We start from the raw sequence: 57671 nt of genomic DNA on the forward strand, positions 1-57671 counted from the left end.
CACCGCAATAACCATGCGGTGGTTTGAGTGGAGCGGTAGTTCAGTTGGTTAGAATACCGGCCTGTCACGCCGGGGGTCGCGGGTTCGAGTCCCGTCCGCTCCGCCACTTATACTAAGCCCAAGTCTTATGACTTGGGCTTTTTTACGTTTGGTATTCAGAAACTTCAGACTTGGCGTCTCTGACGAAAGCCTGAAGCTTTTGCACTCTACCCGTCCCAAATGTTACGCACTTATTCAGAAGCCTCGCTGGAAATAGCGGCTTTTCTATATCGGAAGTATGTCCGCCGGTTTGAGGTAAGCATTCTCATCGACATACACAGCCTATTTTTACGGATCTAAAACAGCTCTAATAAAGCGTTCAATAGTGGCTCTTGCTGGCGGCTCTGTTTGCAGCACAGGCCGAGGTTCATTGGTTCCACTTTCTCTTTTTCTAAGCGCTTTATCTTGTTGCCCATCGGACTGTTATCGATTACCACGTCTGGGGCAATACCAATACCACAACCAAGCGCCACCATACTGACAATGGCTTCATGGCCGCCGACTTGAGCATAGATATTAGGGTCGAGCTTTTTGCTTTTTAGCCATCGGTTGGCTTTTTCCCGTGCTGTACCAGACTCAGGCAAAATATAAGGCAAGGCCCCCCAATCGGGTTGCTCTGTCAGGTGCTTCTGTAAGCTTGCTGGCGGTAGCAGGGGAGCAATCACTGACATTGAAACTTGGTCTAAATCGATATAGGTCAGTTTGCTTGGTAGCGCGTCAGGCTTGGCGGCGATGGCGATATCGACTTCATCTTGCATCACTTTCTCAATGGCTTGGGCCGGATCGCCGGTGATGAGCTGGATCTCGATGTGCGGGTAGAGTTGGCGGAAGCGGTTAAGAATGTTGGGTAGGTGGCTGTAACTGGCGGTCACAGAGCAAAAGAGCTTGAGTTTACCCTGGAGCTTGGCATGTTGGTTTGAAAGTTCAGCCTTGACTTCTTGCCAGCTAGAGCAAATTAGTGCAGCGGTAGGCAACAAGGTTTTGCCTGCAGAGGTTAACTCAACGCTTCGGTTATCCCTAACAAACAATGTTTGATCGAGATCTTCTTCAAGTCGCTGGATGATACGGCTCAGTGCCGAGGGGCTGATATGCATTGCTTGCGCGGTTTGGCTGAAGCTCTTGGAATCGCACAGGTGCAGAAAAAGCTGTAGGTTTTTTATATTCATTTGTTATGTTGCATTTTTTGCAATGAGTTATTGTGAATATATCACTTTGCGCAACCATTGGCGTGCTTTACTATCAGTTTATTCGACAAGTCAATGTCGGCCCAAGGAAAAGAATTCACGGAGTTTGTTGTTATGGCTAATTACTTTAATACCCTAAACCTACGTCAGCAGTTAGATCAGCTAGGACGCTGCCGTTTCATGGATCGCTCAGAGTTTGCTAGCGAAGCCGATTACCTGAAAGGCAAGAAAGTTGTTATCGTCGGTTGTGGTGCACAAGGTCTGAACCAAGGCCTGAACATGCGCGATTCGGGTCTAAACGTTGCCTATGCCCTACGCCAAGCTGCGATTGATGAACAGCGCCAATCTTTCAAGAACGCGAAAGAGAACGGCTTTGAGGTAGGTAGCTATGAACAACTTATCCCACAGGCTGATCTGGTTGTTAACCTAACGCCGGATAAGCAGCACTCGAATGTAGTTGCAACAGTAATGCCGCTAATGAAAGAAGGTGCGGCACTGGGTTACTCACACGGCTTCAACATTGTTGAAGAAGGCATGCAAATCCGCCCAGACCTAACCGTAGTGATGGTGGCACCTAAGTGTCCAGGTACCGAGGTACGTGAAGAATACAAGCGTGGCTTTGGTGTTCCAACGCTAATCGCTGTTCACCCTGAAAACGATCCGCAGGGTGACGGCCTTGAGATTGCTAAGGCGTGGGCTGCTGCAACAGGTGGCCACCGAGCTGGCGTACTTGAGTCTTCGTTTGTGGCTGAAGTTAAGTCTGATCTAATGGGTGAGCAAACTATCCTATGTGGTATGTTGCAGGCAGGCTCTATCGTTTGTTACGAGAAGATGATTGCTGATGGTGTTGAGCCGGCTTACGCAGGTAAGTTGCTGCAGTACGGTTGGGAAACAATCACTGAGGCACTGAAGTTTGGTGGTGTGACCCACATGATGGATCGCCTATCGAATCCAGCGAAGATCAAGGCATTCGAGCTGTCTGAAGAGCTAAAAGATCTAATGCGTCCACTATATAACAAGCATATGGACGATATCATCACTGGCCACTTCTCTAGCACCATGATGGCTGACTGGGCGAATGACGATGCTGACCTACTGGGCTGGCGTGGTGAAACCGCTGAAACGGCGTTCGAGAACTACCCTGAGTCTGATATCGAAATTTCAGAGCAGGAGTACTTCGATAACGGTATCTTGATGGTTGCTATGGTGCGTGCTGGTGTTGAGCTAGCCTTCGAAGCGATGACGGCATCAGGTATTATTGAAGAGTCTGCATACTACGAATCACTACACGAGCTGCCACTGATTGCTAACACTGTTGCTCGTAAGCGCCTATATGAGATGAATGTGGTGATTTCTGATACTGCAGAGTACGGTAACTACCTATTTGCGAATGTTGCGACACCGCTTCTTCGTGACAAGTTTATGCCAAACGTTGCAACTGACGTGATTGGTAAGGGTCTAGGCGAAGCGTCTAACTTTGCTGATAACCAGAAGCTAATTGAAGTGAACGAAACTATCCGTAACCACCCTGTAGAGTCTATCGGCCAAGAGCTTCGTGGCTACATGACCGACATGAAGCGTATCGCTGTTGGTGGTTAATCTGTTGCGAAAACCGATTCGTACCGCATAAACGAAAAGCCCGAATGCTGAGCATTCGGGCTTTTTTCTGCATGCACCATTACATCAACATCCATTTTGAGGTGTTGATGTAATCGATTATTCGCCTTTGTCTTCGCTAGCGAGCTTGCCCTCTAGCGCTTCCATTTTCTGTTCTAGTGCCGTTAGTTTCTGGCGCGTGCGCAGCAGCACTTGCGTTTGCACATCGAATTCTTCACGGCTTACTACGTCCAGTTTGCCAAGCTGTGCTTGGATCACTTGGCGCACTTTCTGCTCTACATCGTTGCCTAGCTCTTTCACCGGCTGTGGCATTGAGTCGTGGATTTGCTTGGCAACTTGCTCAAGTTTTTTTGGATCAAACATAACTTGGTTAACTCCGTCAGGGACTGTTAAATCTGTTGTCGTTATTTTATTCAAATATTTAACGATTGTCGTCGATGATGGCGCAAAATAAAAGAGGCCGCAATAAGCGGCCTCTTGATACATTGCGAAGAGTTAGCACTCTTTAGCCTCTTTCAAAGCATTGCGTGCTTCATCGGCGCGTTTTAGTTTTTCCAGATCTTTATCTTCCAAGAAAACCGGAAGTGGCTTATGGATGCTCGCGAGGTAGGTGTAGATCACCGGCAGTACGAACAAGGTAAAGATGGTACCGATGGCAAGGCCAGCAACGATAACAATACCGATACTGAAGCGCTGCGCGGCACCTGCCCCCGAGGCATAAATCAGCGGGATCAGGCCTGCAATCATCGATGCAGTGGTCATCAGGATTGGACGCAGACGAACCTTTGCCGCTTCCATGACGGCTGCCATGCGATCTTTCTTGTTGTGCAGCTGCTCTTCTTTGGCTACTTCACAAATCAGGATACCGTGCTTGGTGATAAGGCCTATCAGGGTGACCAGACCAATCTGCGAGTAGATGTTCATCGAGGCTGCACCCCAGGCCAGTGCGATTAACGCACCACAAACAGCCAATGGGACGGAAACCAGAATGACCAGCGGATCACGCAGTGATTCGAACTGAATCGCCAGTACCAGGAAGATGATTGCCAATGCCAAGGCAAACGTGGTGTAAAGCGCGTTACCTTCGGTCACGAACTGGCGAGCCTCGCCCATGAAGTCATACTGGTAACCGGCTGGCAAGTTGCCCGCGGCCTCGCTCTGGAACCAGCTGATAGCATCACCCATTGCGACGCCTGGCGCGGGTACAGCACCAACCGTTGCTGAGTTCAGCTGGTTGAAGTGCGGCAGGGCACGAGGCTCGGCAACCACTTCGATAGTAACCAGGCTACCCAGAGGAATGTTATTGCCATCCGCGGCGCGCACATAGTAACCCTTGAGGGATTCTGGGTTCAGGCGGTACTTACGCTCAACCTGGGGGATCACCTCGTAAGAGCGGCCGTTAAGGTCGATACGGTTAACATAGCCGTCAGACATCATGGTGCTTAGGGTTGTACCGATATCTTGCATGGTCACGCCGTAGGCACCCGCCTTGTCCTTGTCGATCTTGATTTTCATCGTGGCTGAATCGTAGTTCAAGTCCAGATCAGAGTAGACGAACATGGCGTTGTTCTTCACCTTCTGCAGAATGTCGCTACTAACCTGGAACAGGCTTTCGAAGCTGTTCGGCGTTGTAACAACAAACTGGATAGGCAGGCCCGAACCTGCACCCGGTAGTTCTGGCATCTGGAAGGCGGTCACTGCCATCTCAGGTACATCCTTAACCAACTTGGTAACGCGATCTACCACTTCTGCTTGGCTGGCCTCACGCTCGCTCCAAGGCACCATCGATGCAATGCCGAAGGCCTGGTTTGAGTTGGGTACGCCAGAAAACACTTGGGCATAGGCGACTTCCGGCTGCTCGGACAGCGTTTGGTTAACCTTGGCCATGGTATTGTCAATAAAGTCGAGGTTGCCATTAGATGGGGCGGTACCCATCATCATCAGTACCCCTTTGTCCTCTGCTGGCGCCAGTTCACTCGGGATGAACTTGAACAGCATCGGCAAGCTACAGAAGACGATGATGCCAAACACCACGACCACCGAGCGCATTTTCATTACCCCGGTCAGCATCTTCTCGTAGCGAAGTGTCATTTTATCGAGGTAATAGTGCACAGTTGACTCGAACTTGCTTGGCGTTTCGTTGGCCTTGAGCATCTTCGAACACATCATTGGCGACAGGGTCAAGGCTACGATACCCGACACGAAAACAGAGCCTGCCAGCGTCAGTGCAAATTCCTTGAACAGCGAGCCAGTGATCCCCCCCATCATCGCGATTGGCGCATATACTGCCCCCAACGTCAGGGTCATGGCAATAACCGGTACCGCAATCTCGCGAGTACCGATAATGGCGGCGCGGAAAGGCGACTCCCCTTCTTTGATATGGCGGTCGACGTTTTCCAGTACAACGATAGCATCATCTACCACCATACCGATGGCCAGTACCATGGCCAACAGGGTCATCAGGTTCCATGAGAAACCAAACGCCTGCATCACCAAGGCGACACCAATCAGCGACAGCGGGATGGTAATGATCGGGATCATTACCGCACGCAGCGATCCGAGGAACAGGGTGATCACCACCAATACGATCAGTGCAGCTTCGACGATGGTCTTGATAACTTCGTTGATCGATTCATTAATCGCGATCGTCGAGTCATACATGACATTCATGTTGATGTTGCTTGGCATGTTGCGAGCAAGCTCAGGGAGTAGCTCGTAGACATTGGCAGCAATGTTGATCGGGTTGGCGCTCGGTGCCGCATTGATCGCTGCCACCACGGCTTCTTGGCCGTTGGCCGAGGCGCGGTAAATATCATGGCTCTTTTCGAGTGTGACCTTGGCTATGTCGCCCAGGCGGATCACTTGGCCTTTCTCGGTGGAGACGACCAGCTTCTCAAGCTCATCGGTATTGCTAACCTGGGTGTCGGCGGTGCCGTTATAAAGCACAAACTCACCAACAGCCTGGCCGGTTGCCGACTGGTAGTTGTTGGCATTGAGGACGTTCATCACATCTTGCGCAGTCAGGTCGTAAGCGGCCATTTTGGCAGGATCTAACCAAACACGCAGGGCGTACTTCATGCCGCCGTACAAATCGACTTTCGAGACCCCGTTTACCGTGAACAGCTGCGGGTTAATCACACGTTCTAGGTAATCGGTGATTTGGCTCGAGGCCAACTCGTCACTGGTAAAGCCGATATACATTACCGCGGTCGTCGAGCCGGTCGACATGGTTACGGTAGGGTCTTCCGACTCTTTTGGTAACTGGGAACGAACCGAGTTGGTCTTGGCCAGGATATCGGCCAGTGCAGCATTCGGATCCGTGTTCAGTTTCATGGTCACCGTGATGGTTGACGAACCCAGCACGGATGATGAAGTCATGAAGTCAATGTTATCCGCCTGGGCAATCGCCTGCTCAAGCGGCTGGGTGATAAAGCCCTGGATGAGGTCGGCACTGGCACCATAGTAACTGGTGGTAACCGTGACGACGGTGTTGGTCATGTCCGGGTATTCCCTGACCTGCATTTTGAAAATCGCTTGCAGGCCAAGCAATGCAATCAGGAAGCTGATTGATATCGCCAGGACAGGACGTTTAATAAAAACATCGGTAAAGCGCATGTCCCCTCCGGATCACAGCATTGGTGTTTCTGCTGGGGCTTCCAGCGAATCACTTTCAACGACGCGAACTTTTGCGTGGTTGCTCAAGCGAACCTGACCCGAGGTGACAATGGTCTCACCTGCTTTTACACCTTCAATAATATGGGCGTATTGGCCTTTGCGTTCGCCGACTTTCACGACAGACTGTTTCACGCGTAGATCACCGTTCTCGTCTTCGCTAGCAACATAAACATTGTCGCCGTAAAGCGTAAAGGTGATGGCGGTCTGCGGCAGGATGATTTGGTTTTCCATCTTCGGCAGAATGATATGGGCACGGGCAAACATGCCACTACGTAGCTGGCCGCTGTTGTTCGGGATATCAGCTTGTACCTGAACGAGGCCACTCTGGTAGTTGACCGCCGGCTCAATTGCGCTGATTTCGCCGCTAAACGGGATCTCAGGGTAGGCATCAACGAAGATCTCTACATCCTGGCCGAGGTGGATATCAGAAATATCCGTTTGCGGCACTGTAAAGCGCAGCTTCATCAAGGTGGTGTCTTCCAGGCGTACCACATCAGTGCCTGGCTGGATGTATTGGCCCAGGAATACGTTACGAAGGCCAACCACGCCATCGAACGGTGCCTTGATGGTGCGGCGGTCGATGGTTGCTTTCAGGCTCTCGATATCGGCCACCAACGAGAAGTAAGAGGCCTCAGACTCGTCGAACGCTTCTTTTGAAATTGACCCCTTACTAAATAGGCCGCGGTAGCGCTCGTATTTAGCCTTGGCAGCTGGCAGACGCGCTTCGGCACTTTTCAGGTTGGCAAGTTCCACATCAGAGTCGAGCGTCAGCAGTTGCTGTTCTGCCTTGACGGTTGAGCCTGATTCGAAATCCAGGCTTTGGATCATCCCGGACACTTCAGTGGTGATAGTCACGCCTTGGTTTGGCTCGATAAAGCCGATGGCTTCGATAGCCGGTACCCAGTTGGCAGGTTGAGCCTCGGTAACCGTGACAGGAAACTCGGGTTCCGGCATGTTAGCCATGAACTCAGCGATTTTCTTTTGTTTGAAGAGGTTGAAACCAATCACGCTCCCAAAAAGCAACAGGGCGAGAACTAGCATCACAATCCATTTTTTCATCGTTGGGTGTGCTCCGGTAGTGCTAATGTTTATGTTGAATAATGGCATCCCAAGAGGCGCTGATGGCTGCGTCCAGCGCAGCATCGTTGACCTTGAAAACGCCATTAACATGTTTGCGAGCCAAGCAAGCGCAGGACTCAAGGCTTAAAACACCCAAAATCTCGTTATCCAATGGTTTGAATAGGCCGCATGCTTTGCCTTCATTGAATAAACGGTCGACTTTGGCGAACATTTTCTTTTCGAGTAATCGTTGTTCATGGCTTTCGCGGCGTGGCAGGGTCTCGAACTGACCGCGGTTGATGATGGGGGCATCTTCCTGGGTGGTCATGTTCCAGATATTGAGCCAAATAATGCGAAAGCGTTGCTCTAACGGCATCTCATCAGACACGTTTTGACTAATTTTGTTCGCCACATAGGACAAAATATGATCATGTAATTGCTGGAGTAGATCATCTTTGTCCTCGAAATAGCGATAGATAGTACCGGCAGCAACCCCCGCCTCTTTGGCGACCATTTGCATTGAAATGCCATGGAAACCGTACATAGCCAAGAGCTTTTCTGTTGCCTTCAAGATGCGTTTTTTCTTGTCACTCATAAAAAGGAATTGTAAAAAAATATGATGAATGAATGTTCATTCATGATTTTATGGTGCCCACATATTTGTGCAAGTGTTTTTTTGATTCGTCATGATTGACGAGGCAAATGGATGGTCGAATAGACAATGGCCAAGAACCCGCTAAAATGCGCATGCCAGCCCGAAGACTCACACAGGATATGCAATGAAACTGAATCCAAGACAAAACGAAGCGGTTAAGTATGTCGCAGGCCCTTGCTTGGTATTGGCGGGAGCCGGCTCCGGCAAGACCCGCGTGATCACCAACAAAATTGCCTACTTGGTTCAGCATTGCGACTACAAGGCACGTAACATTGCCGCCTTGACCTTTACGAATAAGGCGGCCCGTGAAATGAAGGAACGGGTTGGCCAGACGTTGGGACGGGATGAGGCGAAGGGGTTGATGGTCTCGACCTTCCATACCTTGGGGCTGAATATTATTCGCCGTGAGTACAAGGCACTGGGGCTCAAGCAAAGTTTTTCCTTGTTTGATGACCAAGATCAGATGGCTTTGCTCAAGGAGCTGACAGAGGCCGAGCTGGATGGCGATAAAGACTTGCTCAAGCTGTTGCTATCGTCGATTTCCAATTGGAAGAATGACATGCTGTCGCCTGCGGCCGCAAAGGCCCAAGCACAGGGCGAACGCGATCAACTCTTTGCCCACTGCTATGAAATGTACCAGCGTCAGATGAAGGCATACAACGCGCTGGATTTCGATGATCTGATCTTGATGCCGGTATTGCTGTTGCGTGACAACCAGGAAGTCCGCCAGCGTTGGCAGAACCGTATCCGCTATCTGCTGGTGGATGAGTATCAGGACACCAACACCAGCCAGTATATCTTTGTTAAGCTGCTGGTGGGCGAGCGCTCTCGCTTCACCGTGGTTGGCGATGATGATCAGTCGATTTATTCATGGCGTGGCGCCCAGCCGGAAAACCTCAATTTGCTCAGCCAGGATTTTCCGAGCCTAAGGGTGATCAAGCTAGAGCAAAATTACCGCTCGACCAGCCGAATTTTGCGCACGGCAAACATTTTGATTGCCAACAACCCGCATATTTTCGAAAAGACCCTGTTTTCCGAAATTCCGGATGGCGAGTTGCTGAAGGTAATAACCGCCAAGAACGAAGACCACGAGGCCGAGAAGGTGGTGGGGGAGCTGATTGCCCATCGCTTTTTGAATAACACCAACTACAAGGATTATGCGATCCTTTATCGTGGTAACCACCAGTCACGTCTGTTTGAGCGGGCGCTGATGCAAAACCGTATCCCGTATAAGATTTCTGGCGGCACGTCGTTTTTCTCCCGCGCTGAGATCAAGGACATCATGGCGTACCTTCGCCTGTTGACCAACCAGGATGACGATAATGCATTTTTGCGCATCGTGAATACGCCGCGACGAGAAATTGGGCCGGTGACACTGGAAAAGCTGGGTACCTACGCCAATATGCGCGGCAAGAGTTTGTTTGCCGCCAGTTTTGAAATGGGCCTGGAGCAGCATTTATCCGGGCGTGGCCTTGAGTCTTTGCAGCGCTTCACCCGCTGGGTGGTGGAGTTGGCTGATAATGCCGAACGGGGAGATACCGTTGCGGCAGTCCGCCAGCTGGTGCGCGACATCAACTACGAAGATTGGCTGTACGAAACCTCCGCCAGCCCAAAGGCGGCTGAAATGCGGATGAAGAACGTGTCCGATCTCTATAGCTGGATCACGGCCGACTTGGAAGGGGACAATTACGATCAGGAAGTAAAGACCCTTAAAGAAGTGGTGCAGCGCCTGACCCTGCGTGACATGATGGAGCGAGGCGAGGACGATGACGATGCTGATCAGGTGCAATTGATGACATTGCACGCCTCGAAGGGCTTGGAGTTTCCTTATGTATACTTGGTGGGCACAGAAGAAGGGATCCTTCCTCACCAAACCAGCGTTGATGAAGACAATGTCGATGAAGAGCGCCGCTTGGCCTACGTGGGGATCACCCGGGCGCAAAAAGAGCTTACTTTTACCTTGTGCAAAGAGCGCCGCCAATTTGGTGAGCTTATCAAACCTGAGCCGAGCCGCTTCCTCTATGAGCTTCCGCAGGATGATCTGGAATGGGAAACGGACAAGAAACCGATGACCCAACAGCAGCGAATGCAAAAGGGCCAAGCACATATTGCCAATATCAGGGCGATGTTTAAGAAGTAGCACCCGAAGAAGGGGGTAGCTGGAATAAAGAAAAAGGGTTGGCGTATTGGCGCCAACCCTTTTTTTAATTTTTAATGCCTGTAGCGGTTGTTTGTGATTGTTGTTATAGGCCTTCAATCATATGGTTGATAGCCGCGATGATTTCGTCGTCGCTACAATCCATGCACGAGCCCTTCGCAGGCATAGCGTTGAAGCCGTTGATTGCATGGTCGGCCAGAACATCGTTACCTTTGGCTAAACGGGCATCCCAATCGGCGGCATCGCCTTTTTTCGGCGCGCCCATCACCCCGGTACCATGACAGGCTGCACAGAAGGTGCCGTAGACGGTATCACCGCTACGTGGGCCTGCTGCCACAGCTGGACCTGCTGGTGCATCACCTTCTAGGTAGACAGAGCCCACTGGCTTGATTCGTTCTGCGATAGCTTCGTCCGACATGTCGGCAGCAACGGCGGTGCCTGCCAGCGTCATTGCTGTTACAGCGGCGACCATTAGTTGTCGAAGAGATAATTCCATTGAGCTCACCTTACACTTCCAGATAATTATGTGCGATTGCCATATTTCCCCGTCACAGTCTGCTGCATGCTTGTTGTTAATCGAACTGTTGAAACAAGGGTGTGGTTATTGACAGAATGTTTAATTTGTAAAAACAAAGTGATTATATCTGCTTATCTTGTCTGGATAAACTAGGTAACTGATTTTGTATGATACGAATCAATAGTGATTTGCCTATATTTGCAGCGAACGAGAAAAAAATTAAAAAAAACACTTTACGAGAGGGGGCCTGATCCGTAATATTCACCTCCGCCGATAGGGCAAGGCGCCCGTAGCTCAGCTGGATAGAGCGTTGGCCTCCGGAGCCAAAGGTCGAAGGTTCGAATCCTTTCGGGCGCGCCATTCCGGGTAACAAGTATTGGCAAGAAACATTGGTGGCTATAGCTCAGTTGGTAGAGTCCCGGATTGTGATTCCGGTTGTCGCGGGTTCAAATCCCGTTAGCCACCCCATATTAAATGGTATTGATTATACTGTCAGTATCAGGGGTGAAAGACCTCAAAAGAATTAAGTCGGTGAATAGCGCAGTTTGGTAGCGCATCTGGTTTGGGACCAGAGGGTCGGGGGTTCGAATCCCTCTTCACCGACCACTAACATTGGTGGCTATAGCTCAGTTGGTAGAGTCCCGGATTGTGATTCCGGTTGTCGCGGGTTCAAATCCCGTTAGCCACCCCATTATTTAGGTCCTTTGACCTTGGCATTAGCCTAAACATTGTCGGTGAATAGCGCAGTTTGGTAGCGCATCTGGTTTGGGACCAGAGGGTCGGGGGTTCGAATCCCTCTTCACCGACCACCATTGAAAGCCTCGTCAGAAATGACGGGGCTTTTCTACATTTGAGTTTTAAGGAAAGCGCATTCGGCTCGGGGTCTGGAAGCCCAGCCGCGTCGAATCCTCTTCACCGACCACCATATAAAGCCCCAGTCGAGAGACTGGGGCTTTTTTCATTCTATGCTCTTCAAATAATTACAGAAAACCGTATAAAGTCCCACTTTGGTATCTGCGCCTTAGTTTTTCTTTCTTGAAAGTGTGATCTGCTGTCAAAAACACACTGTTACAGATAACCATATGGATAATGGTTTATTTTCAGACTTAATTATTGATATGTGAGATATATTCAGCTGTTTGTTTCACTGATGTTAAGTCTGGGTTTGGCTGTTTTGCATAATTATGTAGTGCGATAAAAGTTTAGGTTATACCATATAACCTAAATTTCAGGCATATCCACTGCTTATTTGCTGCTTTATTCGCTATGCGGATATGGTCTAATCTGTCGCTTTAGCTCCAATTCATCCTATCTTGTTTGATTATTTATTCCTTCTTTATTCAGTTTTTCGGTTTTTACTGATGTTTTGTTGATTTTCTGTGAAATTTTTGACAAATTGTGTCCTGAACATATATTCAGCAAATTATGCTGATTGAAGGGAATCAATTTTTCAGACAGGGCAGAAAGCTGCCGAGCAGTTGAGGTCTGGTAATGGCTTTATTGGAAGTAAAGAATCTGCGTATCGAATACCCGTCACGCCACGGTGTTCACGCAGCGGTAAAATCACTGTCGTTTTCGATTGAGCGCGGCGAGATTGTAGGTGTCGTGGGTGAGTCCGGTGCGGGTAAATCGACAGTTGGTAACGCGGTTATCGACCTGTTGAGCCCCCCTGGGCAAATTGCCAGCGGCGATGTTTACCTTGACGGCGAAAAGGTCTCTGGCCTTAGCGCAGAGCAAATGCGCTCGGTGCGCGGCTCGAAGATTGGGTTTATCTTTCAGGATCCGATGACGTCGCTAAACCCGCTGTTTACGGTTGAGCAGCAGCTTACCGAAACCATCGTCACCAACTTGAAAGTCAGTCAGGATGAGGCGTTGAAGCGTGCCCTGAATTTGATGGAGCAGGTGGGTATCCCTCAGCCGGAATTACGTATTAAGCAGTACCCTCACCAGTTTTCTGGCGGTATGCGCCAGCGGGTTGTGATTGCGATAGCCCTTGCGGGTGAGCCGGATTTGATCATTGCCGATGAACCTACCACTGCATTGGATGTGTCGATTCAGGATCAGATCCTGAACTTGATCCGTGAGCTCTGCGTGAAGAAAAATGTTGGCTGTATGCTGGTAACCCATGACATGGGGGTTGTGGCCAATGTTACGGACCGCGTGGCGGTAATGTACCGCGGCGACTTGGTGGAAATTGGCGATACCGAGCAGGTGCTGTGCCGCCCTAACCACCCTTATACCCAAAGCCTTATCTCGGCAGTGCCTCGCTCCGATATCAAGCTCAAGCGCTTCCCGCTCGTGAGCTATATCGAGGAAGCCCATGAGATGAGCCAGCTGGATGTGAAGAACCACTGGTTGGGGCAAAGTGAAGATCAGCGCAGCTATACTGGCCCTTTGCTAAAGGTCGAGAATGTGAACCTGCGCTTTGTTACTAAGGACTCGTTTTTCGAAAGCCGCCGTGAATACGTCCAAGCCAATAATGACGTCAGCTTTGAGATCTTCGAAGGTGAAACATTCGGCCTGGTTGGTGAGTCGGGCTCCGGTAAGTCGACGATTGCCCGGGCGATCACCGGTTTGTACCCGCCTAACTCCGGTAAGATCACCTTTGAAGGGGTGGATCTTACCGCGCTGAAAAATGAAGCCGAGCGCCGTCCGCTGCGCCGCCAGATGCAGATGGTGTTCCAGAACCCGTATACCTCGATGAACCCGAGGATGAAAATTGCCGATATCATTGCTGAGCCTATTCGTTTCCACAAGTTAACGGAAAGCGAGAGCCAGACCCAGCAAATTGTCAACGACCTGCTGGATCATGTTGGCCTTGGCAAGGCAGCCGGCGTGAAGTACCCGCATGAATTCTCGGGCGGCCAACGCCAGCGAATTTCTATCGCCCGTGCACTGGCGACACGTCCTCGCTTGTTGATCTGTGACGAGCCGACGTCGGCACTGGATGTGTCGGTACAGGCGCAAATCCTTAACCTGCTAAAAGATCTGCAAGACGAGCTGAACCTGACCATGCTGTTTATCAGCCATGACCTGCCGGTGATCCGCCAGATGTGTGACCGTATCGGGGTGATGCAAAAGGGCACCCTGCTAGAGGTGGCGCCAACCGAGCAGTTGTTCACCAACCCGCAGCACCAATACAGCAAACAGCTTATTTCGCTGATGCCAGAGTTTAAGGGCATGAGCCAAGAAGGATTGAAGTTAGCTTAACCAACCTCGCCAGGTGGCTGGCAGGAAACTAATAAAAGCAAACACAACAGCAAGGGGAGTTAACTCCCCCGCATAAAGGAGCTATGCAATGAAAACCATCAAGACCAAGCTGGCAGTCGCTTTAATGGCCGCAGGCCTAAGTTTTAGTGCAGCCGCAGCAGACATCAAAGTTGCTTATGACGCTGACCCAGTATCACTGGATCCGCATGAGCAGCTATCGGGTGGTACGCTGCAAATGTCTCACATGGTATTTGACCCGTTGGTGCGTTATACCCAGTCTTTGGATTTTGAACCGCGCCTGGCTGAAAGCTGGGAGCGTGTTGATGCCAATACTTTCCGCTTTAAGCTGCGCCAAGGGGTGAAGTTCCACTCAGGCAACGAGATGACTGCCGACGATGTGGTATGGACATTCAAGCGCTTGAAGGACTCACCAGACTTCAAGGCGATCTTCGAACCGTACTCAGAGCTGAAAAAAGTAGACGACTACACGGTTGAGCTGATCTCGAAAGGCCCATATCCGCTAGTCCTTCAGACGGCGACTTACATCTTCCCGATGGACAGCAAGTTCTACTCAGGCAAGACGGCTGATGGTAAAGACAAGGCAGAGTTGGTTAAGCACGGTAACTCTTTCGCATCGACCAATGTTTCAGGTACAGGCCCGTTCATCGTGACGGCGCGTGAGCAGGGCGTGAAGGTGGACTTTGAGCGCTTTGCTGATTACTGGGACAAGGACTCGAAAGGTAACGTTGATAAGCTAACCCTAGTGCCAATCAAAGAAGACGCGACCCGTGTGGCAGCCCTGCTGTCTGGCGGTGTTGACATGATTGCGCCGGTAGCGCCGAACGATCATGACCGAGTGAAAAACGCCAAGGGTGTGGATCTGGTGACGCTGCCGGGTACCCGTATCATCTCGTTCCAGATGAACCAGAACTCTAACGAAGCGCTGAAAGACGTGCGTGTTCGCCAGGCGATTGTTCACGCTATCAACAACGAAGGCATCGTGAAGAAAATCATGAAGGGCTTCGCAACGGCTGCTGGCCAGCAGGGCCCTGAAGGCTACGCCGGTTACGATGCTGAGCTAACGCCGCGCTATGATCTGAAAAAAGCCAAAGCGCTGATGAAAGAAGCTGGCTACGAAGACGGCTTCAAGCTAACCATGATGGCACCGAACAACCGTTACGTGAACGATGCTAAGGTGGCTCAGGCAACGGCAGCGATGCTATCGAAGATTGGTATCAAGGTTGACCTGAAGACCCTACCGAAAGCGCAGTACTGGCCTGAGTTCGATGTTTGTGCAGCAGACATGATGATGATTGGCTGGCACTCGGATACGGAAGATTCGGCGAACTTCTCTGAGTTCCTGACCATGACTCGTAACGAGGAAACCGGTAAGGGCCAGTACAACTGTGGCTACTACTCGAACACCGAAGTCGACAAGCTAGTTGAAGCATCGAATGTGGAAACGGATCCGGCTAAGCGTGCAGAGATGCTACAGCAGGTTGAGGCAACGCTATACAACGATGCGGCGTTCGTTCCTCTGCACTGGCAAAACCTGGCTTGGGGTGCAAGCAGCAACCTACAGATCAAGCCTATCGTGAATGCGATGAACTTCCCTTACTTCGGCGACCTAGTGGTTGAAGGTAAGTAAGCAATAACACCACGGCGAAGTGATTCGCCAGTAGTACTCGGTGCCGGCAGTTGTGCCGGCACCGATTTTAAGGATGATAAAAGGGGCAGGGAATGTTTACGTTTCTGGTCAAGCGCCTGTTTCAGGCACTGATAGTGATGTTTGTGATCAGTCTGGTGGCTTTTGCTATCCAGGATAACCTAGGCGACCCGCTGCGCGAGCTGGTGGGGCAGTCGGTATCAGAAGCTGAACGTCAACAACTACGTGACGAGTTGGGTCTTAACGATCCGTTTGTGACTAAATACAGCCGTTTTCTTGGCAATGCGCTGCAAGGCGACTTAGGTACCTCCTATTTCTTCAAGCGACCAGCAACAGAGGTGATCCTTGATAAGCTGGTGGCAACGCTCGAGCTGGTGTTCGGGGCAACACTCATCATCATAGTGGTGTCGATACCGCTCGGGGTCTATTCCGCTATTCACCCCAATAGCTTTTTCACCAAAGCCGTGATGGCATTCAGTAGTATCGGTATTTCCATCCCGGTGTTCCTGACCGCCATTATGCTGATGTACGTATTCTCGATAGAACTGGGCTGGCTGCCGTCATATGGCCGGGGCGAGACCGCCAATGTATTGGGCTGGGAGTCCGGCTACTTCACCCTTGATGGCCTGCGGCACTTGGTTCTGCCTTGTATTGCCCTTGCTTCTATCATGCTTCCGTTGTTTATCCGCTTGGTGCGCTCTGAAATGCTAGAGGTGCTGAGCTCGGAGTACATCAAGTTTGCCAAGGCCAAGGGCCTGGCAATGAACAAAATCTATTACCAGCATGCACTGAAAAACACCATGCTGCCGGTACTGACGGTGGGCGGGGTGCAGATCGGCACCATGGTCGCTTATACCATCCTTACCGAAACCGTATTCCAGTGGCCGGGTACGGGCTTCCTGTTCCTTGAGGCCATCAACCGGGTAGATACCCCGCTGATCACCGCTTATGTCATCTTCGTTGGCTTGATATTCGTGGTAACCAATACCATTGTTGACCTGCTTTACGGCTTGGTTAACCCGACTGTTAATCTGACTGGCAAGGGAGAGTAAGTCATGAGCAGTACGACAGCTGTCGTTCCAAGCCGTTGGGAACGTTTTAAAAATTCTGACTTTTTGTATTACTTCCGCAAAGACAAAGTAGCGATGTTCAGCTTTGCGGTATTTTTGGTGTTTGCATTATCGGCCATCTTGGCGCCGGTGGTCGCACCAACCAACCCTTATGATCTATCGACCATCGATATTATGGACTCCGAGCTGCCGCCGTCTTGGATGGAAGAGGGAGATAGCCGCTTCTTGCTCGGTACGGATGATCAGGGGCGCGATATCTTCTCCACCATCCTGTATGGCTCTCGCCTGTCGCTGACTATCGGCTTGTTGGCTGTGGGCTTGCAGTTGTTCCTTGGGGTGATCATCGGCCTGAGTGCGGGTTACTACGGTGGCCGTGTCGATAGCTTCCTGATGCGCTTTGCCGATGTCCAGTTGTCATTCTCAACCATGATGGTGGCCATTATCGTGTCGGCAATCTTCCGCACGGCGCTCGGGGCGGAAATGTTTGCCCAGTATGCGGTGGTGATGCTGGTGGTGATCATCGGTATTGCAGAATGGCCGCAATACGCCCGTACCGTGCGTGCATCGGTGTTGGCCGAGAAGAAGAAGGAATACGTCGAGGCTGCCCGTGTGATGGGCTTCAAGGCACCGCGTATTATGTTCAGCCATATCTTGCCAAACTGCTTGTCGCCGATTTTGGTTATCTCGACGGTGCAGGTTGCTAACGCCATCATGTCGGAAGCCGCGCTGTCGTTCCTTGGCCTGGGCTTGCCGGTGGATCAGCCGTCGCTGGGCTCGCTGATCAGTATCGGTTTCAACTACATCTTCTCGGGCTCATGGTGGATCACTGCCTTCCCTGGGTTGGTTCTGGTGACCTTGGTATTGGTGATCAACCTGCTGGGTGACTGGCTACGTGATGTCTTCAACCCGAAAATTTACAAAGGGTGATAGCCAAAACGCCTCGAGTCCTCTAAGTTATTCCGTTATAGCTAGTTTTAGACGGAATGATCATGATAGATATCGGGGTGAACCTAACCAATAACCGGTTTGATAAAGATCGCGATGAGGTAGTAATCCGGGCTCGGGAAGCCGGTGTGCACAGCTTGATTCTGACCGGTACCAGCATCGAAGAAAGCCAGCAGGCGTTGCAAATGGCACGCCGCTGGCCCCACTATTGTTACAGCACCGCCGGTGTTCATCCCCATGACGCCAAGACGGTGGATGATTTAAGCCTGCCTGTGATCCGCGAGCTTGCCCAATCACCCGAAGTTGTCGCGATTGGTGAGTGCGGCCTCGACTTTAACCGTGATTTTTCCCCCCGCCCGCAACAAGAAGCGGTGTTTGAGGCGCAGTTGGCGTTAGCGGCTGAGCTTAATATGCCGGTCTTCATGCACTGCCGTGATGCCCACGAGCGGTTTGTCGATATTCTCAAGCCTTGGCGCGACAAGTTGCCCGCGGCGGTCTTGCACTGCTTTACCGGTAGCGAAGCGGAGCTGCGCGAGTGCCTGGCGCTGGATCTGCATATCGGGATCACCGGCTGGGTGTGCGACGAGCGCAGGGGAACCGAGTTGCGCGATATCGTGAAGTATATTCCGGCCGATAAGTTGATGATCGAAACGGATTGCCCTTATCTGCTGCCACGGGACTACCGTCCCAAGCCGAAATCCAGCCGCAATGAGCCCAAGTTCTTGCCCCATATCGCATCGGTGATCGCCCAGTGCCGTGGTGAAGACCCGCAGGCTGTGATGGCGCAGTCGTACGCGACAACCCAGGCATTTTTTAAAATCGGAGCTCCTGTCTCGTGACGGGAGTGGTATTATCAGAAAAAAGCGAATGATAAACCCTTACAAGGAGAAAGCAGTGTCTGTATCTATTCAGGGCGCGTTTCCGGCTCGTCGTATGCGTCGCATGCGCAAGCATGACTTTAGTCGCCGTTTAATGGCAGAAAACCAGATTTCTGCCAATGACCTGATCTACCCAATGTTTATCTTGATGGGTAAGAACCGCCGCGAGACGGTGGACTCGATGCCGGGTATTGAGCGCCTGTCGATTGACCTGATGCTGCTTGAAGCTGAGTATCTTGCCAAGCTAGGCGTGCCTGCTATTGCCCTTTTCCCTGTGGTTTCACAGGACTTCAAGTCAGTTTGTGCAGCGGAAGCCTACAACCCGGAAGGCTTGGTACAGCGTGCCGTTCGCCTGCTGAAGGAGCATGTGCCGCAAATGGGCGTCATCACCGATGTTGCCCTGGATCCGTTTACCGTTCACGGCCAAGACGGCATCATTGACGAAGACGGCTACGTCATTAATGATGTGACCACCGAAGTGCTGATCAAGCAGGCGCTATCCCATGCCGAGGCGGGTGCCGATGTCGTGGCGCCGTCAGACATGATGGATGGCCGAATTGGTGCGATCCGCGAGGCATTGGAAGATGCGGGCCATATCCATACCCAGATCATGGCGTATTCGGCGAAGTACGCTTCCCACTACTATGGCCCGTTCCGCGACGCAGTCGGCTCGGCGGGCAACCTGAAGGGCGGTGACAAGAAAACCTACCAGATGGACCCGGCCAACAGCGATGAAGCCTTGCACGAAGTGGCCATGGACGTTAACGAAGGCGCGGATATGGTGATGGTGAAGCCGGGTATGCCGTACCTGGATGTGGTTCGCCGGGTGAAGAGCGAGCTGCAGGTACCGACCTTTGCCTACCAAGTATCGGGTGAATACGCGATGCACATGGCGGCAATCCAAAATGGTTGGCTCAAAGAGCGCGAAACCGTGATGGAGTCGCTGCTGTGCTTCAAGCGTGCTGGTGCCGATGGCATCCTGACCTACTTTGCCAAGAATGTGGCGGAGTGGTTGGCAGAGGAAGCGGCAGAGCGCGGTGCGCAGCTAGACAGCAAGCCGGAGTAATTCCAGCCAAACCAATACCGGAGCGAGGCCATGGGCCTCGCTTTTTTTATGGCGGCAAGCTGGCTAGGGTTGCACGTTGCGGTTGATGGGGTTTTGCAGCGAGATCAGGGTCTCGGTCGACTGGACCTCGTCGATGGCCTGCAGCTTGTCGATCAGCACGTACTGCAATTCCTCGATGGACTTGCACATCAACTTGACGAAAATATTGTAGGCGCCGGTGGTGTAGTAGGCCTCGACCACCTCGTCGAGCTCGTTGAGCTTGGCAAGGGCGGAATGGTAGTCGCGGGCGGCATTGAGGTTGATGCCGATAAAGCAGCATACGTCATAGCCGAGCAATTTCGGGTTCACCACCACCTCGGTGCCGGTAATGATTTCAGCGGCGCGCATCTTCTCGACGCGGACATGGACCGTGGCCGGGCTGACATTGAACCGCTTTGCCATTTCGGCATACGGGGTGCGGGCATCGGTCATCAATGCATTGAGGATCTCGCGGTCGAGATCATCCATTCGGATTGGTGGCGTCATGTGGAAGCAATCTTTTGTTTATACGGGCATCTACCTATCTTATACTGTCCCTCGCTGAAATTTCTAACAATTCCCAAATGTCAGGCAGGACTCCTTGAGCATCATGCGGTTTTTCGTTGTATTGTTTTTTTTGTGGGGCGGGATAGCCTCAGCCCAGCAACAGGATATCCTGGTTATCCATTCCTATCATCAGGGGATGCAGTGGACTGATATTGTGCAAGACGGTATCGAGTCGGTTACCGATACCTCGCCTTCGCCAATCCCCCTTCGCGTGAGCTACATGGATAGTAAGCGCTACCAATCCGAAAACTTCATGGGCGAGCTGGTTGAGATCTACCGGGCAAAGCTCCGGCGCAAGCAGTATCGAGCGATTGTCGCGGCGGATAACAACGCCCTCTGGCTCATCAACCAGCTTGGCGATCTTGTCGGTGAAACCCCGGTGGTGTTGGTCGGTATTGATGGCTACCACCCTAGCATGCACCATAACCTCAGCAATGTTGCCGGGGTGCTGGAGCAAAACGAGCTGGCTGCCAATTTGTCGCTGGCGCTGACCTTCCAGCCCGAACTGCAAAAAGTGTTGGTGATTGCTGACAATACGACAACGGGGAAGGCGAAGTGGAAGGGTTTTGATGATTACCTCTCGACCAACTACCTCGATCTTGACGTTCAGCGTATCAGTGACGCGAGCTTTCGCCAGTTGTTTGACGAAGTGGCGGCCCTGCCGCCGCAATCGGCCGTCATTTACTTGAGCTACTTCCATGACGGTAATGGCAGGTACATGGATGACAGCGACTTCCTTACTGAGCTGACCGAGCAGTCGTCGGCCCCGGTCTACGCGCCCTACCAGTTTATGCTCCAGTACGGCGTGGTCGGTGGCATGATGGCCAGTGGTTTCGAGAAGGGGCAGCAGGCCGGCCAGCTATTGCTATCGATTGTGAACGGCCAAGTTGCCCAATACCCGGTTTTTATCCGTAACCAAGGCAAGAAGATCTTCAATTATCCGGTGATGGCCCGCTGGGGGCTCAGTGCCAATGACAGTGATGCCCTGATCCTCAACCAACCGGCAGGCTGGCTCGAGCGCTACCGGAGCGAAATCCGGGTGCTGACGGTGTCCGTTGGCGTCATGAGCGGGGTGATCATCTTGCTGGGCATGGTGATCCGCCGACTGCAAAAGGGCGAGCAAAGGTTGAAGCAGAGCCGGGCGCTATTCGAAGGCGTGTTCGACCAGAGCTTCCAGTATATCGGTATCTTGGATATTAACGGCTTGCTGGTATCGGGCAACCTGGCATTGCAAGGCTTGCTCGGTCGCTCGGTGATCAAGTATGACCGGGCTATCTGGCGTTGGTTTTGCTGGGATCAAAATGCCATGCTGGCGCTGAAACGCTCCTTTGAGGCGGTGGAGCTGGAACAGCAGATGCGCCTGGAGCTGGCAGTGCAAAGCGCCGAGGATGGCTACCGCATGCTGGATATCTCGATGAAGCGGCTGCCTTACGGGGTGAGCAACGAAACCCAGATCTTGTTTGAGGCAAGGGATGTGACCGCCCGCTACCAGATGGAAGAAAAGTTGCGCGAGCGGGAAGTGAGCTACCGCCTGCTTTACGAGCAGCAGCCCGTGATGCTGATGACGGTAGACAGCCAGTCCCGCATCCAGTCGGTGAACCAATTTGCCGCCGATCTGCTTGGCTACGGCAAGCGCGAGTTGCTGGGGCATAAAGTGTCGGACTTTTACCATAGCGATGAGCTTAAGCCGCAGCAATTTATCTCGGCCGCGAGCGATAGCGGTGCCGACAAGGTTTGGCGCCGCCAGCTGCAATACTGTTGTGCCGACGGCCGCCGGGTTTGGATCAGGGAGGTGATCAGGCCAATGCAGTCGAAGCAGCAGCTATTGGTGGTTGGGGAAGACATCACCTCAACCCGGGCGCTGGAAGAGCAGCTGGCGTACCAGGCCTGCCACGATTACCTGACGGACCTGTATAACCGCAATTATTTCGAGCAGCACTTGGAGCAGGTGCTGGTGGAGGCGCGCGACAAAGGGGCGCGCCATGCCATGTTTTATATTGACCTTGACCAGTTCAAGGTGATCAATGATACCGCAGGCCACGAGGCCGGTGATGAAGCACTGAAGCAGGTGGCTTTGCTGCTCAAGGGGATCACCCCGGAGCAAGCGACCCTGGCCCGCCTGGGCGGCGATGAGTTTGCGGTTATCCTGCACCACTGCACCATGGAAGAAGCGGTAAAATTTGGCCGTGAGGTGCTGTATGTACTCGACGAGGCCTCCTTCTACTGGCAGAGCGCCCGCTTTAACTTCAGCTGCTCTATCGGCATTCGCTTGATTGACGAAACTTCGGGCTCGTCCCAGCAGGTGCATGCCCAGGCCGATACGGCATGCTACGCCGCCAAGGACGAAGGCCGGAATCGACTACACTTGTACCATCCTGATGATGAAGAGCTGCGCCGCCGCGAGCAGGAAATGGCGTGCGTGAGCTTGATCCGGCGGGCCTTGGCTGACAAGCAACTTGAGCTCTATGCCCAGCAAATTGCCCCGCTGGGGGCTGCGTGCTCTCGCCACCACTATGAAATCCTGGTTAGGCTGCGTAGCCCGGAGGGCGAGATGGTTTCGCCGGGCTTGTTTATGCCGGCGGCGGAGCGCTATAACTTGGCACACCTCATCGACCGCTATGTGGTTAATGAGGTGATTGACTGGCTCGACGCTCACCCCGAAGCGGTAGCGCAACTGGAGATGTGCGCGATCAACCTGTCGGGCCAATCGATGGGCGATCGCGACTTTGTTCGCTTCCTGATTGAAAAGATCAGCCAGTCCGGCCTGCCGAGCGACAGGTTCTGCCTTGAGATCACCGAAACGGCGGCGATTGGCAATATGAGCGAGGCTATCCAGCTGTTTACCCGCCTCAAGACCTTGGGGTGCAAGATATCGCTGGATGATTTTGGCTCTGGGCTCTCGTCGTTTGGCTACCTCAAGCGGCTGCCGGTCGATATCATCAAGATTGACGGCATGTTTGTCCGTGATATTGCCGATGACGAAATGGACTTTGCCATGGTCAAGGTCATCAACGAGCTGGCCAAGAAGATGGGCAAGCAGACGGTGGCGGAGTTCGTCGAGAGCGAGGCGATCCTGGCCCGCCTCAAGGCGCTAGAAGTGGATTATGCCCAGGGTTACCTGTTTGGCCAGCCCAAGCCGCTGGCCGAGCTGGTTGGGCAATTGAGCCAAGAGGAAGAGGTGGTATAATCCCACCCCCTTATACCCGCCGCTGCCCGTGGCCGGGATAGTGAACTAACCGGAGACCCCAGTGCAACTAGCCCTAATCTGTGAACACCCCGAACGCCAGAATGAACTCGACTTGCTCGCGCAGCGTTGGGGGCTGGAGGATGATCCTGACAGTGTCTTTGCCTTGGTGCTGACAGCCGAGCGCTTGGAGTTGCGCAAGCTGGATGAACCTAAGCTTGGGGCGGTTTACGTTGATTTGGCGGGTGGTGCGGTGGCGCATCGACGCAAGTTCGGTGGTGGCCGCGGCCAGGCGATTGCCAAGGCGGTTGGCCTCAAGGGCGGGGTGACCCCGACGGTGGTCGATGGAACCGCTGGCCTTGGCCGTGATGCGTTTGTGCTCGCTTCGCTGGGTTGCAAGGTGCAGATGGTTGAGCGCCACCCGGTTGTGGCGGCGTTGCTTGATGACGGCTTGGCGCGCGCCAAGCAAGATGCCGATATTGGCAGCTGGGTGGGGGAGCGAATGACTTTGCTCCACGCGTCCAGCCATAATGCCTTGGAGCAATTGGCTGCCGACCCCGACTTTGCCGCACCGGATGTGGTGTATTTGGATCCTATGTACCCGCACAAGAAAAAATCCGCGTTGGTGAAAAAAGAGATGCGGGTATTCCAGACCTTGGTGGGGGCCGATAACGATGCCGATGCCTTGTTGGCACCGGCGATGGCATTGGCGACCAAGCGCGTGGTGGTGAAGCGGCCGGATTATGCGGAGTTTCTGGCCGAGCAAAAGCCATCGACAGCTATCGAGACCAAGAAAAACCGATTTGATGTCTACGTTAAGGCGGCAATGAAGTAGCCTTTCGCCATGGGCATGGTATAACTGATGATTATACCAATTTGCCTTATAGGTTGTTGTTTGCCGCTATGATGGAAGGTAAAGACAGTCAACGATGGGGTGTCTTTGCTGGAGGAAGAGGTAATGGCAAAGTCGTTATGTAAGTATCGCCGGATTGAGATTGCGGACAAGTTTGCTGAAATCAGCAAGATTGTCAGTATGCCTAATTTCATTTGTAGCAGCTGCGCCCGTGTTGCCCGCGACAAAGGTTACCTATGTAAGCCGAGCTCGCTAAGCGTTCGCTCTGCCGCCCCTGTGGCGGTGTCGGCACCAACCCCGGCCGCATCCGAGGCCGAGGCGAAATCGCACCTTGCCGCGCTGTCGGTGATTGAGCACGAGCAGCCGATCACGGCGCCGCAGGTGACCAAGAAGCAGGCTAAAAAGCTGAAGAAAGTCGCGAAGAAGAAACATAAGAGCCTGAAGAAGGCGGCCAAGGCCGTTAAGCAGTATGACAAGGCGATGCAAAAAGCCAAGCAGGCGTTGCAGATGTAGCGTAAAGCGAGGGCTGAATGGCAGGCACAAAAAAACCTCCGGAGCGGAGGTTTTTTTATATCTGACGATTATGATTCTTTGATCAGCACTGCAGTCATTAGGCAGGTGATAACAGAAACAATGATGCCAGAAACGATTAACCAAGGAAGCATATCCATAGTTAGTTATCCATCTGTTGAGCAACAAGAGTAGCTATTGAATACTTTTTACATACTGCTATCAATGGCACAGATATAAGATGAAATGACTGTTAACAATTAGAAACAATTATGCGCGTATGGACACATAAATCATTGCTAATAAGTATAAAAAAGCACCCATCAGGGTGCTTTTTAATGACAAAATGTAATGTTGCCTAAATGTTAATTTTTAACAGGTAGTGCTAGCGTTAGCGCCTGGCGAGACATGTCTGCTGCTGCCTGGCCTTGTTCTAGCTTCTCAAGGACATCCACCAGGTAACCGTAATCAACAACATTAGGGTGAAGGGCAATGGCCTTCTCGAAGTGATCTTTTGCTTTCTCCCACTTTTGCTCGTACATGAACAACTGGCCCAATGCGCTATGGGTGCTTGGGTTGCTGCTGTCGTAGCGCAGGAGATCTTGCAAGCGAACAATTGCCGGGTGGTAATCTGCCAGCTTCAGGGTCGGAACCAGCTCAATCAGGTTGTTGTCGTTGTTCTTTTTCAACGTGTCGCGCAGTACGCCGTATGCTTCGCTGTCGGCGTTTTGCTCGCTCATAAGGCGAACGAAGCAGGCAACAAGCTCTGGGCGCTGCTTGGCCTTGCGGCTCAGGCTGTTCCAGTGGCCCATCAGGCCCTCGCTACCACTGTGCTTCGCCAGGTGGGCCATGATGCCGCACTCGGCCTTGATTTCCAGTGCCGTCACTTCTTCGGCCTGAAGCACACCGGCTTTCTCCAACTGTGGCAATAGTGCCAGCAATGGCTTCCAGTCTTCCAGCTTAAGGTAGCAATCTTTCAATAGTGACAACAAGATAGGGTTGCGGCTGTGATCCTGCTTGATTTCTTGCAGGGTTGCCATGGCTTGCTCGTATTGCTGCTGGCGGAACTGAAGCTTGGCGCGGGTGAGTGCCACTGCCAGGCTCTGGCCGTCAATATCGGCGGCTTGCTTTAGGTACTCGTCGCGCTGGCTAGAGTCGCCTTGGCCTTGCGCGGCTTCTGCGGCGGCAAGGTAGTTCAGCAGCGGTGCATCGCTGTGCTTGGCTGATTTCACAACCAGCTTCTCGGCTTGCTTCCAGTCACCTTCGATAACTTTCATCAGGCCGTCAGACGTTTGCTGGCGAGCTTTGCGGGTTTTGCGGCCAGAGAACCAACCGCGGGTTGAGCTGCCCAGTGAAAACAGGCGCTTTAGGATAGTCTCAAGCAGGAAGAAGGCACCGAACAGCACCACAACCAGCAAGATCAGGGTGGTTAGGCTCATTTCCAGGGTTTGGTTGGCGACCGAAATCAAGACATAGCCTTGGTTGCCAGCCAGCATTGGGCCGACAACGATACCGGCGATCAGGGCAGCAACCAGCAATAATAGTTTGATCATGCTGGGTTCTCCTCTGTGCTAAGCGGCTTCACTTGCTGGCGCAGGCGTTCGCTGATGGCATCGGTGATCAGTGGTTGGGAATCCAGTTTGCTTGGGTAGCTTGCTTCGATATTTTCTTTCGCCAGCGCATCAAGTGTTTCGATGAAGCTCTGTGCGGCAGGATCTTCCATATCGTAGAACTGTTCAGCCCAGTCTTTGGCCATGGTTAGCGAGGTGGCGTAAAGCTCGCCTTGCTCGCGGTAAACCGACTTGATCGCGGTTTCTAGCTTGGACTTGATGTTCTCTTGCAGGTAGAAGTCTTGCTTTGGCGATAGCAGCGGGATCACGCTACCGTCACGGGTGCGGTAGGTCACGAAGTGCTCACTGAAGTTTTTCAGCGAAGTCATCAGGTTTTGCTTCCAGTCGTCAACCGAGGTGGTGACATCGGCCTCTGCAACCACTTGGGCCTCAGGCAGGACGGCATTGGCCAGCGGCAGGTTAGACACCTGCTGCTGGAGGCTGGTTAGGCGCAGCACCAAGCCGTCGCGGTCAACGCGGGCAACCGCCTTCAATGCGGTGATATCAGTGTGCATGGCTTCGCGGATAGGGGTTAGGCTCGGATCATTGAGCTCGGCGATACGGTGGTCGGCAGACTCCAGCAAGATGGTGGCACTCACGGTATCGTGCTCAAGCCATAGCTTGCGGCCGGCCATTTTGACTAGGTAGTCGGCTTCGGCAAGCAGCCAATCGTTCGGGCGTCGGCCTTTCATTTCCGACAGGGCCATTTGCAGGCCGGTGATCGACTTGCTTTGCTGCTCGAGAGACACTTCGGTGCTCTGCAAGCTGCTGCTAACCTGGCTCTGGGTTTCCTGCTGGGCTGCGCCTAACTTTGATTGCATACCGCTGAGCTTTTGCTGGAAATCTTGCTGCATTGCCGCCATTTGGGCATTTTGCGCTTGGGTTTGCTGGTGGCCGTGGTAGTAAAGGCCCGCACCCAGTGCAATCACAAGTGCGATGGCGATGGCACCGGTTTTGCTACCGCTGCTTTTGGTTTCGGTAGGCTGTGGCTGTGCCGGAGTGGCTGCAGCTTCCTTCTGGGGCGCATCGGCTTTCTTTGCCGCCGGCTGCTTTGGTGCCTGTGCTTTGGCGCTTGAGTGGCCTCGTTTCCCAGAAGTGCTTGGTGCTGCGGATTTTTGGTTATCTGCAGGGGTTTCGTTATTGGTTTTTTTATCAGTCATCCGATTTTCCCATCGTGCCTATTTTGCTTAGGGTAGTGAGGAGTGGGCCGTTCGCCGCACTTCCCACAGTGGAAATTGTATTAAAACCAAGCTGCTTGGCTTGGTCTGCGATTCGCTGGCTTGGTACGAAAAGATGGCATTGATAAAACCAAGCCTTGGCGTCGTCGGGTACTAACTGTGCCAAATGGTTGAGCTGTTCACCACTGGTGATCACCAGTTTTGAGACATGCTCCCTTTGCCATTGTTGGCAGAGTGCTCGGCCATCCAGCGGAAGCCAGCTGCGCTGGTAGGTTTCGCAGTAGCTCACATAGGCACCTCGTTGCGCAAGGGCTTGATACATGAGCTCTCTTCCACCATTGCCGCGCAGGATCAGAATGCGCTTGGCGTCGACGCTAGCCAGTTCCGGCAGTGCCAGTACGCCCTCGCTGTCGTATCGCTCAACGGGCGTGATCACCGGTTGGGCGGTACAAGTCTTCATCATTGCGGCGGTTTTATGTCCGACAGCTATATAATGCACGTTTTTGGGCCAGCTGGCACCTACCGACAGTAAGTAATTGTGCGCTAGGTTGATGGCATGGACACTGACGGCAATCAGGAAATCGCCTGCTTTTAGCTGTTGGAGTGAAGAAATAAGTTGATTAAGTTGCTGACCCGGCTGAATTTCCAGCAGGGGTTGGGCAATAGCACTGATCCCCGCCGCATCCAGTTGCTCGGCAAGCTGGTGGCAGTCGGGTGCGGGGCGGGTGATCAGGACCGTCATTTAGGCGTCGCCGTAGAGCTTGTCTAGGATTGTCTTGGCGCCATCTGCCAGCAGCTGGTCGGCCAACTTGACGCCCAGACGCTCGGCATCCGCGGCATCACCGCTAATCTCGCCGCGCACGATTTGGCTGCCGTCCGGCTCGCCAACGAGGGCGCGTAGCCAGATTTTGTCGCCTTGTAGCTCCGAGTAGCTACCGATTGGCACCTGGCAGCCACCTTGCAGGCGGTTGTTCATCGCACGCTCGCACAGTACGCGGGTGGCCGTTTCCTGGTGGTTGAGTGCATCCAACAGGCCGCGCACTCGCTGATCGTCAAGGCGGCACTCGATACCGACGGCACCTTGGCCAACCGCAGGGAGGCTGGTTTCAGGGGCAATGGCATCACGGATACGGTCTTCCATCTCTAGGCGCTTAAGGCCGGCGCAGGCCAGGATAATGGCGTCGTATTCGCCGTCGTCCAGCTTGCGAAGGCGGGTGTTGACGTTGCCGCGCAAGTCTTTGACCACCAAGTCAGGGCGCTGGGCACGCAGCTGGCATTGGCGGCGCAGGCTTGAGGTGCCCACCACGGCGCCGGCCGGCAGTTCGTCGATATTGTTGTAGGTGTTCGATACGAAAGCGTCGCGCGGGTCTTCGCGTTCACAAATGGTCACCAGGCCCAGTCCTTCAGGGAACTCGACCGGGACATCTTTCATTGAGTGGACGGCGATATCGGCGCGGCCTTCAAGCATCGCCACTTCTAGCTCTTTGACAAATAACCCCTTGCCGCCAACTTTTGCCAGCGGGGTATCAAGGATGATGTCACCCTTGGTGACCATTGGCACCAGTTCGACAGACAGCCCTGGGTGGGCTTGCTCAAGCGCATCTTTTACAAACTCGGCTTGCCACATGGCCAAAGGGCTTTTTCGCGTGGCAATACGGATAGGGGTGTCAGTCATACAATCGGATCCATAGTTAAGCTAGCTATTGTTACTAATCCTACCACTACTCGACCATGATGATAATTCGCTTATGGCCGTCAGTGCGTTGAAGCAGTATTGTCTTGATATGAACAGCAATTAATGTGATATTGTTCACATAAAGCTCACGTGTCAGATTTATTGCAGGGCACAAACTGGCGATTTGTCCGGTTTATACTAGCTTCAGGTGAACAGGGCTAAGGAAAGGTCAACTGGCAAGATTTCAGTCCATTCATAATTTGTCATAAAACAGCACTATCTTTACGGTTAATACAAAAACTGTTAGATTGATCACGTTTTTGCTTATGTGTAGAACCAACTCTACATTATTAATGACAAGATTTGGGCCGCTCTCAAGCTGGCAGCTCTTGGAAGAGTAATTTGCAGAACTATATTGAAACGCTTAAAAGCAGGCAGACACAGCTTAACGAGCTACGTTTAGAGCGCGCTCGTGCCGCGATGAATGCGCAATCTGAGCAGGTTTTTAACCTGCTGAGTGTCTTGCTTCACTACAATCACCCATCAGTGCCTGGTTACCTTGACCAGTCGGTGCCTGTGGGGATAGCGGCGTTTGCCGTTACTGAACAACAGCAGCAATTTATCGATGATTGCGCGTTGGCCTTTTCTACATCTGTTACTCCTCCAACCCTTAGCGATGACCAATGTCCTATCCTCGGCCTGTATGCCATGGGCAGTACTTCATCGCTTGGCCAGAGCCTGACCAGCGACCTCGATATCTGGGTGTGTATCCGCACCGATCTTGCCGCTGATGCCCGCACCGCCCTTGAGGCGAAGTGCTCTTTGATCTCCGAGTGGGCAATGGCACAGGGGGTGGAAGCCAACTTTTTCCTTATCGACGAAAACCGCTTCCGCGATAACTTTTCCGAGCAGATGACCGGTGAAAACTGTGGCTCAAGCCAGCACTTGCTGCTGCTTGACGAGTTTTACCGCTCGGCGGTATGCATGGCAGGCCAGCGCTTGCTGTGGTTCATGGTGCCGCCGGAAATGGAAGAGTGTTACGACGAATATATCGATTACCTAGAGCGTGATGGCTATATCCGTCGTGATGAGTGGATCGACTTCGGCGGCCTGGCCCGCATCCCGGCTGAAGAGTACTTCGGCTCCAGCCTGTGGCAGCTGTACAAGAGTATCGACTCGCCGTACAAGTCGGTGCTGAAGGCGATTTTGCTTGAAGCCTATTCGTGGGAATATCCGCACACCCAACTGTTGAGCGTGGACGGCAAGCGCCGCTTCTTTGCGATCGATCGCAACGAGTTCTGCATGGATGCCTACTATCTCATGCTGGAGAAGGTGACGCGCTACCTTGAGCGCATAAACGATCACCGCCGCCTCGACTTGGTTCGCCGCTGCTTCTACCTTAAAACCCACGAGAAACTGACCCGCGAGCCGGCGTCAGGCTCGGTGCCGTGGCGCCGCAAGGTGCTGCAGGAGCTAACGGCCGAGTGGCAGTGGCCGCAAGAGGTGTTGCTGGAGCTGGACAACCGCCGCGACTGGAAGGTCGAGCAGGTGAAAAGCGCCCACAACGAGCTGCTCGATGCCTTGATGCTGAGCTACCGTAACCTGATCCGCTTTGCCCGCCGCAACAACATTACGTCGGCGATCAGCCCGGAGGATATCAGTATCTTGGCACGCAAGCTTTACGCTGCGTTCGAGGTGTTGCCTGGTAAGGTGACCCTACTGAACCCGCAGCTGTCGCCGGATCTGCACGAGCAGGACTTGAGCTTGATCCAAGTACCGGCCGGTCGCACCAATACCGCGGGCTGGTACCTGTACAAGCAGTCGCTTGACCCGATGGCTATTCTAGGCCGCCCTTCGCTGGAGCATAACCGCTATTTGAGCAAGTTGGTGGCATGGGCCTATTTCAACGGCCTGCTGACCGAGTCGACCTGCCTGCATGCCGTGGTGCGCGACTCGGCACTGGATATCGACAAGCTGTACCAGTTGGTGAGCGATATCCGCAACACGTTCCCGATCCGCCGCCCGCAGCCAAGCCTGCAGGCGTTGTCGAGCCCGTGTGAAATCCGCCAACTTGGCTTGTTCGTCAACCTCGAAAATGACCCGACCACCGAGCTGAAAAACCGATCGGTGAAGTTTGATTTCAAGAATACCGATATCTTCAGCTATGGCTCGGAGCAAACCTGCTTGGTCGGCAGTGTCGATTTGGTCTACCGCAATTCGTGGAACGAAGTGCGTACCCTGAATTTCACCGGCGAAAATGCCATGCTGGATGCGTTGAAAACCGTGCTGGGCAAGATGCACCAAGATGCCCTGCCGCCGGAATCGGTGGATGTGTTCTGCTACAGCAAGCACATGCGCGGCTTGATCCGAAACTTGGTTTACCAACTGGTGGCCGAGTGTATCGAGATGCGCCTCAAGCCGGTGGAGCAGGAGAAGCGTCGACGCTTCAAGGCGATCCGTATCGGTAAGCAGACCCATGGCTTGTTCTTCGAGCGCCGTGGTGTATCGGTGCAAAAGCTTGAGAATTCGGTGGATTTTTACAGCTGTATCTCAACCAACAAGCTGATGGGATCGGCAAACTTGGTGATGGGCAAAACCGACGAGCCGCATCCGCCGGAAATCGTTGATGCTTACGCCAGTGAGGGGTTGATCCAGTTCTTCTTCGAAGACTGCGATGAAGGGTTCAATATCTATATCCTGGACGAGACCAACCGGGTTGAAGTGTACCGCCAGTGCAACGGCGACAAGGATGAGATGGTCCACGGCGTGAACCGTTTCTACACCTCGGCCCAGGACCGCTTCAGCTACAGCGCCAACTTTATCAATTTCAACCTGCCGCAGTTCTACGATATCGTGCACAACGAGCGTGGCGAGCCTCAGGTGCTGCCATACAAGAGTGGCCAGCAAATCCCGCGACGACCGGCGGCAGGGGCCGCCGCAGCTATGATGAGCTTGTCGCCGCGTTAACCGTACCGGTAGATTAAGACCAGTCTACCGGCTCTTCTGCATGCAGCGAGCATTCCTGCTTAACCAGTGCAATCAGCTCTGCGCCGCTACGGGTGCAGTGCCATTCCCCGTCTTTGTATTTGAAGTGGTAGCCGCCCGATTTCGACGCCAGCCAAATTTCATGCAGTGGTTCCTGGCGGTTGATCACGATTTGGCTGCGGTTCTCAAACTCCAGTGTCAGTACGTTGCCTGTGGTCTCGTATTCGATGTCGGCGCCTGATTCATCAATGCCTTCCTCGATGCTCATGAGCACTTCATCAGCCAACTTATGAAATTCTGTATCATTCATCCCGTTAAGTCCTATTGCTTTTCCTATTCTTGGTGCGATTATAGAGGGCATTGAAATGATAATCACTGGCTTTCAAAATGCGTAAAGGTTTAATAGCAATTTTTGTACTGAGTATCCTTGCCCTGACTGGTTGTGGTCAGAGCGGGCCGTTATATATGCCTGACGAGTCAGAGCAGCAGCAACAACAGTAAGCGTTAAGACAGGGAAGAGACTACATTGGATTACTTTAACTACCAGCAAGACGGCCAACTTTGGGCTGAAGACATTCAACTGACTGAACTGGCCGAGCGCTTTGGCACGCCGCTGTACGTATACTCGCGGGCAACACTAGAGCGCCATTGGCATGCTTTTGATCAGGCAGTTGCCAACCACCCCCACCTTATCTGCTACGCCGTTAAGGCGAACTCCAACCTTGGCGTCCTCAATGTGCTGGCACGTTTGGGCTCGGGCTTTGACATCGTATCCGGTGGCGAGCTGGAGCGTGTGGTTGCCGCTGGTGGCGATCCGGCCAAGGTGGTCTTTTCCGGCGTGGGTAAAACCGCGGCGGAAATGCGCCGTGCGTTGGAGCTTGGGATCAAGTGCTTCAATGTCGAGTCGGAGCCGGAACTGGAGCGCCTGAACCAAGTGGCGGGCGAGATGGGCAAGGTGGCACCGGTATCGCTGCGTATCAACCCGGACGTTGATGCCCAGACCCACCCGTATATCTCGACGGGCCTGCGTGACAACAAGTTCGGTATTGCGTTCGACCGCGCGCCGGATGTGTACCGCTTTGCCCATGGTTTGCCGAACTTGAAAATCACCGGCATGGACTGCCACATCGGCTCGCAGCTGACGGCGATTGACCCCTTCATCGATGCGACCGACCGCCTGCTGGCACTCATCGATACCCTTAAGGCGGAAGGCATTGAAATCGACCACCTTGATGTGGGTGGTGGCCTGGGCGTGACTTACAGCGACGAGCGTCCGCCGGAGCCGTCTGATTATGCCAAGGCGTTGCTTGCCCGCTTGACCGACCACGGGGAGCTGGAGCTGATCTTCGAGCCGGGTCGTGCCATTGCCGCCAACGCCGGGGTGATGCTGACCCGCGTCGAGTACCTCAAGCATACCGAGCACAAGAACTTTGCCATTGTCGATGCGGCGATGAACGACATGATCCGTCCTACGCTATACCAGGCGTGGCAGGAAATCGTGGCGGTTGACCCGCGTGAAGGCGAGGCGAAAACCTATGATTTCGTTGGGCCTATCTGCGAAACCGGCGACTTTATCGGTAAAGATCGTGAGCTATGTCTTGCGCCGGGCGATTTGTTGGCGGTTCGTTCGGCGGGCGCCTATGGATTCGTGATGTCCTCAAACTATAATACCCGGGTAAGAGCCGCAGAAATTATGGTCGATGGCTCGCAGGCTCACGTTGTGCGTGAGCGCGAGGAGTTGGCGCAGTTATGGCAATCTGAGCATCTGTTGCCAGAATAACGATAAGGAACATCATGCAGGTTAATTTTTCCAAAATGCATGGCCTAGGCAACGACTTTATGGTGGTCGATTGCGTAACCCAAAACGTCTTCTTTTCGCCGGATTGTATCCGGCGATTGGCTGATCGCCATCGCGGTATTGGCTTCGACCAGCTGTTGGTGGTCGAGCCGCCTTACGATCCTGAAACTGACTTCCACTACCGCATTTTCAATGCCGACGGCAGCGAGGTGGAGCAGTGCGGCAATGGCGCGCGCTGTTTTGCCCGCTTCGTTTGGATGAAGGGGCTCACCAATAAATACCATATTTCGGTGAGCACCAAAGCCGGCAAGATGATCTTGAAGCTGGAAAACGACAACCAGGTCTCCGTGAATATGGGCGTGCCTGAATTCGAGCCGAGCAAGATCCCGCTCAAGGCCAAGCAGGCTGAAAAAACCTACTTGCTTCGCGCAGGCGACAAAACCTTGTTCTGTGGCGCGGTTAGCATGGGCAACCCCCATTGCGTCACCGTGGTCGATGATGTTGCCACTGTCGATGTCGATAACTTGGGGCCGTTGCTGGAATCCCACGAGCGCTTCCCGGAGCGGGTGAATGCCGGCTTTATGCAGGTGTGCAACCGTGGCGAGATCAAGCTGCGGGTCTACGAGCGCGGCGCCGGTGAAACCCAGGCTTGCGGCAGTGGCGCGTGCGCCGCGGTCGCTATCGGTCAGTTGCAGGGCCTACTCGATGAAAACGTCAAGGTAACCCTCCCTGGCGGTGATTTGCATATCCGCTGGCAGGGTAAGGGGCAGCCGCTATATATGACAGGGCCGGTAGCCCATGTCTTCGATGGACAAATTGTATTATGACCGATGTATACCAGTTCGATGCGCTGTCGCCGGCGCAGACAACTGAGTTATCTGAACAGGATGTGGCTGACTTTCTCCAGGCCCATCCTGATTTTTTTATTCGCCACCCTGATCTGCTGACCCGAATTCAGGTCCACCATGCCGATCGCGGCGTGGTGTCGCTGGTGGATATTCAGCTTGAGCGCTTGCGCGCGCAGGTTGGCGAGCTTGAGGGCAAAATGGCGGATTTGGTGAGTGCCGCGGCCAAGAACAGCCAGCTGTTTGATATTTTCGCCCAAGCCCAGCAGCAACTTTTCCAAACCCATAATATCTACCAGGCACTGTTGGTGCTCGAGGAGTTGGCCGAGCAGCTTGGGCTGGAAGTTAGCCTGCGCCTGTTCGATAGCCTTGATGAGCAGCTGTTCCTCGACCGCCGGGAGTTCGAGGGAATGCGTCGCTCCCGCTTGGTATCCCGCCCGGTTTACCTAGGACGCTTGCGCAAGCAAGAAAGTGAGCTCTTGTTTGAGCAACCGCCTCACCTTGGCTCGTTCGTGGTATTGCCGCTCGGTGGCAACGAGCGCCCGATAGGCGTGCTGAGCTTTGCCAGTGTCGATGGCGGCCACTTCCAGCCGGAAATGGATACGCTATTTGTCGAGCAGTTGGCGCACGTCCTGGCGCGCTTGATCCACCACTGGGAATATACCCGCGAGGTTCTTGAGTGAGCCTGCCGCGAGGGCTGGAAAAGCCGCTAGAGCGATTTTACGAGTACTTGCGCAGCGAGCGCGAGCTTAGCTTGCATACCCAGCAAAACTACAAGCGCCAGCTGACGACGTTGGCCGAGCAGCTGGTGGAGCTCGGTGTGGATGAGTGGCAGGTGGTGGACGCCGGTTGGGTTCGCCAACTGGCGAGCAAGGGGATGCGAGATGGCCTGAAGGCCAGCAGCCTATCGATGCGCCTCTCTGCCCTGCGCAGCTTTTTCGACTACCTGGTGTCTCAAGGCTACCTCAAGGCAAACCCGGCTAAGGGGGTGTCGGCACCGCGCAAGGCAAGGCCGTTGCCGAAGAACCTGGATGTCGATGAAATGGATCAGCTGCTCAGTGTGGATGAGGATGATCCGCTGGCCATTCGCGACCGGGCGATGATGGAATTGATGTATGGTGCCGGCCTGCGCTTGGCCGAGCTGGTGGCGCTTGACGTCAAGCATGTCAGCTTGCGCAAGGGCGACCTGCGGGTGATTGGTAAGGGTGACAAGGAGCGCATTGTCCCGTTTGCCGGGTTGGCCCGCGAATGGGTCGGCCATTGGCTGAAAGTGCGGGGCCAGCTGGCGGCGCCAGACGAGCCGGGGCTGTTTGTTTCCAAGCTTGGGCAGCGCATTTCTAACCGTAATGTCCAAAAAAGGATGGCGGAGTGGGGTCAGAAGCAGGCGGTGTCGAGCCATATCAACCCGCACAAACTGCGCCACAGCTTTGCCACTCATATGTTGGAGTCGTCGGGTGATCTGCGTGCGGTGCAAGAATTGCTGGGCCATGCCAACCTGTCGACAACCCAAATTTATACCCATTTGGATTTCCAACATTTGGCAAAGGTGTATGATGATGCCCACCCTAGGGCAAAGCGCAACAAGCGCTAGTACCGTAACCAATGTGGAGCCGTTCACCAACCATGCAGTTTTATTGCCGCTTGCCAGCCCCGAAAGCCCTGACCTTCGATCTTGACGACACCTTGTATGATAACCGCCCGGTGATCCGCCGTGCCGAGCAGGCGATGCATGACTGGCTGGCCGAACACCACCCCGCCACGCATGGCGTTGGGCGCGGGCGTTGGTTATCGTTGAAGCTGGCGTTGGCCAAGGCCGATCCGTACTTGCGCCATGATGTCACCCTATGGCGGTTCGAGTTGCTGAAAATTGGCTTGATGCAGCTCGGCTATTCATTGGCCGCTGCCCAATCGGCTGCACGCGATGGTGTCGAAGTGGTGTTGGAGGTGCGCAACCGGGTTGATGTGCCGCAGGAAACCCATCGGGTCATGTCTCAACTGGCCAAGCAATTGCCGCTGGTGGCGATCACCAATGGCAATGTCGATATTGAGAAGATAGGCCTCGGCCAGTATTTTGATGCGGTGCTGATGGCGGGACGGGATGGGTTGGCCAAGCCCGAGCCGGGTTTGTTCGCCAAGGCGGCATCTCACCTGGCGCTTGCCCCGCAGGATATTTTGCATGTTGGCGATCACCTGGTGACCGATGTCGGCGGCGCCAAGCGCAATGGCTTCAGGGCGTGTTGGTATAACGACCAGCAGCGCCAACTGCGCAGCGAGCCGAGGGCGAAGTGGTTGCCGGATGTCGAGATCGGCCAGCTGTCGCAGCTACTGCCGTTGGTTGGGGAGCAGCCTTAGCGCGTACTAAAACGTGTGGAATGACAAAAGGACAGCCCGGGCTGTCCTTTTTGTTATCGGTATGGTTGGCGCGCTGGTGCTGGTTATTCGCCTACTCGAGTAAGCTCTGTTTCGGCTCGCTGCTGATCAGGCGGTCAAGCGAAATCATGCCTGCCCCCCAGAACACATTAACCAGCATCATCATGCCCCACAGCTGGTGGTCGAAGAAGCCCCTTTCCCATAGCAGCGGGTAAGACACCACGGCAATAATATTGAAAACAAACAGCACCAGCGCCATTGGGCGGGTAAACAGGCCGAGGGCGAGGAATACCGGCAAAATGAGCTCGGCGGCCGTACCCATATAAGCCGCGAGTTGCCAAGGAAGTAGCGGTACCTGGTATTCGTACTCAAACAGGTACAGGGTACTATCCCAGCTTGAATACTTGACCATCCCAGACTTGAAGAAGGCCCAAGCGACCCATAAGCGGGTGAACAGCAAAAGCAGCGGGATCAGGGGATCGGTGATCTTTTGGGCGGTGGGATCAATTTGTTTGAAAAAGTTCAGCATGCTCATTCTCCCTCGGGCAAGCCGCAAATATCGGCAAAGGCGTGTTGTTGGATCAGCTCGCCCAGCAATGCCAGCATCTCAGGGGTGGCATCGGCGAGAGTCTGTTGGTTTTGGCAAAGCCTAACCAGTGCAGTGGCATCATGGCTGGTGTTGAGAACCACAACTTGTTCCGGGTGGTGCTGGATAATGGCCGACTCCGGCTGGGACAGGTCGATCTCCTCGACTGCGTCACGGGTGATCATCTGCCAGATACTGGCCACCGGGTAGGCCGAATCGAAGCAGCGCGTCGGTGCCGCGACGGTGAGGTGCAAGGTCGGCAGGTTGTCTTCGGTCACCAGTGCCAATTTCTCCAGCGGGAACTGCGGGGCGACGGCGGCCTGGTGGCTGACCCTGTCGACGCACCATTCCAACCTTGCCAGGTCGGCGAGGTAGGGTACGGCTTGGCATAGTTCGGGCTGGCCCTCGATACTCGCGGCAAAGCCTTCGCCGTAGTGGCTGACATCCCCCTCGGTCAAAGGGACGCTAAGTACATGCTGGCGGGCGAGTTGGGCAAAGCACTCCTCACCAACCACGGCCAGTGTGCAGGGGTAAGTGGCTTCCAGCACCTCCGATAAGCTCATAATAAAATTGTTGCGGTAGATCTGGATGAGCTGCTCGGCTGGAAAGTGGCCGTCGTTGATTTGCGAGCTGGCAGGGCTGGGTTGGTAATGCAGCGCCTTGGCAAAATCTTGCTGGAGTTGCTGCAATGGGCTAGGTGATGACTTGTCCATGTTTCGCCTCCTGCTTGATGATGAGTTCAGCTTTTCGGGCTTCGGTCAATAGCACGGGTAATGGCGGAATATCGAGATCCCATTCGATCAGGGTCGGGACCGCGCCATGTTGCTGTACCCAGCGTTGGTATAGCTGCCAAACGGGTTCGCTAACTGGTTGGCTATGGGTATCAATCCAGATCTCGCCGCCGTCGACCTGCTTGATGGTAAACCCAGCCAAATGGATTTCTTTTACCGCGTCGGCATCAAAGGCTGCGATGTATTTGTCGCAATCAAAACCGTGGTTGAAGCCGCTCACGTAGATGTTGTTCAAATCAAGCAACAAGCCACACCCGGTGCGTTGCTGTACCTGGTGCAGGAACTCCCATTCCGGGATCGTGGAATGGCTGAAACTCAGGTAGCTCGACGGGTTCTCGATAAGCATCTGCCTGCCGAGGTAGTCCTGAACTTGCGATACCTTCTGGCAAAAAAGTTCAAGCGCCTCTTCGGTGTAGGGCAAGGGCAGCAAGTCGTTAAAAAATTGCCCGTCAACCGAACTCCAGCTCAGGTGGTCGGAAACGGCAATGGGGTCGACTTCATCTACCAGCTGCTTTAGTTGCGAAAGGTGCTGAGTATCAAGGGGATCGGCCGAGCCCAGTGATAAACCTATCCCGTGGCAACTGATTGGGTAGTGGCTGGCCAGCGCCCTGAGTTGCTGGCGGGCTGGCGAAGCGGTAACAAAGTAGTTCTCGCTATGGATTTCCAACCAGCCTACCCGGGGCTGCTCTGCCAATACTTGCTGGACATGGGGGGAGCGAAGCCCCACCCCAACGATCCTATCGGATGCAAGCCTGCTCAATTATTTCGCCTCGCTTGAGCTACCGTTCAGGCGCTCACATAGTCCTTTCGGTACCATGATGAAAGCATCCTTTTGGCCATCGACCTTAGAGGTACCGGCACAAGAACTGGTCTTGGTCGCACAGTCGTTTTTACCGGCTTTCGCCACGCCGTAGCACTTCTCTTTCTCTGCTGCGACGGCTGAGGTGGTGGTCAGGGCAGTACCCGCTAGGGCAAGTAGGCCTGAAACAGCAGTGGCAACGGCAATATTAGACTTTTTCATAACACTTCCTTTTTATGGCTGATGAGCTGACTTAATAGGGATTGGGGAGGTCGCTTAAGATGAGCTTGTTGAACCACCGTTTAGGCGATCACACATACCTTTAGGAACCATGATGAAGGCGTCTTTCTGGCCGTCGACTTTAGAGGTACCGGCACAAGAGCTGGTTTTGGTTGCACAGTCGTTTTTACCGGCCTTGGCAACGCCGTAGCATTTTTCCTTGGCTTCTGCCGCAACGGCAGTCGATGTGGTGGCGGCAGTACCAGCAAGGGCCAATAAACCAGTTACAGCTGTCGCTAGGGCGATGTTAGTAGTCTTTTTCATGTTCATTCCTCTTTAATACGCTGACTGTTGCAAGAAGGTGCAACACGACCTTTTTGCTATCCGGCACCTTGTTGGTGCTCTCGAAACATAAGAAAGGGCGGTTAGGATTTTTCTTTCACACTTTCTTAAATTTTTTTACGCTTGGTTAACTCGCGTAATTCCAAGCATAGATCATATTTTTTCGGCAATCGCTTGAATTGGTGAAAATTTAACCAACAAGAAACACAATAGCGTTGGCCGTTGGGGTGGCGGAAAAGCAGGATTTTGGTGCAGAAATCGGCTGCATCTCGCATCGTTAGGGTGTTTGTGGTTATAATCGACACCATTGTATAAATAACCAGTAGATAGCGATGGACGTTTCACTCCTGTTAGATGGCCTTAATGATAAGCAACGAGAGGCGGTGGCTGCGCCGTTGGGCAATCACCTAGTTCTGGCGGGCGCCGGAAGTGGCAAGACGCGGGTCTTGGTCCATCGTATCGCCTGGTTGATGTCGATTGAGCAGGCATCGCCTTACTCCATCATGTCGGTGACCTTTACCAACAAGGCGGCGGCCGAGATGCGCGGTCGTATCAACGAGCTAATGCACGGCTCGTCGGCGGGGATGTGGAACGGGACTTTCCACGGCCTGTGTCACCGCATGCTCCGTGCCCATTACCTGGATGCCGGGCTGCCGGAAGATTTCAATATCCTCGATTCGGATGATCAGATGCGCCTGATGCGCCGCCTGATCAAGGCGCAAAACCTTGATGAGAAGCAATGGCCGGCCCGCCAAGCGGTGTGGTACGTCAACGGCAAGAAGGACGAGGGCTTGCGCCCGCAACATATCGATACGTTTAATGATCCGGTTGAGCAGACTTGGCTTCGCCTGTACACGGCCTACCAAGAGGCCTGTGACCGCGCTGGCTTGGTGGATTTTGCCGAGTTGTTGCTGCGCGCGTTTGAGTTGCTGCAGCGCAGTAAGCACATCCGCGAGCATTACCAGGCCCGCTTCAAGCATATCCTGGTTGACGAATTCCAGGATACCAACAATATCCAGTTTGCCTGGCTGCGCCTGATGGCTGGGCCGGACTGTAACGTGATGATTGTTGGTGATGATGACCAGTCGATTTACGGCTGGCGTGGTGCCAAGGTCGAGAATATCCAACGCTTCCTTAATGACTTCAAGGGGGCTTCTTCCATCTTCCTTGAGCAGAACTACCGCTCGACCGGCAATATCCTGAAGGCGGCCAATGAGCTGATCGCCAACAACAACGAGCGGATGGGCAAGAACCTTTGGACCGATGGTGCCGAGGGCGATCTGATCTCGGTGTATTCGGCCTTCAATGAGTTGGACGAAGCCCGCTTCGTGGTCGGCAAGATCAAGGAGTGGCAGGACAAGGGCGGTGCGCTAAACGAAACGGCGATGCTGTACCGGAGTAACGCCCAGTCCCGTGTGCTGGAAGAAGCCTTGATCCAGGCGGGGATGCCTTATCGCATCTACGGTGGCATGCGCTTCTTCGAGCGCCAGGAAATCAAAGACTCGTTGTCTTACATGCGCCTGATCGCCAACCGTAACGATGATGCGTCGTTCGAGCGGGTGGTGAACACCCCGACGCGCGGCCTGGGTGACAGGACGCTGGAAACCATCCGTATGGCTGCCCGTGATCGCGGGGCAACCATGTGGCAGGCAAGTATCGCCTTGCTGGAAGAGCAGGTGCTGGCGGGGCGCGCGGCCAACTCGCTGCGTCGCTTTATCGAGCTGATCAATGCCCTTGAAGACGACACCCGCGATCTGCCGCTTTACCAGCAGACCGACGAGGTGATCCGCAACTCCGGCCTGCGCAGCATGTACGAGCAGGAAAAAGGCGAGAAGGCACAGGCGCGAATCGAAAACTTGGAGGAGCTGGTAACGGCCACCCGCCAGTTCGAGATCCCGGAAGAGGCCGAAGAAATGACGCCGCTGTCGGCATTCTTGTCCCATGCCGCCCTCGAAGCGGGAGACGGCCAGGCCGACGAGTTCGAGGATGCGGTGCAGCTGATGACCATGCACAGTGCCAAGGGTTTGGAGTTTCCGGTTGTGTTCATGGTGGGGGTTGAAGAGGGGATGTTCCCGAGCTCACGCACCACCGAGGAGGTGGGGCGCCTGGAGGAGGAGCGCCGGCTTTGCTACGTGGGCATGACCCGCGCAATGCAGAAGCTGTATATCTCCTATGCCGAGATGCGCCGCTTGTATGGCAAGGATAACTTCCATAAGCCGTCCCGCTTTATCCGCGAGATCCCGGAGCAGCATATCGAGGAAGTGCGGATGAAGGCCAAGGTGTCTCGCCCGGCGAGCAGCGGCCGCTTTAGCCAAACCCAGGCTAGCGAAAACTTCAACCAGACCGGCTTTAGCCTTGGTCAACGGGTACAGCACCCTAAATTTGGCGAGGGGACGATTATCAACTTCGAAGGCAGCGGTGCGCAAAGCCGGGTGCAGGTGGCGTTCAACGGTGAGGGTATCAAATGGTTGGTGACCCAGTACGCCAAGCTTGAGGCGATGTAATCGGCCTTGCTCGACGCTGATATAAACAAGCCCGTGGGGATGAGTTCCCACGGGCTTGTTTTTTATTACCGGCTCGCTAAGGTGCTGGATAGCGATTATTTGGCGATCACCTTACCTTCTCGGCGTGGATCGGCGGCGCCGGTGAGCTGCTTGCCATCAATGCTGATGGCCTGCACCCCCGAGTTGAGCGGTTTGATTTGGGTTTTGAAGCCCAGCGCCTCGAGTTTCGGTGCCCATTGCTCGGCGGCGGTATCCTGCTCCAGCTCGAAGCTGCCAAAGCGGTTGTTCATATTGGGCAGGTTGATGGCTTGCTGGAGATCGAGGTTCCAGTCGAGGTAGCCAACGAGCGTCTTGGCGACATAGCCGATGATTTGGCTACCGCCCGGTGATCCGATCGCAAGGTAGGGCTTGTTCTCCTTCATCACGATAGTCGGTGCCATTGAAGAGCGCGGGCGCTTGCCGGGCTCAACCCGGTTGGCAATGGGTACCCCGTTGTTGTGGCTGCGGAACGAAAAGTCGGTCAGTTCATTGTTGAGCAGAAAGCCGCGTACCATCAGGCGCGAGCCGAAGCCGTTCTCGATAGTGGTGGTGATGGAGACGACATTGCGGTCTTTGTCGACAATCGAGAAGTGGCTGGTTGACGGTAGCTCAATCGACTCATCCATGGCATAGCGCATGGCGTGTTGCCAGTTGGGCTGGCCATGCGGGGCATCGACAAGGGCTTGGTCGGTTTTGAGCAGGGCGGCACGTTGCTCGAGGTAGCCTTCGGCCAGCAGCCCCTCGGTCGGCATTGGCACGTAGTCGCTGTCGGCCATGTAGTGGCCGCGATCGGCAAAGGCTAGGCGCGAGGCATCACCCAGCAGGCGCCAGCTATTCGGGTCGTCGGCGCCCATTTCCGATAGCGGGTAATGGTTGAGCATGCCCATGATTTGGCCAAGCGTCAGTGCCCCCGAGCTTGGTGGCCCCATGCCGCACACTTCAAACTTGCGGTAGGGGGCGCATACGGCCGGGCGTTCCTTGACCTGGTAAATGGCCAAATCCATGGCACTCAATACTCCTGGGTTGCCCGGCGCCTTGCGCACGGTATCGACGATGTCTTTGGCTATCGCCCCGGTGTAGAAGGCACTGGCCCCGCGCTCGGCAATACGGGTTAGGGTATCGGCGTAGGCGGGGTTCTTGAGCTGTTGCCCGGCTTGGATTGGCGTGCCGTCTTCGTTGAAGAAATAGGCCCGGGTGGTATCGAAGCGCTTGAGGTGGGCTTGATCTTTGTCGACCAGCTCCGCAAGCCGAGGGCTGACGACAAAGCCATCTTCAGCCAGCTTGATGGCGGGCTCAAACAGTTTTTGCCAGGCCAGTTTGCCGTGGCGCTGGTGGGTGTGCCACATCAGGCGCACGGTGCCCGGTGTGCCGACTGAGCGGCCGCCAACCACGGCATCGAAAAATTTCAGGGGCTCGCCTTGCTTATCCTGGAAGATCAGCGGTGTTACCGCCAGCGGTGCGGTTTCCCGGCCGTCGAAGGTTGTCAGGGCATTTTTCTTGTTGTCCCAATACACCAAGAAGGCTCCGCCGCCAATGCCGGAGGATTGCGGTTCGGTCAGGCCAAGCACTAGCTGGACGGCCACCATGGCATCGATGGCATTACCGCCTTGGCGGAGAATTTCAGCACCCGCTTCGCTGGCATAGGGGTTGGCCGAAGCCACCATCCATTCTTGCCCTGTCACCAATTGCTGCTGGTTGAGGCCGGTGGCGGCTTCCGGCGCGAGTTGATCGGCGACTTGTTGCCCTTGGTCGGCGAGGGCCGGAAATGCCAACAGTGAGCAGGCCAGCACGGCGTGGCGGCCAAGATGATTCCATTCCATGTGTTGTCCTTGGGGTACCTGTGAAATTGGGTACCCCTAGACTAAGAGTGGAAGGCTGAAGTGTCTAATAATTGAACGCTTTTTGTGTGGCGGGTCAACTATCGCCATGCCAATGCCCGTGATTGGGTTAGCTATGCAGGGCAAGGTTGCCCAAGATCAAACTGCCGATAGTGGCAAACAACAGGCCGCAAGTGGCATCAATTGCCGGGGTCCAGTGGCGGATTTTTTTCTGCAGGCGCTCGCCGGTAAGTAGCCAAGCCAAGGTGGCAAACCACAGGAACGAAGTCAGCCATAGCAAGCCAATTGCCGACACCTTGCCGCCGAGCGACATGCTTGCCGGTACCAAGGTTGATAGCAAGCTGATGAAAAATACCAAGGCTTTGGGGTTGAGGATGTTGGTGGTAAAGCCCTTGAGCAGGGCTTGCTTACGGTTGGCTAACACCCGAGCGGTTTGCCCGGTGCCGCCCTGCTCTTCGGCTGGTGGTTGGCGCTTTTGCTTTAGGTGCCGCCAAGTGCCCTTCAAGGCGCCAATACCCAACCAGAGTAGGTAACTTCCCCCGGCTGCTTGCAATAGTGAAAACAGCATGGGTTGCTGCTGGATCAGCAGGCTGGCTCCCGTCAGGCTCAGGATAGAGTGGAGCAGGATGCCGAGCGACAGGCCGAGCGCAATCATGATCCCGGTTTGGCGGCCATAGCGCCCGGCATTTTGCACTACGAGGGCAAAATCGGGCCCGGGACTCATCAGGGCTATGATATGGACGGTGACGAGGGTGGCGAGGGTGGTGACTTCGTTGATCATGGTGTGTACAGCATCCTTAAAACGATAGGGCGAATGCCCAGCGAAGCCTAGCATGGCCCAGTTACCCGCCAGATGCTTGTAAAAAAGTGACAGCGAGGCGGAATGAGGCCGGTCAGCTTGCTGAGGCTGGGTAGAACAGGATCATTTGATTTGCGAGGGGGCGACGCCAAAGGTCTGCTTAAAGGCGTGGGTAAAGTGGGCCTGATCATAAAACCCCACATGGTATGCCACTTCGGTACTGCTAAAGCCGGCCCTCAGCAGCGCCATTGCATGCTCCAACCGTAACCGGGCCAGCCAGGCGTAGGGGGTCATGGCGGTGGCTTTCTTGAATTGGCGCAACAACTGCGAGGGGCTCAGATCACAAAGGGTTGCCAGTTGGTCTAGGCTGATTTTCTGATCCAAGTTTGCCATGACGTAGTCGCGTAGCTGGTTGAGATCCTTGGAGCCCAAAGGGGTGACACTGACCTCGCGGACGTGGCCGTAATGGGTCAATAGGTAGGAGAAGGACTCTATCGGCAAGCTGTCTTTGGCTAGCTGCGACACCAGCGGGTTATCCAGTTGCTGGTGGAGTTGGGCCAGTTGCTTGAACAGAGCCTGATCGGCAATCTGGTTTTGCGGGAAGCTGTAGTGGCCCTTGCCGGAGACCTCCTCGGCCTGCTGGCTAAGCCAGTCCGGGGTGATGCTGAACACTTTCACCTGGTAGCCCGATTGCTCTTTGGGCTGGCCATCATGAATTTCATCCGGTGGCATGATCACCATTTGCCCAGCCCCGGCAACGTGTTTGCTGCCGTTATAAAAGTACTGCTGCTGCCCCTGGGTGATCAGCCCCAAGTGATAATCAAGGTGGTAATGGCGCTTGAAGGCAAAGCTCTGGTAATGGGCATCGATGAGGTTGATATCGTCAATGGGGCTTTTGCGATGATTGACTTTGTTCATAACAAGCACCTCCTTTGATGGTCAGCGATGGGAGCGGTGGTAAGCCGTTGGGTATGAGTACACCATAGTGATAGCGGTGCCGCTTGTAAAAAATTAGCAGCACCGCCATCAAGTCCTCAAGTGTAATGGCGTTAGTTGGCGGCAGATTGCTTTTTGTTACTGCGGTGGGTGCGCAGCCCCTCGAGGCTGAAAATGACCAAGGCAGCCCAGATAAAGCCGAAGGTGTAGCCCTTGTCGGCCGTAAAGGCTTCGTCATAGACGGTCACCGCCAGAATAAACATCAGGCTCGGGCCGATATACTGGAAAAAGCCAAGCGTCGACAGCTTTAGCTTGGTCGCTGCACCGGTGAAGCACAGCAATGGCAAAGTGGTGACAATACCTGCCGCCATCAGCAATAGGTTGGTCGACCATGGGTTGCTGCCCCAGTCTGAGGTCGGGCTATTGGCAAAGAAGAACACGTAAAGCAGCGCCATCGGTAACAAGATGGTCGTCTCCATGAACAGGCCGGTACCGGCATCGAGATTGACCTTTTTGCGCAGTAGGCCGTACAACCCGAAACTTGCAGCCAGCGCAAGGGCAATCCAAGGCAAGGAGCCGAATTGGATGAGCTGCACCGCGACACCGCAGCCAGCAAGCGCGACGGCCACCCATTGCAGCGGACGCAGGCGCTCGCCGAGGAACAGCATTCCCAGCACCACATTGAGCAGCGGGTTGATGTAATAACCCAGGCTGGCATCGAGCATAAAGTTATTGTTGACCGCCCAGATGAAGATCAGCCAGTTTCCCCCAACCAGCAACGCCGTCGCCGTGAGCATGAGCAGGATCTTGGGCTTGTTCAGTATCGCCCGGACCTTACCCCAGCTTTTGGTGGCAACCAAAATTGCAGCGAGGAAAAAGAATGACCAAATAACACGGTGGCTCAGGATTTCCATCGCCCCGACATGGTGAAGCGATTTGAAATAAATAGGGGCGATACCCCACATGGTGTATGCCGCAAGGGCAAGGATCACCCCGCGTTGGGTTTGTTTGCTCTGTTCGTCCATTGGTACCTAAGCATTAAGTATGTTGTGCGATGAAGGAGGGGGCGTGGGTGAAATATTTATTCACCCTGCTATGACCCGGCAGTATAAATCGTGTTCAGGTTCAATACTATTGTCTTTTTCCGCATCGCTTGGCGAATAAAGTCTCGGCGTTTTTCGTTTCGGGCAGGCGTTCCCAACCCATCCCCGATTGTTTAGAATAGCCAGCCTTATCTATTCCCTTGTATTCCCCCCGAATGCTATGGGGTGCCCATAGCCAAAGAGTCGAATTATGCCAACCAGCCAAGCATGCCAGTTAGAAAGCCCAGCCGTTAGCGAGCAGATCTTGCAAGATGTGTTCGGCTACCAGACTTTCCGGCTCGGCCAGCAAGCGGTGATTGAGGCTGCCTCCGATGGTAAGGATTGCTTGGTGATCATGCCGACGGGGGGAGGCAAGTCGTTGTGTTACCAGATCCCGGCGCTGGTGCGGGACGGGCTGACGCTGGTCGTATCGCCGCTGATCTCCCTGATGAAAGATCAGGTGGACCAGTTATTGGCCAACGGGGTGGCGGCTGCCTGCATCAATTCGACCATGTCGCGCGACGAAATGCTGGCCACTTTCCAGGCGATGGAGCAAGGGGAGCTAAAGCTGGTTTATGTTTCGCCCGAGCGGGTGATGAGCCGAGATTTTATCGACCGCCTGGCAGCGGTGCCGTTGAGCCTGCTGGCTGTCGATGAGGCGCACTGTATATCGCAGTGGGGCCACGACTTCAGGCCGGAATATGCCGCGTTGGGGGTGCTAAAGCAGCACTTTGCTGACTTGCCGGTGATGGCGCTTACCGCTACGGCGGATGAAACCACCCGCCAGGATATTATTAGCCGCCTGGCCTTGACGGATCACCATGAGCATTTGGGTAGCTTCGACCGGCCAAACATTCGCTACACCCTGCAGGAGAAGTATAAGCCGATGGCTCAGTTGAACCGCTACTTGTCGGCGATGCATGGCCAGTGCGGTATTGTGTATTGTAATAGCCGCAAGCGGGTCGAGCAGATCACCGAAAGCCTGTGCAAGGGCGGGATCCGCGCCGCGGCCTATCATGCTGGGCTTGAACATGATGAGCGGGCGGCGGTGCAGGAAGGGTTCCAGCGCGACGATATCCATATCGTGGTGGCAACCGTGGCTTTCGGAATGGGGATCAACAAGCCCAATGTCCGTTTCGTGGTGCACTACGATATCCCGCGCAATATTGAATCCTACTACCAGGAGACAGGCCGCGCGGGGCGCGATGGCTTGCCTGCCGAGGCGGTGATGTTCTACGACCCGTCGGATTTGGCCTGGCTGAGGCGTTGCCTCGACGAGAAGGAAGAGGGTGCACAAAAACAGGTCGAGGGCCACAAGCTCAATGCGATGGGGGCGTTTGCCGAGGCCCAAACCTGCCGCCGCCAGGTATTGCTCAACTACTTCGGCGAGCACCGTGACGAGCCGTGCGGCAACTGTGATATTTGCCTTGATCCTCCCAAGCGTTTCGAGGCGCTGGAAGTGGCGCAGAAGGCGCTGTCGTGCGTGTACCGCGTGAACCAGAGCTTTGGGGTGAACCACGTGGTGGAGGTGTTGCGCGGTATGCAAAACCAGCGGGTGCGCGAGCATGGTCACGACAAGTTGACCACCTACGGCATCGGCCGCGAGCACAGCCACGAGTTTTGGGTCAGCATCTTGCGCCAGCTGGTGCACCGTGGGTTCCTGACCCAAAGCATCGTCCGCAGCTCGACCCTGCAGCTGACCGAGAAAGCGCGGGGTATTTTGCGCGGGGAGCTATCGCTGGAGTTGGCGGTACCGAGGCTGGATACCACGGCGCGTAATGCCAAGAGCGACAAGCTGGCCAATCGCCAATACGACAAGAAGCTGTTCGCCAAGCTGCGCAAGTTGCGCAAGGCGATTGCCGACGAGGAAGACTTGCCGCCCTACGTGGTATTCAACGATGCCAGCTTGATGGAAATGGCGGAGAGCCTGCCAACCTCGGCGAGCGAGATGTTGGCTGTCAACGGGGTGGGCCACCGCAAGCTTGAGAAATATGGCAATGTGTTCATGGAGGTGATTAAGGATCACCTTACCGCCGGGGAAGAGCTGCTTTACTGATCTCGCTGCCCTGCCAGATAAAAAAATACCGGACTATCCGAGTCCGGTATGAAAATGCGTTTTAGAAACATACAGGTATGTTCTTTTCGCTACAAAACAGCTTGCGTATTTGGTGAGAATGTTAAATTCACCGATTGCCGATCAGAAAAAATAGTTCGCAATAGGCGACTCCCTGACCGACAACACCCCCATAAAACCACGAACCCGATAGCTTGGCTATAGGCCCTTTATTGCTTGATACGCATAGAAACACTTGGTTACAGGAAAGCAGCTAACCTGCTTATTTGAATAAGGAATTTGCCACCATGTCAGCACCACTAATGTTCACTTGCCGCCGCTTGGATCTTGAGCATCGACTATTGGAAGTCAGCGGGCCGGATTTTGACTTCGATAGCTTTGCTGATGTCGCCGGACGATTACTCGCCCAGCTTGATATGACGGTGCGTGAGAAGGAGCTCAATGCCGATTTGCATGTCTGGCTGGTGGATTTCGAGGGATGCCGTCTTATGCTTAAGGGAGAGCATTACTCGGGGCAAATGTGGCTGGAGGGATTGGATGGCGAGTCGGATGACACCTTGGTGTATTTGGCCCAATTGCTAGGGAGCGATAATGCGCTGGGAAAATAAGTAAGTTTCTGTATAATCCCCGCCTTCGGTTGCTGCTGCCGGTGTGAGAATTGGTGGCAGTGTTTTGGGTTCCCTCTCCCCCAATGACAAAAAGGTCTGACTAATGACGACTTCTCAATTTACTCTGGCGCAGCAGCGCAAAGCCCTTTCTTTCTTGGTGTTGTTCCACCTATTGATCATCGCTTCAAGTAACTACTTGGTCCAGTTGCCGTTTACCATTTTTGGTTTCCATACCACCTGGGGAGCGTTTACCTTCCCGTTTATCTTCTTGGCGACTGACCTAACGGTGCGTATTTTCGGTGCGAGCATGGCGCGGAAAATTATCCTGCGGGTAATGATACCGTCTCTGGCCATTTCCTATGTGCTATCGGTGCTTTTCTATCAAGGCGAATACCAGGGGGTAGCCCACCTAGGCGAGTTCAACTTGTTTGTCGCCCGTATTGCGATAGCAAGCTTTATGGCTTACCTACTTGGCCAGATCATGGATGTATCGGTGTTCAACCGCCTGCGCCAGTCTAAGCAATGGTGGGTGGCACCGAGTTGCTCGACGGTGTTCGGCAATGCGCTTGATACCCTGGCCTTCTTCGCGATTGCCTTTTACAACAGCCCGGATCCCTTCATGGCAGAAAACTGGGTGGAAATCGCCTTGGTTGATTACGGGTTTAAGTTATTGATCAGCTTGGGGCTTTTTGTACCAATGTATGGCGTGCTGCTTAATTACCTCATTCAGCGCCTGACCACGGTACAAGCGTCGAGCGAGCAGGCAGGCAAAGCATCAACAGGTAGTGCTAGAATCTAGTCAAGATGTGAGCTTTGCGTTGGCTCTGATATCATAGCGTAAGTAACAAAGAGCCGGCGAAAGTCGGCTTTTTTGTGTCGGTCGATAATGAACAAATGTGGTTGGGTGCAGGTATGACGATGAAAGTGCGTGACGCGTCGATAGAAGAGGCGGCTGAGGTGTTGGCCAAGATCAGTGAGTTTGCCAAGCCTGCCGGCTATGATGATATCAAGCGCCGCCTAAACGGAAAAGCAACCAGCATCTTGGTGGCGGAAATCCAAGGCGAGTTGGTTGGGGTGAAAATTGGCTATCAGCTGTCCGAGTCCTGTTTCTATAGCTGGCTGGGCGGGGTGGCGCCAGCTGGTCGGCGGGGTGGGGTGGCCCAAGCCCTGCTTGAAGCGCAAGAAAGTTGGGTTATCGCGCAGGGCTACCAGGAGCTCAGGGTTAAATCCCGTAACCGTTTCCCGGCAATGCTAAGGCTGCTGCTGCGAAACGGCTACCAGATCGAGCATATGGAGAAGAAAGACGGGATAAATGACTACAGATTGCATTTTGTGAAGCAATTAATAGCTAAATGAAAACAATTCTCAATAATGGGTTGCATCTTAAATGAGAATGGTTATTATTAACTTGCACTCAACGAGAAAGACGCCAAAGACTTTCCCGTTTGAAGGCACGACATTGCTCACATTGCTTCCAGTGTACTTCAGCTAGGGTTGCATTTTCAGTGTAGGGCTGAAACCGTAACCTCTTCTGCTGAGCGGCAGCTACCTCCTACCTCGATTTAGGAACGTAGCGCCGCTTTTTCTTTATCTGGCGTTTGATAATTCTATCGTCACCAGCCTAGGCCAACTTCACCAGTTCTTTCACCAGCTTATTGATGCCGCAGGCTGCCTCGGAAATACTGCCTGCCAGCATATAGGCCGGGGTAGTAAGCAGGCGGCGTTTTTGATCCAGCACGAAATCGCCAACCGGGCACTCGATATGCTCGCCGCCCATGTCGTTAAAGGCCTTGGCGGTGCCGGGATCATTGCCAATCGTCCCCTTGGCGCCGGCACCATAGATCAACGGGATCATGGCAGGGGCGATACACAGGTAACCTGCCGGCTTTTCTTCGTCGGCGAACTTTTGACACACGCGCTTAACTGCTGGGTGGACGGTGCACTGGCTGCCGGCGAAAGCAAAGTCGGATAAGTTCTTGGCAGCCCCGAACCCGCCGGGCAGCAGCAGGGCGTCGTAGTCGGCCGACACCAAGTTTTCAACATCGTCGATATTGCCACGGGCGATACGGGCTGCTTCGATCAGCACATTACGGCTCTCGTCCATCGGCTCGCCGGTTAGGTGGTTGATCACATGGTGTTGATCAATGTTGGGCGCAAAACAGTGCCAACTTGCACCTTCTTGCTCGATAGCGTGCAGGGCAAGGACGGCTTCGTGGATCTCTGAGCCGTCAAATACCCCAGACCCGCTCAAAATAACCGCTATTTTCTTCATAATGGCTCCCTTTATCGTCAGATTTGTCTATTTTTACTCTCAGTTACTCTTATTTCAGATCGGTCTGTTAACTTTTTCCACAATTAACGATCATCGCAGGATCGCCGTACTTGGTTGATCTTTTTTGGTAAGTTGTTGTTAAATATGAATTTAATTTTATTCTGCTTTGGTTTGTTATTTTTTGATCAAAGCTTACAAATTAAGTACTAACAAACTTATCCACAGGTCTTGGTTATCAAAAGCAAAACAGCGGTTAACAGTTGATAACAGTCGTGGCATTCTAGTGAGCTAACTCTTTCATCCCCCGGATATAAGAATATCTTTATGGCAACTATCCCAGAAAATCCACTCATCCTGATTGATGGTTCATCTTATCTTTATCGTGCCTACCATGCTGCGCCTAACTTCACTAATTCCGACGGTGAGCCGACCGGCGCCGTGTACGGTGTAGTGAATATGCTTCGCAGTATGTTGCGCCAGTTCTCGACCGAGCATGTGGCGGTGATCTTCGATGCCAAGGGCAAAACATTCCGTGATGATATGTATCCGGAATATAAAGCGAATCGTCCACCAATGCATGATGATCTCCGCAGCCAAATCGAGCCGCTGCATGCCGTGATCAAGGCGATGGGGCTTCCTTTGATCTCGATCCCTGGCGTGGAAGCGGATGACGTGATTGGTACGCTGGCGACCCAAGCTTCCAAGGCCAATATGCCTGTGCTGATCAGTACCGGCGATAAAGATATGGCCCAGTTGGTGGATGGCAATGTCACCTTGATCAACACCATGACCGATGTGGTGATGGATCCGGCCGGTGTTGTGGATAAGTTTGGGATCGGCCCGGAGTTGATCATCGACTACCTTGCCTTGATGGGGGATAAGGTCGATAACATTCCTGGCGTGCCGGGTGTCGGGGAGAAAACGGCCAAGGCGCTATTAACCGGTATTGGTGGCCTGGATGCACTGTATGCCAACCTAGAAGACATTCCGGCGCTGGGCTTCCGTGGTTCTAAAACCATGCCGAAGAAGCTTGAAGAGCATAAAGAAGCGGCTTACCTGTCTTATGAACTGGCGACCATTAAGCTGGATGTTGAATTGGAGATGGCTCCCGATCAACTTGTTAAGCAGGAGCCGGATACCGATGAGCTAACCAAACTGTTTGGCAAGCTTCAGTTCCGCCGCTGGTTGGCTGAGATGCTCGATGGCAGCGACGGTAAAATTGTGGCGGATGAAAAAGCGGCTGCGCCTGCCAAGGAAGCGAAGGTGGTTGCCCCGGTGATCGACCGCAGCGGCTATGAAACCATTTTGACCGAAGCGGCGTTCGAAGCATGGCTAGAGACGCTGAATACCGCTGGGGTGGTGGCATTCGATACTGAAACCGATGGCTTGGACTACATGACGGCTAACCTGGTCGGCGTGTCGTTCGCGGCAGAAGAAGGCAAAGCTGCCTATGTGCCTGTTGCCCACGACTACCTGGATGCACCAGCCCAGCTGGATCGCGACTGGGTACTGGCCAAGTTGAAGCCTCTGCTGGAAGACCCGAGCAAAGACAAGGTGGGCCAGAACCTTAAGTTCGATGCCAGCATCTTGGCGCGTTACGATATTCATATGCAGGGGATCCGCTACGACACCATGTTGGAGTCGTATGTGTTCAATAGCGTGGTGGGCCGCCATGATATGGACAGCCTGTCGCTGCGCTACCTTGAGCACAAGACAATCAGCTTTGAGGAAATCGCCGGTAAAGGCAAGAAGCAGCTCACCTTCAACCAAATCGATCTCGAACAAGCTGGCCCGTATGCCGCCGAAGATGCTGACATTACCTTGCGCCTGCATAACCTGCTAGTGGAGAAGGTCAATGCCGATGGCAAGCTGAAATCGGTATTTGAGGATATTGAAATGCCGTTGGTGCCTGTGCTTTCGCGTATGGAGCGTACCGGGGTATTGATTGATAGCATGAAGCTGGGCGCCCAGTCGGCAGAAATTGCCGTACGCTTGGATGAGCTGGAGCGCGAAGCCTATGACATCGCCGGCGAGGAATTCAACCTGAGCTCCCCTAAGCAGCTGCAGGCTGTGTTGTTCGAGAAAATGGGCCTACCGGTATTGAAGAAAACCCCGTCGGGTGCCGCTTCAACCAATGAGGAGGTATTGCAGGAGCTGGCACTGGATTATCCGCTGCCTAAGCTGATCCTTGAATACCGTAGCTTGGCCAAGCTGAAATCCACTTACACCGATAAGCTACCGAAAATGGTTAACCCGGCCACTGGCCGCGTCCATACTTCCTACCATCAGGCCGTGACCGCGACTGGGCGCTTGTCATCGAGCGATCCTAACTTGCAGAATATTCCTGTGCGTAACGAGGAAGGCCGCCGTATCCGCCAAGCATTCATTGCCCCGACGGGCTGCAAGGTGCTGGCTGTCGATTACTCCCAGATCGAGCTGCGCATTATGGCGCACCTGTCAGGAGACAAGGCGCTGTTGGATGCCTTCCGCCACGGCAAGGATATTCATGCCGCCACCGCGGCCGAGATCCTGGGTATTCCGCTGGAGTCGGTATCGAGCGAGCAGCGCCGCCGTGCCAAGGCCATTAACTTTGGCTTGATTTACGGCATGAGCGCATTTGGCCTGGCCAAGCAGTTGGATATGGGCCGCAATGAGGCTCAGGATTACATGAACGTGTACTTCGAGCGCTACCCGGGTGTGCTTGAGTACATGGAAAGCACCCGCAGCCAGGCGAGTGAGCAAGGCTATGTTGAAACCTTGTTTGGCCGCCGCTTGCACTTGCCTGATATCAAGTCGCGTAACGGGATGCGCCGCAAGGCCGCTGAGCGTGCCGCTATCAATGCCCCGATGCAGGGCACGGCCGCCGATATTATCAAGCGTGCGATGGTATTGGTTGACGAATGGGTAGAGCAGCAGCCGGCAGGCCGTGTACGCCTATTGATGCAAGTACATGACGAACTTGTATTTGAAGTACAGGAGTCGGAAGTGGAAGCCGTTTCAGGCGAAGTGCGTAGACTGATGGAGTCGGCGGCAGAACTTGACGTACCTCTTATTGCTGATGCCGGAATGGGCGATAACTGGGATGAAGCTCACTAATTGCCCGTTTGGGTAGAAGATAGCCAGCGGTTGCTGGCTATTTTTTTATGAAAATTAAACTAGCGCTGACTTACAGTTAATAGAAATTACTTACGTGAGGGTGAAAAAAAACTACAAAAATGCTTTTCAAATCTGCGCAATTGATATACAGTTATCTGCGTAGGGTACAGAGGTAAGATGTTCTATCTTTCAGACCTTTTGTTTCACGTTATTGGATTTGGCTGATTCAGCCGCCCCGGCCATTTGGCCGGGGCGTTTTTTATTGCGGCAAACAAAATTGTTTCCCTTCCTGCCGCCACTCTGCTTTTCCCGTGCCTCTGTCACAGAAACTCCCCATATTCGCTTGGTATTTATACTATTCCTTCTCCGATTGAGAATATTTCTATTTGGCATGGTTATAAGTCGCACGACTTGCGGTAAAAGTGGTTTACATTAAAATTAGAGTAATTACTTTAATTTTGTTTTTTCCGGCGTTATAATAGTCACCGCTTCTTGTTCATATTTGTTTTTGGTAGTGGGTATTGCACCGGCTAGCCAACACATCATGAAATAGCCACCCTCAGTTTGGGGTGGCTTTTTTTTCGCCTCTCCATTCATAAAACTGTAATTTTATTCCACTTTACTTATCTGCCGAATTGGCATAGCTCGGCTTAATTTGTTTTTAAAAACAACTGGCGAGAAAAACGAGGGCAAGGGGGCAAAATGAGATGTTTTATTATGCCGAGGCGGCACTTAATGGGGATTGTGTTGCTGCAAAAGTAAGCAGTTTTGGGATAAAAAACTTGCGTTGGCCATAGAAATCATTGATGCTTTCCGGACAAAAATAAAAACCTCCTATTTCTCTCCCATTGCCCCACCTGGATGGTGGGGAATTTTTCCCTTCTGCCGGCTTCCAATGTTTCGGGATACAAAAAAGGCCCCTGAGCGGAGCCTTAACGATGTGGTGCGAGGGCGCGACTATTCTTCTTCGTCGGCTTCGTCTTGTTCTAGCAGTGCCAGCTGGCGTTCTAACTCTGGGGCGAACCAGGTGTCCAGCTTGCGGCGAACCTGATCGACGCCAATCCCTTTGAGCGATGAGAACGCTTCGACTTGGACATCACCGCCGAACCCATTCGCCATATCGCGGATCTTCATGAGCTGCTGCTTGCGGGCGCCGCTTTTCAGCTTGTCGGCCTTGGTGAGCAGAACCAATACTGGCAGGCGGCTCTCAACGGCCCAGCTGATCATCTGCTGGTCGAGATCCTTCATCGGGTGGCGGATATCCATCAGTACCACCAAGCCCTGCAAGCATTCACGCTTTTGCAGGTATTCACCCAGTGACTTTTGCCACTTAATTTTCATTTCTAGCGGTACTTGCGCGTAGCCATAGCCCGGTAGGTCAATCAAGTTGCAGCCAGGTACAACCTGGAACATGTTGATCAACTGGGTACGCCCCGGGGTCTTCGAAGTACGGGCCAGGCTTTTCTGATCGGTAATGCGATTCAGTGCACTGGATTTGCCCGCGTTGGAGCGGCCAGCAAATGCGATCTCAACGCCGGTGTCGTTTGGCAAGTGTCGGATATCGGGTGCACTTGTGATAAATCCTGTGTTTCTATAGTTGAGAGGTTGATTCACTGTTAACTCCGTCAAGTCTTGATGTAGTCGACTGATTACTTTTATGTGAAATTGTGTAAAATGTACGAAAACATGCTTAGTTAATGGTCGCATTGTATACCATGTCACTGAGCATTACTTGTGGTACTGGAAGCTCTATAATTATAAACGGAATGTCATGAAGAAATTAGCACTGATATTGACTCTTCTGGCCAGTTGCTCAGCCTGGGCCCAGGGAGATGCTGAAGCCGGAAAGGCGAAAGCCGCAACGTGTGCCGCCTGCCATGGTGCAGATGGTAATGGGATAATGGCGCAATACCCGAAAATTGCAGGTCAGCATGCGGGTTACCTTGAAAAGCAGCTCAAAGATTTTAAGCTCGCCATGTCAACGGGTGGTGCGCAAGGTCGTAATGATCCTGTGATGGGCGGAATGGCGATGCCATTGACCGAGCAGGATATGGCAGACTTGGCGGCGTACTATGCCTCGCTACCTATCTCTGACAACACCACGCCTGAATCATCTATCGAGATAGGGCAAACGCTATACCGCTATGGTGATGCCGAGCGTGGGGTTACGGCATGTACGGCATGTCATGGCCCGCGTGGTAACGGTACGAGCCTGTCGGGCTTCCCGAAAATCTCGGGTCAGAACGCCGAATACGTGCAGCTTCAGCTTGAGAAGTTCCGCGATGGCCAGCGTACCAACGACATGAACGCCATGATGCGTGCGGTCGCTGCCAAACTGTCTGACGACGAAATTG

The 57671-nt window shown here is 53.7% G+C and carries 49 protein-coding genes and 6 tRNA genes (1 of these 55 running past the window's edge); 32 read left to right on the forward strand and 23 right to left on the reverse strand.

Annotated elements, in window-relative coordinates; translation table 11 throughout:
• Positions 1-29 precede the first annotated feature (29 nt).
• Positions 30-106 (forward strand) — tRNA-Asp (locus C9I98_RS22400).
• Between the two features lie 229 nt (positions 107-335).
• Here C9I98_RS22400 and ilvY read toward each other — a convergent pair.
• Entirely contained in the window at positions 336-1205 is an 870-nt protein-coding gene (ilvY, locus tag C9I98_RS22405; protein ID WP_036817257.1) for an HTH-type transcriptional activator IlvY, read from the reverse strand.
• A 132-nt stretch (positions 1206-1337) separates the two neighbouring features.
• Between ilvY and ilvC the strand changes: the two genes are divergently transcribed.
• Positions 1338-2822 (forward strand): ketol-acid reductoisomerase, encoded by a 1485-nt coding sequence (ilvC, locus tag C9I98_RS22410; protein WP_036817259.1) that lies wholly within the window; start codon positions 1338-1340, stop codon positions 2820-2822.
• 117 nt (positions 2823-2939) lie between these two features.
• Here ilvC and ubiK read toward each other — a convergent pair whose 3' ends face one another.
• The 4 genes from ubiK to C9I98_RS22430 all read right to left on the reverse strand — a co-directional run bounded on the left by ubiK (position 2940) and on the right by C9I98_RS22430 (position 8169).
• Positions 2940-3203: a ubiquinone biosynthesis accessory factor UbiK gene (ubiK, locus tag C9I98_RS22415; protein ID WP_036817254.1), complete on the reverse strand. Its 264-nt coding sequence runs from the start codon at positions 3201-3203 to the stop codon at positions 2940-2942.
• Positions 3204-3335: 132 nt separating this feature from the next.
• Positions 3336-6455, reverse strand: coding sequence for a multidrug efflux RND transporter permease subunit (locus tag C9I98_RS22420; protein ID WP_107272504.1), 3120 nt, complete (start codon positions 6453-6455; stop codon positions 3336-3338).
• A gap of 12 nt (positions 6456-6467) precedes the next feature.
• Positions 6468-7574: an efflux RND transporter periplasmic adaptor subunit gene (locus tag C9I98_RS22425; RefSeq protein WP_036819565.1), complete on the reverse strand. Its 1107-nt coding sequence runs from the start codon at positions 7572-7574 to the stop codon at positions 6468-6470.
• A gap of 22 nt (positions 7575-7596) precedes the next feature.
• Complete coding sequence (locus tag C9I98_RS22430; RefSeq protein WP_051902051.1) at positions 7597-8169, reverse strand: TetR/AcrR family transcriptional regulator; 573 nt, start codon at positions 8167-8169, stop codon at positions 7597-7599.
• A 184-nt stretch (positions 8170-8353) separates the two neighbouring features.
• Here C9I98_RS22430 and rep point away from each other — a divergent pair, with 184 nt between their 5' ends.
• Positions 8354-10369 (forward strand): DNA helicase Rep, encoded by a 2016-nt coding sequence (gene rep / locus C9I98_RS22435; RefSeq protein WP_107272505.1) that lies wholly within the window; start codon positions 8354-8356, stop codon positions 10367-10369.
• A 103-nt stretch (positions 10370-10472) separates the two neighbouring features.
• Here the strand turns inward: rep and C9I98_RS22440 are convergent, their stop codons facing one another.
• Complete coding sequence (locus C9I98_RS22440) at positions 10473-10883, reverse strand: c-type cytochrome (RefSeq protein ID WP_036824996.1); 411 nt, start codon at positions 10881-10883, stop codon at positions 10473-10475.
• Between the two features lie 304 nt (positions 10884-11187).
• Between C9I98_RS22440 and C9I98_RS22445 the strand changes: the two genes are divergently transcribed.
• The 11 genes from C9I98_RS22445 to hemB all read left to right on the forward strand — a co-directional run bounded on the left by C9I98_RS22445 (position 11188) and on the right by hemB (position 19739).
• Positions 11188-11264: transfer RNA gene (locus C9I98_RS22445), tRNA-Arg, on the forward strand.
• A 32-nt stretch (positions 11265-11296) separates the two neighbouring features.
• Positions 11297-11372, forward strand: a tRNA-His gene (locus C9I98_RS22450).
• A 61-nt stretch (positions 11373-11433) separates the two neighbouring features.
• Positions 11434-11510 (forward strand) — tRNA-Pro (locus C9I98_RS22455).
• 9 nt (positions 11511-11519) lie between these two features.
• Positions 11520-11595, forward strand: a tRNA-His gene (locus tag C9I98_RS22460).
• Between the two features lie 41 nt (positions 11596-11636).
• Positions 11637-11713 (forward strand) — tRNA-Pro (locus C9I98_RS22465).
• Positions 11714-12395: 682 nt separating this feature from the next.
• The gene (locus tag C9I98_RS22470; RefSeq protein ID WP_036818355.1) at positions 12396-14114 is read left to right on the forward strand and encodes an ABC transporter ATP-binding protein; all 1719 of its coding nucleotides are present in this window, start codon (positions 12396-12398) and stop codon (positions 14112-14114) included.
• A gap of 88 nt (positions 14115-14202) precedes the next feature.
• Positions 14203-15762, forward strand: coding sequence for an ABC transporter substrate-binding protein (locus tag C9I98_RS22475; protein WP_036818358.1), 1560 nt, complete (start codon positions 14203-14205; stop codon positions 15760-15762).
• Between the two features lie 92 nt (positions 15763-15854).
• Entirely contained in the window at positions 15855-16832 is a 978-nt protein-coding gene (locus tag C9I98_RS22480) for an ABC transporter permease (protein WP_036818360.1), read from the forward strand.
• 3 nt (positions 16833-16835) lie between these two features.
• A complete protein-coding gene (locus C9I98_RS22485) occupies positions 16836-17777 on the forward strand; it encodes an ABC transporter permease (protein ID WP_036818363.1) in 942 nt (313 codons plus the stop codon).
• Between the two features lie 62 nt (positions 17778-17839).
• Complete coding sequence (tatD, locus tag C9I98_RS22490; protein ID WP_036818366.1) at positions 17840-18634, forward strand: 3'-5' ssDNA/RNA exonuclease TatD; 795 nt, start codon at positions 17840-17842, stop codon at positions 18632-18634.
• Between the two features lie 55 nt (positions 18635-18689).
• Complete coding sequence (gene hemB / locus C9I98_RS22495) at positions 18690-19739, forward strand: porphobilinogen synthase (RefSeq protein WP_036818367.1); 1050 nt, start codon at positions 18690-18692, stop codon at positions 19737-19739.
• A 63-nt stretch (positions 19740-19802) separates the two neighbouring features.
• Here hemB and asnC read toward each other — a convergent pair whose 3' ends face one another.
• On the reverse strand, positions 19803-20264 hold the full coding sequence (gene asnC / locus C9I98_RS22500; protein WP_036818368.1) for a transcriptional regulator AsnC: 462 nt from the start codon (positions 20262-20264) through the stop codon (positions 19803-19805).
• Between the two features lie 103 nt (positions 20265-20367).
• Between asnC and C9I98_RS22505 the strand changes: the two genes are divergently transcribed.
• The 3 genes from C9I98_RS22505 to C9I98_RS22515 all read left to right on the forward strand — a co-directional run bounded on the left by C9I98_RS22505 (position 20368) and on the right by C9I98_RS22515 (position 24874).
• Entirely contained in the window at positions 20368-23511 is a 3144-nt protein-coding gene (locus C9I98_RS22505; protein ID WP_107272506.1) for an EAL domain-containing protein, read from the forward strand.
• A 61-nt stretch (positions 23512-23572) separates the two neighbouring features.
• Complete coding sequence (locus C9I98_RS22510) at positions 23573-24343, forward strand: class I SAM-dependent methyltransferase (protein ID WP_107272507.1); 771 nt, start codon at positions 23573-23575, stop codon at positions 24341-24343.
• A gap of 123 nt (positions 24344-24466) precedes the next feature.
• Positions 24467-24874 carry a hypothetical protein gene (locus C9I98_RS22515; protein ID WP_036819472.1) on the forward strand — a complete coding sequence of 136 codons (408 nt, stop codon included), beginning with the start codon at positions 24467-24469 and terminating at the stop codon, positions 24872-24874.
• A gap of 362 nt (positions 24875-25236) precedes the next feature.
• Here the strand turns inward: C9I98_RS22515 and C9I98_RS22520 are convergent, their stop codons facing one another.
• From C9I98_RS22520 to hemC, 4 genes are read right to left on the reverse strand one after another with little or no spacing between them, the layout of a single operon-like run.
• Positions 25237-26424, reverse strand: a complete 1188-nt coding sequence (locus C9I98_RS22520) for a heme biosynthesis protein HemY (protein WP_036819474.1) — start codon at positions 26422-26424, stop codon at positions 25237-25239.
• On the reverse strand, positions 26421-27641 hold the full coding sequence (locus C9I98_RS22525) for a uroporphyrinogen-III C-methyltransferase (RefSeq protein WP_036819477.1): 1221 nt from the start codon (positions 27639-27641) through the stop codon (positions 26421-26423). The genes C9I98_RS22520 and C9I98_RS22525 overlap by 4 nt, the downstream gene beginning before the upstream one ends.
• A complete protein-coding gene (locus C9I98_RS22530) occupies positions 27634-28401 on the reverse strand; it encodes a uroporphyrinogen-III synthase (RefSeq protein WP_036819480.1) in 768 nt (255 codons plus the stop codon). The genes C9I98_RS22525 and C9I98_RS22530 overlap by 8 nt, the downstream gene beginning before the upstream one ends.
• On the reverse strand, positions 28402-29334 hold the full coding sequence (hemC, locus tag C9I98_RS22535) for a hydroxymethylbilane synthase (RefSeq protein WP_036819482.1): 933 nt from the start codon (positions 29332-29334) through the stop codon (positions 28402-28404).
• 402 nt (positions 29335-29736) lie between these two features.
• On the opposite strand from hemC, the gene C9I98_RS22540 reads away from it, so the two are divergent.
• Positions 29737-32301 carry a class I adenylate cyclase gene (locus C9I98_RS22540; protein ID WP_107272508.1) on the forward strand — a complete coding sequence of 855 codons (2565 nt, stop codon included), beginning with the start codon at positions 29737-29739 and terminating at the stop codon, positions 32299-32301.
• Positions 32302-32314: 13 nt separating this feature from the next.
• Here the strand turns inward: C9I98_RS22540 and cyaY are convergent, their stop codons facing one another.
• On the reverse strand, positions 32315-32629 hold the full coding sequence (gene cyaY / locus C9I98_RS22545; RefSeq protein WP_036819443.1) for an iron donor protein CyaY: 315 nt from the start codon (positions 32627-32629) through the stop codon (positions 32315-32317).
• Between the two features lie 77 nt (positions 32630-32706).
• Between cyaY and lptM the strand changes: the two genes are divergently transcribed.
• From lptM to yigB, 6 genes are read left to right on the forward strand one after another with little or no spacing between them, the layout of a single operon-like run.
• Positions 32707-32820 carry an LPS translocon maturation chaperone LptM gene (lptM, locus tag C9I98_RS22550; RefSeq protein ID WP_081878884.1) on the forward strand — a complete coding sequence of 38 codons (114 nt, stop codon included), beginning with the start codon at positions 32707-32709 and terminating at the stop codon, positions 32818-32820.
• A gap of 25 nt (positions 32821-32845) precedes the next feature.
• Positions 32846-34099 carry a diaminopimelate decarboxylase gene (gene lysA, locus C9I98_RS22555; protein WP_036819441.1) on the forward strand — a complete coding sequence of 418 codons (1254 nt, stop codon included), beginning with the start codon at positions 32846-32848 and terminating at the stop codon, positions 34097-34099.
• Positions 34100-34113: 14 nt separating this feature from the next.
• Positions 34114-34944, forward strand: a complete 831-nt coding sequence (gene dapF / locus C9I98_RS22560; RefSeq protein WP_107272509.1) for a diaminopimelate epimerase — start codon at positions 34114-34116, stop codon at positions 34942-34944.
• Positions 34941-35645, forward strand: coding sequence for a DUF484 family protein (locus C9I98_RS22565; protein ID WP_107272510.1), 705 nt, complete (start codon positions 34941-34943; stop codon positions 35643-35645). The genes dapF and C9I98_RS22565 overlap by 4 nt, the downstream gene beginning before the upstream one ends.
• Entirely contained in the window at positions 35642-36553 is a 912-nt protein-coding gene (gene xerC, locus C9I98_RS22570; protein WP_036828365.1) for a tyrosine recombinase XerC, read from the forward strand. The genes C9I98_RS22565 and xerC overlap by 4 nt, the downstream gene beginning before the upstream one ends.
• 32 nt (positions 36554-36585) lie before the next feature.
• Positions 36586-37314 carry a 5-amino-6-(5-phospho-D-ribitylamino)uracil phosphatase YigB gene (gene yigB / locus C9I98_RS22575; protein ID WP_036828367.1) on the forward strand — a complete coding sequence of 243 codons (729 nt, stop codon included), beginning with the start codon at positions 36586-36588 and terminating at the stop codon, positions 37312-37314.
• A gap of 91 nt (positions 37315-37405) precedes the next feature.
• Here the strand turns inward: yigB and C9I98_RS22580 are convergent, their stop codons facing one another.
• Genes C9I98_RS22580 through C9I98_RS22600 form a run of 5 tightly spaced genes read right to left on the reverse strand, consistent with a single transcriptional unit; the run spans position 37406 to position 40051 of the window.
• On the reverse strand, positions 37406-37861 hold the full coding sequence (locus C9I98_RS22580) for a DoxX family protein (RefSeq protein WP_036828364.1): 456 nt from the start codon (positions 37859-37861) through the stop codon (positions 37406-37408).
• A 2-nt stretch (positions 37862-37863) separates the two neighbouring features.
• A complete protein-coding gene (locus C9I98_RS22585) occupies positions 37864-38631 on the reverse strand; it encodes an HvfC/BufC N-terminal domain-containing protein (protein ID WP_107272511.1) in 768 nt (255 codons plus the stop codon).
• A complete protein-coding gene (gene bufB, locus C9I98_RS22590; RefSeq protein ID WP_107272512.1) occupies positions 38612-39469 on the reverse strand; it encodes an MNIO family bufferin maturase in 858 nt (285 codons plus the stop codon). The genes C9I98_RS22585 and bufB overlap by 20 nt, the downstream gene beginning before the upstream one ends.
• Complete coding sequence (locus tag C9I98_RS22595; RefSeq protein WP_036828414.1) at positions 39470-39730, reverse strand: BufA1 family periplasmic bufferin-type metallophore; 261 nt, start codon at positions 39728-39730, stop codon at positions 39470-39472. It lies immediately after the preceding gene.
• Positions 39731-39784: 54 nt separating this feature from the next.
• Positions 39785-40051, reverse strand: coding sequence for a BufA1 family periplasmic bufferin-type metallophore (locus C9I98_RS22600; protein ID WP_036828412.1), 267 nt, complete (start codon positions 40049-40051; stop codon positions 39785-39787).
• 350 nt (positions 40052-40401) lie between these two features.
• On the opposite strand from C9I98_RS22600, the gene uvrD reads away from it, so the two are divergent.
• Positions 40402-42573: a DNA helicase II gene (gene uvrD / locus C9I98_RS22605; RefSeq protein ID WP_107272513.1), complete on the forward strand. Its 2172-nt coding sequence runs from the start codon at positions 40402-40404 to the stop codon at positions 42571-42573.
• A 95-nt stretch (positions 42574-42668) separates the two neighbouring features.
• Here the strand turns inward: uvrD and ggt are convergent, their stop codons facing one another.
• The 4 genes from ggt to rarD all read right to left on the reverse strand — a co-directional run bounded on the left by ggt (position 42669) and on the right by rarD (position 47210).
• Entirely contained in the window at positions 42669-44432 is a 1764-nt protein-coding gene (gene ggt, locus C9I98_RS22610; RefSeq protein ID WP_036828959.1) for a gamma-glutamyltransferase, read from the reverse strand.
• 127 nt (positions 44433-44559) lie between these two features.
• Positions 44560-45228, reverse strand: coding sequence for a LysE family translocator (locus C9I98_RS22615; RefSeq protein WP_036830830.1), 669 nt, complete (start codon positions 45226-45228; stop codon positions 44560-44562).
• A 144-nt stretch (positions 45229-45372) separates the two neighbouring features.
• Positions 45373-46167 (reverse strand): AraC family transcriptional regulator, encoded by a 795-nt coding sequence (locus C9I98_RS22620; RefSeq protein ID WP_036830826.1) that lies wholly within the window; start codon positions 46165-46167, stop codon positions 45373-45375.
• Between the two features lie 131 nt (positions 46168-46298).
• The gene (gene rarD, locus C9I98_RS22625; RefSeq protein ID WP_036830824.1) at positions 46299-47210 is read right to left on the reverse strand and encodes an EamA family transporter RarD; all 912 of its coding nucleotides are present in this window, start codon (positions 47208-47210) and stop codon (positions 46299-46301) included.
• Positions 47211-47478: 268 nt separating this feature from the next.
• Between rarD and recQ the strand changes: the two genes are divergently transcribed.
• The 4 genes from recQ (at position 47479) to C9I98_RS22645 (ending at position 51305) form a co-directional block, all read left to right on the forward strand.
• The gene (recQ, locus tag C9I98_RS22630) at positions 47479-49323 is read left to right on the forward strand and encodes an ATP-dependent DNA helicase RecQ (protein ID WP_036830822.1); all 1845 of its coding nucleotides are present in this window, start codon (positions 47479-47481) and stop codon (positions 49321-49323) included.
• 305 nt (positions 49324-49628) lie between these two features.
• Positions 49629-49949, forward strand: a complete 321-nt coding sequence (locus C9I98_RS22635) for a DUF3630 family protein (RefSeq protein ID WP_081879125.1) — start codon at positions 49629-49631, stop codon at positions 49947-49949.
• 103 nt (positions 49950-50052) lie between these two features.
• The gene (locus C9I98_RS22640; protein WP_036830820.1) at positions 50053-50748 is read left to right on the forward strand and encodes a 7-cyano-7-deazaguanine/7-aminomethyl-7-deazaguanine transporter; all 696 of its coding nucleotides are present in this window, start codon (positions 50053-50055) and stop codon (positions 50746-50748) included.
• Between the two features lie 119 nt (positions 50749-50867).
• Positions 50868-51305, forward strand: coding sequence for a GNAT family N-acetyltransferase (locus C9I98_RS22645; protein WP_107272521.1), 438 nt, complete (start codon positions 50868-50870; stop codon positions 51303-51305).
• Between the two features lie 265 nt (positions 51306-51570).
• On the opposite strand, the gene elbB is transcribed toward C9I98_RS22645, so the two are convergent.
• A complete protein-coding gene (elbB, locus tag C9I98_RS22650; protein ID WP_036820826.1) occupies positions 51571-52221 on the reverse strand; it encodes an isoprenoid biosynthesis glyoxalase ElbB in 651 nt (216 codons plus the stop codon).
• 324 nt (positions 52222-52545) lie between these two features.
• Here elbB and polA point away from each other — a divergent pair, with 324 nt between their 5' ends.
• Both polA and spfP read left to right on the forward strand, forming a co-directional pair.
• Positions 52546-55317, forward strand: coding sequence for a DNA polymerase I (gene polA, locus C9I98_RS22655; protein WP_036820823.1), 2772 nt, complete (start codon positions 52546-52548; stop codon positions 55315-55317).
• A gap of 177 nt (positions 55318-55494) precedes the next feature.
• A complete protein-coding gene (gene spfP, locus C9I98_RS27180) occupies positions 55495-55542 on the forward strand; it encodes a small protein SpfP (RefSeq protein ID WP_438616993.1) in 48 nt (15 codons plus the stop codon).
• A gap of 732 nt (positions 55543-56274) precedes the next feature.
• Here the strand turns inward: spfP and yihA are convergent.
• Positions 56275-56931: a ribosome biogenesis GTP-binding protein YihA/YsxC gene (gene yihA / locus C9I98_RS22660; protein WP_036820821.1), complete on the reverse strand. Its 657-nt coding sequence runs from the start codon at positions 56929-56931 to the stop codon at positions 56275-56277.
• 157 nt (positions 56932-57088) lie between these two features.
• On the opposite strand from yihA, the gene C9I98_RS22665 reads away from it, so the two are divergent.
• A protein-coding gene (locus C9I98_RS22665; protein ID WP_036820819.1) for a c-type cytochrome crosses the window boundary here: on the forward strand, positions 57089-57671 show its 5' portion. 35 nt of this gene lie beyond the right edge of the window; only the first 583 of its 618 coding nucleotides appear in the window; the start codon lies at positions 57089-57091; the stop codon falls past the right edge of the window.

It is taken from the genome of Photobacterium sanctipauli (genome assembly GCF_003026495.1).
GTDB lineage: Bacteria > Pseudomonadota > Gammaproteobacteria > Enterobacterales > Vibrionaceae > Photobacterium > Photobacterium sanctipauli.

Bases quoted from the DNA above. Each gene is read 5' to 3' on its own strand.
- ubiK (WP_036817254.1), bottom strand. From the start codon at position 3,203: ATGTTTGATCCAAAAAAACTTGAGCAAGTTGCCAAGCAAATCCACGAC.
- C9I98_RS22505 (WP_107272506.1), top strand. From the start codon at position 20,368: ATGCGGTTTTTCGTTGTATTGTTTTTTTTGTGGGGCGGGATAGCCTCA.
- C9I98_RS22520 (WP_036819474.1), bottom strand. From the start codon at position 26,424: ATGATCAAACTATTATTGCTGGTTGCTGCCCTGATCGCCGGTATCGTT.
- tatD (WP_036818366.1), top strand. From the start codon at position 17,840: ATGATAGATATCGGGGTGAACCTAACCAATAACCGGTTTGATAAAGAT.
- C9I98_RS22580 (WP_036828364.1), bottom strand. From the start codon at position 37,861: ATGCTGAACTTTTTCAAACAAATTGATCCCACCGCCCAAAAGATCACC.
- C9I98_RS22585 (WP_107272511.1), bottom strand. From the start codon at position 38,631: ATGGACAAGTCATCACCTAGCCCATTGCAGCAACTCCAGCAAGATTTT.
- C9I98_RS22525 (WP_036819477.1), bottom strand. From the start codon at position 27,641: ATGACTGATAAAAAAACCAATAACGAAACCCCTGCAGATAACCAAAAA.
- cyaY (WP_036819443.1), bottom strand. From the start codon at position 32,629: ATGAATGATACAGAATTTCATAAGTTGGCTGATGAAGTGCTCATGAGC.
- C9I98_RS22515 (WP_036819472.1), top strand. From the start codon at position 24,467: ATGGCAAAGTCGTTATGTAAGTATCGCCGGATTGAGATTGCGGACAAG.
- C9I98_RS22530 (WP_036819480.1), bottom strand. From the start codon at position 28,401: ATGACGGTCCTGATCACCCGCCCCGCACCCGACTGCCACCAGCTTGCC.
- C9I98_RS22600 (WP_036828412.1), bottom strand. From the start codon at position 40,051: ATGAAAAAGACTACTAACATCGCCCTAGCGACAGCTGTAACTGGTTTA.
- C9I98_RS22425 (WP_036819565.1), bottom strand. From the start codon at position 7,574: ATGAAAAAATGGATTGTGATGCTAGTTCTCGCCCTGTTGCTTTTTGGG.
- recQ (WP_036830822.1), top strand. From the start codon at position 47,479: ATGCCAACCAGCCAAGCATGCCAGTTAGAAAGCCCAGCCGTTAGCGAG.
- rarD (WP_036830824.1), bottom strand. From the start codon at position 47,210: ATGGACGAACAGAGCAAACAAACCCAACGCGGGGTGATCCTTGCCCTT.
- C9I98_RS22420 (WP_107272504.1), bottom strand. From the start codon at position 6,455: ATGCGCTTTACCGATGTTTTTATTAAACGTCCTGTCCTGGCGATATCA.
- C9I98_RS22640 (WP_036830820.1), top strand. From the start codon at position 50,053: ATGACGACTTCTCAATTTACTCTGGCGCAGCAGCGCAAAGCCCTTTCT.
- C9I98_RS22645 (WP_107272521.1), top strand. From the start codon at position 50,868: ATGAAAGTGCGTGACGCGTCGATAGAAGAGGCGGCTGAGGTGTTGGCC.
- C9I98_RS22635 (WP_081879125.1), top strand. From the start codon at position 49,629: ATGTCAGCACCACTAATGTTCACTTGCCGCCGCTTGGATCTTGAGCAT.
- ilvC (WP_036817259.1), top strand. From the start codon at position 1,338: ATGGCTAATTACTTTAATACCCTAAACCTACGTCAGCAGTTAGATCAG.
- uvrD (WP_107272513.1), top strand. From the start codon at position 40,402: ATGGACGTTTCACTCCTGTTAGATGGCCTTAATGATAAGCAACGAGAG.
- C9I98_RS22480 (WP_036818360.1), top strand. From the start codon at position 15,855: ATGTTTACGTTTCTGGTCAAGCGCCTGTTTCAGGCACTGATAGTGATG.
- C9I98_RS22620 (WP_036830826.1), bottom strand. From the start codon at position 46,167: ATGAACAAAGTCAATCATCGCAAAAGCCCCATTGACGATATCAACCTC.
- C9I98_RS22470 (WP_036818355.1), top strand. From the start codon at position 12,396: ATGGCTTTATTGGAAGTAAAGAATCTGCGTATCGAATACCCGTCACGC.
- dapF (WP_107272509.1), top strand. From the start codon at position 34,114: ATGCAGGTTAATTTTTCCAAAATGCATGGCCTAGGCAACGACTTTATG.
- C9I98_RS22485 (WP_036818363.1), top strand. From the start codon at position 16,836: ATGAGCAGTACGACAGCTGTCGTTCCAAGCCGTTGGGAACGTTTTAAA.
- asnC (WP_036818368.1), bottom strand. From the start codon at position 20,264: ATGACGCCACCAATCCGAATGGATGATCTCGACCGCGAGATCCTCAAT.
- hemC (WP_036819482.1), bottom strand. From the start codon at position 29,334: ATGACTGACACCCCTATCCGTATTGCCACGCGAAAAAGCCCTTTGGCC.
- ilvY (WP_036817257.1), bottom strand. From the start codon at position 1,205: ATGAATATAAAAAACCTACAGCTTTTTCTGCACCTGTGCGATTCCAAG.
- lptM (WP_081878884.1), top strand. From the start codon at position 32,707: ATGCGTAAAGGTTTAATAGCAATTTTTGTACTGAGTATCCTTGCCCTG.
- C9I98_RS22430 (WP_051902051.1), bottom strand. From the start codon at position 8,169: ATGAGTGACAAGAAAAAACGCATCTTGAAGGCAACAGAAAAGCTCTTG.
- ggt (WP_036828959.1), bottom strand. From the start codon at position 44,432: ATGGAATGGAATCATCTTGGCCGCCACGCCGTGCTGGCCTGCTCACTG.
- elbB (WP_036820826.1), bottom strand. From the start codon at position 52,221: ATGAAGAAAATAGCGGTTATTTTGAGCGGGTCTGGGGTATTTGACGGC.
- C9I98_RS22565 (WP_107272510.1), top strand. From the start codon at position 34,941: ATGACCGATGTATACCAGTTCGATGCGCTGTCGCCGGCGCAGACAACT.
- polA (WP_036820823.1), top strand. From the start codon at position 52,546: ATGGCAACTATCCCAGAAAATCCACTCATCCTGATTGATGGTTCATCT.
- C9I98_RS22595 (WP_036828414.1), bottom strand. From the start codon at position 39,730: ATGAAAAAGTCTAATATTGCCGTTGCCACTGCTGTTTCAGGCCTACTT.
- C9I98_RS22475 (WP_036818358.1), top strand. From the start codon at position 14,203: ATGAAAACCATCAAGACCAAGCTGGCAGTCGCTTTAATGGCCGCAGGC.
- yigB (WP_036828367.1), top strand. From the start codon at position 36,586: ATGCAGTTTTATTGCCGCTTGCCAGCCCCGAAAGCCCTGACCTTCGAT.
- rep (WP_107272505.1), top strand. From the start codon at position 8,354: ATGAAACTGAATCCAAGACAAAACGAAGCGGTTAAGTATGTCGCAGGC.
- C9I98_RS22440 (WP_036824996.1), bottom strand. From the start codon at position 10,883: ATGGAATTATCTCTTCGACAACTAATGGTCGCCGCTGTAACAGCAATG.